The sequence below is a fragment of the Rhizobium sp. CC1099 genome, assembly GCF_029714385.1.
In the GTDB taxonomy this organism is placed as follows: Bacteria; Pseudomonadota; Alphaproteobacteria; order Rhizobiales; family Rhizobiaceae; genus Rhizobium.
Map to the genome: position 1 here is coordinate 905,753 of NZ_CP121641.1, position 55,327 is coordinate 961,079.

Consider the following 55,327-nt stretch of genomic DNA (forward strand, 5'->3'; position numbering starts at 1 on the left):
ACGAACGGCGTCTCGCCGCGGAAGACATCGAACGGCCAGCCGCATCTGGTACTCGATATCTAGCCGCGGCAGAGGTCCTGACCTCAGTTCTTGCCGGTCGTCGCTGCGGTTGCAGCGGCGTCGGCCTCCTTCAGCGCTGCGGCGCATTCTTCGCAGCAGACCTCGACGGTCTTGCCGCCGAGTTTGACGCTGATCGCCTCGGGACCGAGTTCGCAGTCGCAGGCAGCGCATGTGGTCTTCTTCATCGGATGATCCTCCGGTTGATCGTCCCGCGACCGGGACAGGATCATAAGATCATCAGGAGGGGCATCGGCGCTGTCGAAATCTTTAGCGATCGGCTCTGCGCTTCACCTCAGTCGCGCCAAGCGTTGAAATTCGGTGGGCGTCTGGCCGAAGGCCTGCTTGAAGGAGGCACTGAAGTGGCTGTGGCTCGAGAAGCCCAGATCGAGGCCGAGCGCGGTGAGATCCTCGTATTTTCCAAGAAGATCAAGGGCGCGGGCAAGGCGCAGCCGCAGTTGATAGCGATAGAGCGGCGTCGCTTCCACCTGCTGGAAAACCTGGGTGAGATAGACGGGCGAGACGCCGACTTCCTTGGCGATCTCGGCCAGGGTCCAGCGGCGCGCGAGATCTGAAGAGAGCACGAGCTTTGCCCGGTCGACCAGCTTCTGCCGTCCGGCGCTGGCGCCTGCGGCATGCGAGGTGCGCTCGCCGAGCGAGCGGCGCACGAGTGTCAGCGCCAGTGTCTCGGCCTCAAGCGGCTCGGCTGCTTTCCGGTGCAGGCCATGGCGCAGCAGCGCAACCAGCGCCTGAGCGCGCGGATCGATCCGGCGGCGCTGGCGGCGGAAGGAGAGGAGTTCGCCTGCCTGCACCTGCTCCTTCGGCGCAAGCTCTGCAAGGACGGATTCGTCGATCGCCAGATCGATGCAGGCATCGCCGCCTTCGACCGGATGGCTGATCCGGTAACCCTGGCCGGCATTGAAGAACAGCATCTGGTTGGCTTCGGCCACCGCATCGTTGCGGCCGGCATGGCGCATGAAGACGCCGCGATAGGGATAGACGAGGCTTGTCCTGTGGGCGCATTCCTCGCCGCTCTTGTGACGGCACTCCCCACTGCAGACGATGTCACGAATCGTCACGGTCTTCGTCTTCAAGAGCAGGGCGGTTGATATCTGCGGCATCGAGTCTTCCAGGTCCGATAGGCGGCGATACGGGGCCGGCCTGTTTGCACGGTATCACACCTCAGTAGCGTGAATAGACATGGACGTCGCTTTCGGTCTGGCCGCGCGAAAGACCGATATCCTTGAGCTGGTCGTCTGAAAGCTCGAGCAGGGCGTTGCGATTGCGCCGTTCGGCCATCCAGCGCGCTGCCGCGATGAGGATTGCAAGCAGCCATGGCTGCATCGCATGCGAGGAACGGAACCGCCGGGACGGGATGAAGCTTGAGCCGCGCATGGTGATCCTCCATCCTTTCTGATTGGATGGAGGCAGTGAACCACCTGCGCGGCTTTCGCGCTGTCAGATTATTTAGCGATTGAAGGCGGCGCTACGCCTTCAGCAGCCATTCGTGCTCGGGCGCATTGTGGAACTTCCAGATGCGCTTCGGACCGGCCATGACGTTGAGATAGTAAAGGTCGTAGCCGTGGCAGGCAGCACAGGGGTGGTAGCCCTTCGGCACCAGCGTCACGTCGCCGTCTTCCAGCACCATCACCTCGTCCAGCGAGCGGTCATCGGTGTAGACGCGCTGGAAGCCGAAGCCCTGGGGCGGGTTCAGGCGGTGGTAATAGGTCTCTTCGAGGAAGCTTTCGTTCGGCAGGTTGTCCTGGTCGTGCTTGTGCGGCGGATAGGAAGACGTATGGCCGCCCGGCGTGATGACTTCGACGACCAGCAACGAATGCGCCGAGCTGTCGTCCTCGGGCATGATGTTGTTGACGTAGCGGACATTCGTGCCCTTGCCGCGCGTGAGTGCCGGATGCGTGCCCGGCGGGATGGCTTTCGCCTCGTAGGTGCCGCCGCCCGGGCCTGAGCAGACGGCGAGTTCCAGATCGGTCTCGGCCGTCACCGACCAGGTCGATTCCATCGGGATATAAAGCGCATGCGGGCTGCCCTCAAAGGGGCTCATGCGCTCGCCGAGCGTACCGAATTCCTTGGTACCGGCCTTCGCCTTGCCCTTGCCGCTCACCCAGACGAGGCAGACCTCGCGGTCGCCGGTCTCGCCGGACGCAGTTTCGCCCGGCTTCAGCCGGTGGAGGTCGAAGCCCACATAGGTCCAGCCGGCATTCTCCGGCGTGACATGGGTGACGCGGCCGTTGGTGCCGTTCGGCTTGACCTTGAGATTGGGCATGGTGGTTTCTCCTTGTAAGCTGTGGGGGGCCTGGCTACGGCAGTCTACTCAGCCCTTGTCCAACCCAGCTTCCTTCGCAAAACCCTTCAGTGCCTTCAGCCCCATCGACTGATACTCGAACGGATTGCGCTTGAGCGGGTCCTGCTCGGCTTCGATAACCAGCCAGCCCTCGTAACCGTGTTGGGCGGCGACCCTAAGGACCGGCAGGAAATCGACGCCGCCCTCCTTGTCGCCGGGGACCGTAAAGACGCCGCGGCGCACGCCTTCGAGGAAGGAGAGCTTGTCACCCTCGACCTGATCGCGGATTTTTGGGCGGACGTTCTTCGCGTGGATATGGCGGACGCGGTGCATGTACTTCTTCGCGACGTCCACGGGATCGCTGCCGCCGAACCAGGCATGTCCCGTGTCGAGCAGCAGCTTCGTTGCCGGTCCGGTATTGTCCATCAGCTTGTCGATCTCGGCGCCTGTCTGCACGACCGTGCCCATATGGTGATGATAGACGAGATCGATCCCCTGATCCGCGCAATATTGCGCGATCGCCTCGATATCGGCGCCGAACTTCTTCCACTGATCGTCGGCGAGAGCCGGCTTGTCGGCGAGAGCTTTGCTGTCGTTGCCGTGGATGGCGTTCGACGTTTCGCAGACGATGCACACCTTGCAATCATTGGCCTTGAGCATGTCGAGATGCGGCTGGATCGCTTGTTTCTCGTCCTCGACACTGTGGTCGAGCAGGTTCAGCGAGTGCCAGCCGGATACGAAGACGAGCTTGTGCGCGGCGAGCACTTTCTTCAGTTCGTGGCCGTCGGACGGCATCTTGTGGCCCTTCTCGATGCCGTCGAAGCCGATCTTCTCGCAATCGCTGAGGCAGTCCTCGAGCGTCAAATGCGCGCCGATCGTGCGGTCGTCGTCATTGCTCCAGGCGATGGGGTTGGTCCCGTAGCGGATCATCATTGTCTCCGGATATGTGATTTAGCGTTGATGCTTGCGCGCTTCGACATAGTTCTTGCGCGCCTTGTTGACCTGTTCGCGCGGGCTGACCTCAGGAACGGCGACATCCCACCAGTGACCGCCGGCTTCTGTCGTGATCAGCGGGTCGGTATCGATGACGAAGACCGAGGTACGGTCGTTCTTCTTCGAATCGGCAATCGCCCTCTCCAGTTCGGCAATCGAAGAAACCTTGACCGCGATGGCGCCCATGCTCTCGGCATGCGCCCGGAAGTCGATTTCCGGCATCACCTGGTGGTAGGAGTCCTTCAGCAGGTTGTTGAAGTTCGCACCGCCCGTTTCCATCTGCAGGCGGTTGATGCAGCCGTAGCCGCGGTTGTCGAGCAGGACGACGTTCACCTTGATGCCCATCATCACCGAGGTTGCGAGCTCGGAGTTCAGCATCATATAGGAGCCGTCACCGACGAGAACGAAGACCTCCTTATCGGGGTTCGCCATCTTGGTGCCGAGGCCGCCGGCGACCTCGTAACCCATGCAGGAGAAGCCGTATTCCATGTGGTAGCTGCCGGGGGCTGTTGCTGGCCACAGCTTGTGCATCTCGCCCGGCAGGCCGCCTGCGGCGCAAAGGCCGATCGCCTTTTCCAGTTCGATCGAGCGCGTCACCGCGCCGATCACCTGCGCATCCGAGGGCAGGGCGGCATTGGTGGAAGCCATCGCCTTGTTGGCAGCATCCATCCAGACGTTCTTTTCCGTCGTCGCCCTTTCCGTGAGTGCCGCCGGTGCCTTCCAGCCGCCAAGCCCTTTCGACAGCGCCTTCAGGCCTTCGCGGGCGTCGGCGATCAGCGGCTGACCGTCATGCTTGTAGGCATCGTAGGCGGCGATGTTGAGGCCGAGGATCTTCAGCTTGTCGTTCTTGAACAGCGCCCAGGAGCCGGTCGTGAAGTCCTGGCAGCGGGTGCCGACGGCGATGATGAGATCGGTTTCCTCGGCAATGGCGTTGGCAGCCGAAGTGCCGGTGACGCCGACGGAGCCAAGCGCCAGAGGGTGGCGCTCGTCGATCGAGGATTTGCCGGCCTGGCTGACGACGACGGGAATGCCGTGGGCCTCGACGAAGGCTTTAAGTTCCTGCGTCGCCTGTGAATAGAGCACGCCGCCGCCGGAGATGATCACCGGCTTTTCGGCGGATTTGATCAGCGTGATCGCAGAGGCCAGTTCATCGGCGTCCGGCTGCGGACGGCGGATCGTCCAGACCTTTTCTTCGAAGAGGCTCTCCGGATAGTCGAAGGCTTCCGCCTGGACGTCCTGGCAGAGGGAAAGCGTCACCGGGCCGCAGTCCAGCGGATCGGTCAAGACCTGCATGGCGCGCTTCAGCGCCGTGATGATCTGCTCGGGGCGGGTAATGCGGTCGAAGTAGCGCGAGACCGCGCGAAAGGCGTCGTTGGCCGAAACCGTGCCGTCGCCCCAGTCCTCGATCTGCTGCAGCACCGGATCGGGCGCGCGGTTGGCGAAGACATCGCCCGGCAGGAAGAGCACCGGGATGCGGTTGACATGTGCGACGCCGGCCGCCGTCACCATATTCAATGCGCCGGGGCCGATCGAGGTCGTGCAGGCCATGAACCGCTGGCGGAAGCTTGCCTTTGCATAGGCGATCGCCGCATGCGCCATGCCCTGTTCGTTATGTGCGCGATAGGTCGGCAGCTCGCCGCGCACCTGATAGAGCGCTTCGCCGATGCCGGCGACATTGCCGTGGCCGAAGATCGCCCAGACGCCACCGAAGATCGGCACCTTCTTGCCGTCGACGACAGTCATCTGCTTCTTCAGGAAATGCGCAACCGCCTGCGCCATCGTCAATCGGATCGTCTTGCCCATCGGGCACCTCCCAAATGCTCTTAATTAATGCAGGCCGCGGGTTTTCAACCAGGCCTCGGTCAGTCGGCGGAAGCGTCCGGCCATGTCGGCAATTGCTTCCTCGTCATTCATATTGCCGGAGAGCCAGGCGCGCGCCGCATCGGCAAAGATGGTGCGGCCGACGGCAAAGCCTTTTACCGAAGGGGCGGCAAGCGTTGCCTCGAAGCCCTTCACGAGCTCTTCGGCCGGCGCCTCCAGCCCGAGCAGCACGATACCGCGGCACCACGGATCGTTCTTGGCGATCACGGCGTCGATCTTCCTCCAGGCAGCCGTCGAGGCCTGCGGCTCCAGCTTCCACCAGTCCGGCTTGATACCGAGCGCGTAAAGCTCTTCCATCGCCGTCGAGATCGTGTCGTCGGTCAGCGGGCCGTTCTTGCTGGCGATGATTTCCACCAGCAGTTCGCGGCCGACCTTGCGCGCGGCCTCGAAGAGTGTGCGCAGCTTCTCCTGCTGCTTGCTCTTTAGATCGGTCGGATCATCTGGATGATAGAAGCACAGGCACTTGATGCAGTGGTCGAGCGGCCATTCGACAAGCTGCGAGCCGATATCCTGGCTGAACTCGAAGCGCAGTGGCTTCGAGCCCGGCAATTCGGCCGGCCGTCCGATCCAGGAGAAATTCTTGCTCGCCGCATCGAAGAAGGCGTCACGGCCGAAGCGCTCGTCGATCAGCATGCCGTAGCCGTCGCGGCCGCCGGCAACGCGCGCTGCCGCTTCGACGGCCAGCCGCTTGAAGGCGACGATCTTCTTGTAGTCGACGCCCAACTCGTCGCAAACGCTGGTGAGTTGCGACCGATGGTCGATGGCGAGCGCCATCAGCAGCGGAATATCGCCCTTGCGCGTCGAAGCCCAGTGAATGTGGTTGATCGCCTCGTCCTTGCGTAGCGCGCGGTGCTCGCTACCGTTCTTCAGGAAGAAATCGAGCTCCGCCCAGGTCGGATATTCCGGCGAGCAGAGCAGGCGGGAGACGGCAAAGGCGCCGCATGCATTGGCCCAGGTGGCGCAGGTCTTCAGCGGCTCGTCCTTCAGCCAGCCGCGCAGGAAGCCGGACATGAAGGCGTCGCCGGCGCCGAGCACGTTGAAGACCTCGATCGGGAAGCCCTGGCCGATGATGCCTGCTTCCAGATCGTCGGCAATCGGTCCGTCGTAGACGATGCAGCCCATCGCGCCGCGCTTCAGCACGATCGTTGCCGGCGAGAGGCGGCGGATTTCCTTGAGCGCGCCGAGCACGTCATCCGCGCCGGACGCGATCAGGATTTCCTCCTCGGTGCCGACGATGAGATCGCAATCCGGCAGCGTCTCCTTCATCTTCGAAGAGACGCGGTCGGACTTCACATAGCGCTCGAAGCCTTCGGCATGGCCGGCAAGCCCCCAGAGATTCGGCCGGTAGTCGATGTCGAAGATCACCTTGCGGCCATTGGCCTTGGCGATCCGGATCGCCTTTCGCTGCGCAGCCTCAGTGTTCGGTCGCGAGAAATGTGTGCCGGACACGAGAACCGCGCGTGACGACTGGATGAAGTCCTCGTCGATATCGCCTTCGTCGAGCGCCATGTCGGCGCAGTCCGAGCGATAGAAGATCATCGGCGAAACGCCTTCTGCTTCCACCGCAAGCAGCACGAGTGCCGTCAGCCGTTCGTTGTCTGTCCGGATACCCTTAGTTTCCACACCTTCGCGCGCCGACTGCTCGATGATGAAGCGGCCCATCTGTTCGTTGCCGACGCGGGTGATCAGGCCGGACTTGAGGCCGAGGCGCGCCGTGCCGATAGCGATATTGGCAGGGCAGCCGCCGACGGATTTGGCGAACGAGCCGATGTCCTCCAGCCGCGAACCGATCTGCTGGCCATAAAGATCGACGGAAGAGCGGCCGATGGTGATTACATCAAGAGACGGCTCGGGCTGCAGAGCCGGATTCGAATGTGCCATGATGTCCTCCCGCTAGATTCCTGCAGGACCTTGCCGCCTGCAGATTCTAAATAATGAAACATTGGTTCCGAGTTTTTGTCAATTCGGAATATTTATTCCATTTTATCTTTTGCGGTTTTGGGATGGTGAAGTTTGCGCCGGCGCTCGGCGATCGCCACCGGCAGCGCCATCACCAGCGCCATGGAGGCGGAAAGCGAGCGGAAGCCGGCAAAGTCAGCTTCGGCAACCTCGAACCAGCAGGCGGCGCGGGCCGCAAGCGGCGAGAAAGCCGAATCGGTTATCGCGACGACCGGCACGCCGCGATCGGCCAACCCTTCAGCCTGGCTGAGGCTGTCGGCAGCGTAGGGCGAGAAGCTGGCGGCGATCGCCGCATCCTTCGGCGTTGCGAACTGCACCATCTCCGGATCGACCCCATTCGGCGAAGCGACGATCTGGTGGCGGATGCCAAGTTTCGAAAGGGCATATGTCATATGCGCCGTAAGCGGATAGGAGCGGCGTTTCGCTATAAGATATATGGTGTCTGCCGCCGCCAGGATATCGACGGCCCTCGTGAAGGTCTCCGTCTCGACGGTCGCCGCCATGCGGTTGATGGATTGGGTGGCCGCGGCGATGAACCCTGAGAGCAGATTGGCATCTTCGTCACCTTCGGATCGCTCCAGCGTGGCGAGGCGCTCCTCGTAGCTCAGCGTCCGGTCGCGCAGCCGCTCGCGGAAAATACTCTGGAGATCGGAGAAGCCCTCATAGCCGAGGTGACGGGCGAGCCGCACCAGCGTCGACGGCTGGACGTCCGAAGCCACCGCGATGCTCGCCGTCGTGCCGAAGGCAATCTCGTCCGGATTGCCGAGCGCAAAGGCGGCGACCTGGGCCAACCGCTTCGGCATGCTTGCCTTGCGCTCGATGATCGTGCTGCGCAGGCTTTCGAAATCGCGGGGCACGCGCACAAATCTCTTGGTGTCGTTATCCATGCAGGCGGTCCATAGGATGAAACAAATATTCCATATTCAAAAGCATAAATGATTTCGCTTTTCGATCCTAACGGTTTTTAATTCCCTCGAAATCAAGGGTTTTGAACAATATTCGACATCGCCTGACGCAAATGACGCATCCGTGCCGCCTTGTCAAAACGGTCCAAATATTCCAAAAATCACCGCGGACATGGAGGAGAGTACGGAAAATGAAACCACTCGGCATCGGTTTGATCGGCACCGGTTATATGGGCAAGTGCCACGCGCTGGCCTGGAATGCGGTGAAGGCTGTCTTCGGCGATGTCGAGCGTCCAAGGCTCGTGCATCTCGCCGAAGCCAACGCAGACCTCGCGAAATCGCGCGCCGCCGAATTCGGCTTCGAAAAGGCGACGGCCGACTGGAAAGCGCTGATTGCCGATCCGGACGTCGATGTCGTCTCCGTTACCACACCGAACCAGTTCCATGCCGAAATGGCAATTGCGGCGCTCGAGGCCGGAAAACATGTGTGGTGCGAAAAGCCGATGGCTCCCGCCTATGCCGATGCGGAGCACATGCTGAAAGCGGCGAGGGCTTCCGGCAAGGTAGCCGTTCTTGGATACAACTATATCCAGAACCCGGTCATGCGGCACATCAAGACGCTGATCGGTGAGGCTGCGATCGGCGCTGTCAACCACATCCGCGTCGAGATGGATGAGGATTTCATGGCGGATCCGGAAGGCCCCTTCTATTGGAAGAGTGAACTGTCTTCCGGTTACGGCGCGCTTGACGATTTCGCCGTGCATCCGCTCTCGCTGCTCTGGTATCTCTTCGGCCACGTCGAAGCGGTCATTACCGACATGGTGAAACCTTATGCCGACCGTCCGCTCATGGAAGGCGGTCGCCGTGCGGTCGAGAATCACGATGGCGCAAACGTCCTGATGCGTCTTGGCGGCGGCATCTCCGCCGTACTGATGGCAAACCGTGCCGCCTGGGGCCGCAAGGGCCGCATCGCACTGCAGATTTTTGGATCGAAAGGATCGATCGCCTACGATCAGGAACGCATGAACGAATTCGAGCTCTATCAGGCCGAAGGCCGCGGCACCGAGCAGGGCTTCCGCAAGATCCTCGCAGCGCCCGCCCACCAGCCTTATGACCGCTTCATTCCCGCGCCGGGCCATGGCCTTAGCTTCAACGACCTGAAGATCATCGAATGCCGCGAGCTGATCCGCGCCATTTCCGGTCAGCCGTCGTCCTTGGTCACGTTCGAAGACGGTCTCAGGATAGAGAGGTCGGTGCATGCCATGGCACAGTCCTTCCACGAGCGCCGCTGGATCGCGATCGGCTGACGGGCAAGATCGCTTCCTGTTGACGGCGCCAAGGGCGGGGGCTACGTCTCGCCTCTATAATAACGCTGCTTTTGGGAGTGGGATCGTGACGGACAGACTGATAATCATCGGTGCGGGGCAGGCGGGCTTCGCGATGGCCGCAAAGCTGCGCGCGCTGCACGACACCCGCCCAATCACCATTATCGGCGCCGAGGACGTTCTGCCCTACCAGCGGCCGCCGCTTTCGAAGAAATACCTGCTCGGCGAGATGACCTTCGACCGCCTGCTGTTCCGCCCCGAGCACTGGTATCCAGACAATAATGTCGAAATCCGCCTCGCGACCTGGGTCGAGCAGATCGACCGCGACAAGAAACAGGTCGCGCTGCAGGACGGCTCGATCCTTGACTACGGCACGCTGGCGCTGACCACGGGTTCGGCGCCGCGCAGGCTGCCGGCAGCCGTCGGCGGCGACCTCGACGGCGTCTATGTCGCCCGCGACAAGCGCGATGCAGACCTTCTCGCCAACGAGATGCGGCCAGGCCGGCGCGTCCTTATTATAGGCGGCGGTTATATCGGTCTCGAAGCGGCAGCCGTTGCGCGCTATCGCGGCCTCGAAGTGACCGTCATCGAAATGGCCGACCGCATTCTCCAGCGCGTTGCCGCCAAGGAAACGGCCGATATCATCCGCGCGATCCACGAGAGCCATGATGTCGTGATCCGCGAAAAGACCGGGCTTAAGCGTCTCGTCGGCAGGGATGGGCATGTTTGCGGCGCTGAGCTCTCTGACGGCTCGGTGATCGAGATCGATTTCGCCATCGTCGGCATCGGCGTCGTGCCGAACGACCAACTGGCCAAGGAGGCCGGTCTTGACGTTGCGAACGGCATCCTCGTCAACGAATTCGCCCGCACCTCGGACACGTCGATCTTTGCCGCCGGCGATTGCGCCGTGCAGCCCTGGCAGGATGGGCGGATAAGACTCGAATCGGTGCAGAACGCCGTCGACCAGGCTGAAGCCGTCGCTGCGGTCATCGCCGGCGGTGACGCGCCCTATGACCCGAAGCCGTGGTTCTGGTCCGATCAGTATGACGTGAAGCTGCAGATCGCCGGCTTCAACCTCGGCTACGACGAAACCTTTTTGCGCCCCGGCGCCCGCGAAGGCGCGCATTCCGTCTGGTATTTCAGGAACGGCCAGTTCATCGCCGTCGACGCGATCAATGACGCAAAGGCCTATGTGACGGGCAAGAAGCTGCTGGAAACAAAAATCAATCCCGACAAGGCCGTGCTGGCAGACGCGGCCGCCGATCTCAAGCAGTTGCTGGCTTAAGATCACAGCATTGTTTTCTTCCCGGGTGGAAGCCGAAAAAGCGCTTGCTTCACCTGCCGAATGACTCTATCAGGGCTCCCACCGGAGAGGTGGCCGAGTGGTCGAAGGCGCTCCCCTGCTAAGGGAGTATACGTCAAAAGCGTATCGAGGGTTCGAATCCCTTCCTCTCCGCCACGAAACGCGTGTCCGACCCGCACACATAGGCAACGATCTTACCTAAGTGTAGTGCACCCCGATTTTGAGACAGAAAAATGGTAGCAGTTCTCTGTTAGGAGGACTGATGAGGACGGACGATCCTGGGCGGCGGTTCAGTCGCGAGTTTAAGCTGGCCGCGGTTCAGCGAATGGCTGCCGGGGCCAATGTCACCTATCTCTCGGGTCGGGCCCCAATGACGTGAGAAGTGCGGTGGCATCCGCACAGATTGCGCACAGTTTCAGCCGCGTTTGCGGCTTTCTGCTGAAAACTCGGATCGTTGTGCAGGTACGTCCGCTCAAATTCGTCGGTCGTAATTAGCGAAGCCGATGCTTCTCGAACCCAGCCCCTGCATTCGCCAGCCACGTTCCACGGGTATGCCCGAGCACATGTGGCGTCATATTCGCCCCCAGCTTAGCTCGGCACGAACCGCGCGAAAAGCCTTGTGCGGTTTGATCACTTGGCGCCGTAGTAGCTGATGACGTGCAGCGCTGACTTCGCCTTGTCGATCTTCTTGTCCGCCTCGCGTCAGTAGCGCAGGAAGGTCAGAAGCCGGGGAGGGATCGTCCCCGGTGTCTTTGCAGACGCGCTCCCTGAGCCTTCCGGTAGAAAATACCCGCGTCAAGTTCGACCCTGCCGTGGGATGTTTGGCATCCATTGCTGCCTGACCATCGCCGACAATCGCGTTCCGGTATAAACTGCGACCAGCTCCTGCCGGGCAATCACCCTAACTGTCAGGTCGGGGGGAAAAATCATAAAATCGGTTTGTTCTGCCCTCGGCCGATACGCATCCCCTGAAATCGAATCCCTCCGCGCCAGAATCGGCTGAAGAGAATCAATTCTCACCCGGAAGTGATTCCTGCGGTGAAGCATCGTCAATTCGGATGCCCCCTCATCCACGGTCGCATTGCGGGGCTGTCATAAAAGCCGCCGAATCCGGCTGGAAATTGGTATCAATGCGGCACAGGATGCGTCATGCCATACATGTGAGGCGATGCTAAACCCCTGCAAAACCGGCAGTTTCTTAACAAACCATAAAGAAATGCGGCGACGCCTGCCCAACTTGTGGCCTTTCAGCAACAGGGCGGCGGTAAGGCTGATGCAAATACCACAAAGGAGTAAGTTGGTGATTGCGTGACAGGCGCGGTCTTGTATTTTCAACCTCGGAAGCGAGGGCGGTTGATCGTCCGACTTCTTGAAACATGGGGATGGGGCAGGGAACGCTGCTCAAGGCGAAAAATCCCAAACCCGATCGAAACTTTGAATTGGAGGTCACTATGAACATCAAGAGCCTTCTTCTCGGCTCCGCTGCTGCTCTCGCAGTAGTTTCCGGTGCTCAGGCCGCTGACGCTATCGTCGCTGCTGAGCCGGAACCGGTTGAATACGTTCGCGTCTGCGACGCTTACGGCACCGGCTACTTCTACATCCCGGGCACGGAAACCTGCCTGAAGATCGAAGGTTACATCCGCTTCCAGACCGACTTCACGTTCGGCGACCTCGCTGATAACGGCGGCGGCGAAGACTGGTCGGCCCGTACCCGCGGTCAGGTTGCCTTCACGGCGAAAAGCGACACTGAATACGGTCCGCTCACCGGCGTTATCGTCTATCAGGCAAACTTCCGCCCGAACGGTGTTGCCAACAGCCAGGCTGATCAGAACGACACGGTTATCGACGAAGCCTACATCGACATCGCCGGCTTCCGCGTTGGTAAGTTCGTCAACTGGTGGGATGCTGACTTCTCCGGTGAAACCGAAGTTATCAACAACAACACCAACTTCAACGCGATCCGCTACCAGTACGACTCTGGCGACTTCTACGCCGGTATTGCTGTTGAAGAGTTGACCCGTACCGGTCTGGGTCTCGACAACGGTGGCAACAACGTCGGTATCGACGCTGCTGTCGGCGGCAAGTTCGGCGCCCTCAGCTGGGAACTTCTCGCCGGCTACGACCTCGACCGCGCCGATGGTGCTGTCCGTGGCATCATCTACGCAGACATCGGCCCGGGCACCTTCGGTCTCGCCGGCGTCTGGGCGAGCGGCCCGAGCGACTACTATGACAACGGCGAATGGGCTATTGCTGCTCAGTATGCTGTCAAGGCAACTGACAAGTTCACCATCACCCCGGCTGTTCAGTACACCAACAACATCGACATCGACCCGGTGGATGACGATTTCGACGGTGGCAGCGAATGGCGCGCTGGCGTTACGCTCGACTACGAAATCGTCGAGAACCTGACGACGAAGGTGACCGTTAACTACATCAGCCAGGACCACGACAATGGTGTTTCTGACGAAGACGGCGTAACGGGCTTCTTCCGCCTGCAGCGTTCGTTCTAATCTAATCTGATCTGACTTCGGTCAAATCGGGAAGCCCGGCTTTCGAGCCGGGCTTTTGCTTTGCGGGTGTCTGCTTCCGACGGCCCCGAGACGGAAGCCTTTAGAGGTCGCGGAGAAAGCGACGGATTTCCTCCGCCACATCATCGAGATGCAGCAGCGGCGCATGTCCCTGACATCTTGCTGTGAACTGCCGTGCCGCCGGATGCCGCCGCAGCATCTCTTCGACCGTTGCCTTTGACAGCAGTTTTGAAGTCTCGCCGCGGATAACCAGCAGCGGTATCGCCGCCATTGCGTCGAACGGCTTCCAAAGATCCGGCAGCGGCTTGCTGAAATCGGCAGCGATCACTGCTTCGGCGATGGCCGGATCGATATCCGTGACCAAACCATCATCGGTTTCGCGATAAATTGCGTGGGCCATGCCGCGCCAATCGAAGGCGGAAAGAGCGGGAAATTCGGCCTCGTGCAGGTCGCGAAGCAATCCGGCCGCATCGTCCCAGTCACGGGGCTTTCGCGGATTTGCGAGATAACCTTGAATATGCCGAAGCCCTTTTAGTTCGAGCACCGGGCCGACATCGTTGAGCACCACGGATGCCAGCAGTTCCGGCTTCATCTCGGCGATCAGATGCAGGATCAGCCCGCCACGTGACGTTCCGATGAAGACGGCTTGGGTGATGCCGAAGGCGGCGCAGGCGGTCAGAACGTCGTTTGCTTCCACGCCGAGATTGTAATTCTGCTTGTTATCGTCCCACGCCGAGCGGCCGCGTCCCCGATAGTCGAGCGCGATCACGCGTCTGGGACGCTCCGGGTCCTTCGAGAGGATCAGCGCAAGCTGATGAAAATCGCGGGAATTGCGTGTCAGGCCGGGAAGGCAGATTACCGGCGGAGAGACGAATGCCGACGGATTCCCGGCTCCATAGTCGCGGGCGTAGAGCTTGAGCCCGTCGACTGACAGGTATGTCTTCTCCTCGAAGCCTTCGGTGGTGTTTGAAAACATTGCGATTTCCCAGTTGCGCTCAGGAAATCTAGCCTGCTTCAGCGTCAAAGCAAATCGATCAGGATGAAGACCGCCCGCCGATCAGGTCGCGCTCGATATCCGGCGTCTGCCCGAGCCGCGCCTTATAGACCTCGTAATTCTCCATCACGCGCTGGACATAGTTGCGCGTTTCCGGAAAGGGGATGCGCTCAATCCAGTCGACGATTTCATTGATGGATTTGCCGCGCGGGTCGCCGTAGCGGCTGATCCATTCGGGCACGCGCTTCGGCCCGGCATTATAAGCGATAAAGGTCAAGATGTAGGAGCCGCCGAAGGCGTCGATCTGTTCGCCGAGATAATGCGCGCCGAGCGTGGCGTTGTAGCCGGCGTCCGCCGTCAGCTTGTCGGCTGAATAGGTGATGTTGTGGCGCTTGGCGACTGCCTTGGCGGTCCCGGGCAAAAGTTGCAGAAGGCCACGGGCGTTTGCGGGCGAGACGGCGGCGGGGTTGAAAGCGCTTTCCTGCCTTGCGATGGCATAGGCGAGCGCCTTGCCCGAGCCGGAGATATTCGCGTTCGAGGGAATGACGCCGACAGGGAAGGCCAGCGCCGCGACATCGATCCCGCGCGCATAGGCGATCTTGCCGACCTGCAGCGACAGGTGATGGTTGCCGGAGCCTTCCGCCTGCGCCGCCAGGATGGCAAGTTCGCCGGCACTTTGAAGCTGCTCGGCGAGCGCCAGGTAAAGGCTTGCCGCACGCCAGCCATGGCCTGCGGCCTCAAGGCGCGAAATCGCCTGAACGGCTTCGCGGGATTGGAGGCGCTGCCGGTCTTCCCTTGTGGGCGACGGATAGGAGACGTTGAGCGTCTTGCGCCCCAGCCGCTCAGCTGCGAGCTGACCGTAGAAAGTGCTCGGGAAGTTTGCTGCTTTTGCGTAGAATTCGCTGGATTTGCCCGCCCCGCCGGCTTCTGCGGCACGGCCCAGCCAATACCAGGCCCGCGAAACGGAAATCGGACCGTTCGAAACCTGAAGAATCTTGCGGAAATGCGTCTCGGCCGTCGCCGGATCCTGCAGTCCGCGCAACGCATACCAGCCGGCGTGGAATTCGGCTTCGACAATATCTGCCGGGTTCGTCGCGACGTGGTTGGCGACGACGCGGTAGGCGGCCTTGAACTGGCCCTGGTCGACAAGGCCGCGGCTGACGATGCGCTGCTCGTTCCACCATTCGCCGGAATTCACCAGTTCATCGCGCGCCGAAGGCATTTGCGCCAGAAGCTTGGCGGCTTCGGCATATTTGTCCTGCTTGCGCAGATATTCGATGCGGGCAAACAGATAGCCTGGGTCATTCGACCATTTGCCATCGACGGCATAAAGGAGCGCGCCGGCATTGGCCGCCTTGCTCGCGACCGCCGACCATGCGTTGTAGAGGGACTGCGCCTGGCCCATGTCGCCGAAGCGCTTGGCCTGCGCCGTCCGGCCGCGATACATCAGATATTCCATGCGCGCCTTGTGGTCGGCGGCGCCGAGCAGTGCTGAGAACTCCGCCAGGATCTTGTCTTCGGTGTCCTTGTCGAGTGCTTCGCTGCGCCAGACCTTGCGGATATGTTTCGCGGCCTGCGTTTGTCTGCCGGCAGAGACCAGCGCTCGCGAGAGGATCATCGCGCCTGGGGTCGTTTCCGGCGCGGTGTCGCCGAAAGCCGCAAGGATTGCAGCCGGGTCCGGATTTTCGTCGTAGAGTGCGCGCTCGGAATAAGCGCGCAGCTTGGTAAGTCCCGGCCAGCCTTTGAGTTCCTGTGCCGCGCCTGCGATTTCATAGGAAGGCACGCCCTTGATGCCGGAAACGGCGATCGACCATGTCAGGATATGCCGGTCGAGCGTGCCCTTGGCCATGCCGTTGCGGATCGAGATCGCCTGCTGCGCATTCTTGCTGGAAAGCGCATCTAATCCGGCCTTCAGGTTTCCGCTCATGGGCGCGACGGTCGTGCTGCGCGGGATGGCGCCGGTCATGATCGATTCAGGTGCCGAGGTTTGCGGCACGAAGCCGATCGGCCTTACCTCGGGTACCGGAGCGCCCGTGTCAGGCAGCGGCGAGGCGGCGCTGCTCCACGCGGCGGCCGCAAGGCCGAGGGTGGAGAGGATCAACACAGCTTTTTTCATCCGGGATACTCGTCAGGAAAATATGCCTCGAGTTTCGCAACAGGCCTCTTAATGAAACCTTACCGAAACCGGTAAAATTCGTTCACATTTGATGTCGGAATTTGCCCTAAACCGATCCATGCGCGCTTGTCGCGGCGATTTCGCCGCTTTATGGTGCGCAACCTATATTCAAGGAATGCGGCTGAAGCGTGGATATCGGCCGTGAGGAGTTGCGCATGTTTAAGGGATCCATTCCCGCCCTCGTCACCCCCTTCACTGATGCCGGACTGGTGGATGAAGCCTCCTTCGCTTCCCATGTCGATTGGCAAATCAGGGAAGGCAGCAGTGGTCTTGTTCCGGTCGGCACGACCGGCGAGTCTCCGACGCTGTCGCATGGCGAGCACAAACGGGTCGTGGAAATCTGCATCGAAGCGGCGGCCAGGCGCGTACCGGTCATGGCGGGCGCCGGCTCGAACAATACGCGCGAGGCGATCGAGCTTGCCCAGCATGCCGAAAAGGCGGGCGCCGATGCCGTGCTCGTCGTCACGCCTTATTACAACAAGCCGACCCAGAAGGGCCTGATCGCGCACTTCTCGGCCATCGCCGAGGCCGTCAGGCTGCCGATCTATATCTACAACATCCCCGGCCGCTCGGTGGTCGACATGACGCCGGAAACGATGGGCGCGCTTGCCAAGGCGCATTCGAACATCGTCGGCGTCAAGGATGCCACCGGCAAGATCGAGCGCGTTTCCGAACAGCGCATTACTTGCGGCAAGGATTTCCGCCAACTCTCGGGCGAGGATGCGACGGCACTCGGCTTCAACGCCCATGGCGGTGTTGGCTGCATATCGGTAACGGCGAATGTCGCGCCGCGTCTCTGTGCAGAATTCCAGGCGGCAACGCTTGCCGGCGATTACAATAAGGCGCTCGAATATCAGGACCGCCTGATGCCGCTGCACAAGGCGATCTTCCTGGAGCCGGGCCTCTGCGGCGCGAAATACGGCCTCTCTAGGCTCGAACGCATGAGCCGCAACGTACGCTCGCCGCTGATCTCCACGCTGGAGCCGGCGACAGAAGCGGCAATCGATGCCGCGATGCGTCACGCCCGTCTGCTGAACTGAGCGAAGCTGGAAGGCGGGTTGCGTCCGTCTTCACAAGTTTCGGCTGCTCCCCTACATAAGGGCAGGAAATGAGGGCGCGCGGTTTTGCGCGTCCGCAAGGATTGGATTGAGTGATGGCCCCCAAAGGCAGCCAGCGTATCGTGAAGAAGGTCGTAGCCGAAAACCGCAAGGCCCGCTTCAACTACGAAATCATCGATACATATGAAGCCGGGCTCGTTCTGATGGGCACCGAAGTCAAGTCCTTGCGCGAAGGCAAGGCCAATATCGCTGAATCCTATGCTTCGGATGAAGGCGGCGAGATCTGGCTGATCAATTCCTACCTGCCGGAATATCTGCAGGCCAACCGCTTCAACCACGAGCCGCGCCGCCGCCGCAAGCTGCTGCTTTCGAGCCGCGAGATCAACAGATTGCGTGCCGGCATCAACCGCGAAGGCATGACGCTGATCCCGTTGAAAATCTATTTCAATGACCGCGGCCGGGCGAAGATGGAACTGGCGCTCGCCAAGGGCAAGAAGCTGCACGACAAGCGCGAATCCGAGAAGGAGCGCGATTGGAACAGGCAGAAGAGCCGCCTGCTGAAGGACAATGGCTAAGCGATGCGAAGGCTGAAGATTTCGGTGGCGTCGCAAGTCTTCGTGGCGAAGCTGGAGGTCGAAAAGGCGCCGAAAACCTGCGCGGCGTTCACGTCGCTGCTGCCCTTTCGAAATCAGACTATCCATTCGCGATGGAGCGGGGAGGCGATCTGGGTGCCGCTCGGCGATTATCAGTTCGGCGTGGATTTCGAAAATCACACCTGCCATCCGTCGCGTGGCGATATCCTGCTTTATCCGGGCGGGCACAGCGAGACAGAGCTGCTCTTTGCCTATGGCAGCTCGTCATTTGCGAGCAAGATGGGCGCTCTTGCCGGCAATCATTTCCTGACGATCGTCGAAGGCTGCGAACAACTCGATGACATGGGCAAACTGGTGCTCTGGAAAGGCGCCCAGCCGATCCTGTTTGAGGCTTTGGATTGAGAATTACTCCTCGAAGTCGCTCGCCGGGGCGATCTCGACAGGCTTCTGCGGGCGTTCGGACGGGTCGCGGCCGATCTCGCTTTTCAGCGACAGCAGATCGATGAAGTGATCCGCTTGGCGGCGCAGGTCGTCGGCGATCATGGGCGGCTGCGTCGCCATCGTGGAGATGATCGACACCTTGCGGCCCTTGCGCTGAAGGGCTTCCACAAGGGTGGTAAAATCGCCGTCGCCGGAAAAGATGACAAGGTGGTCGACGGTTTCGGATTGCTCCATGGCGTCGATCGCCAGTTCGATATCCATGTTGCCCTTGATCTTCCGGCGGCCCATGGAGTCGGTGAATTCCTTGGCAGGCTTGGTGACGACCTTGTATCCGTTGTAATCGAGCCAGTCGATCAGCGGGCGGATGGAGGAATATTCCTGATCCTCGATCAGCGCGGTGTAATAGTAGGCGCGCAGCAGGTAACCGCGTTTCTGGAACGCTTTCAACAGCTTGCGATAATCGATATCAAAGCCGAGGCTCTTGGATGCAGCGTAGAGGTTGGCGCCGTCTATGAAGAGTGCAATTTTTTCGCGTGGGTCGAACATCGCTTGCCAATCCAATTAGAGTAATCCAAATCTTCTTCGGTCAAAATTCCATAAAAACAATGGCTTAGTTAACGAAGAAAGAATAATTCTTAATTTATGAATTATTCATATAAAGGAGATTTAGGGCACGATTCGGCATATTCCAAGCAACTAACGGTGGAATTGTCACATTCACTCGAAAATTTTAGCAGGACGACCCATAAACGGCGGGGCGGTGCATGAAAAACTTGAATTCGTCGGCTTTTAATTGTATCGGGCGTTCTAATCCCGAAATCACGACCGTAAAGGACAGGCAATGGCCCGCGTCACAGTTGAAGATTGCATCGACAAAGTTGAGAACCGCTTCGAGCTGGTTCTGCTTGCCAGCCACCGCGCCCGGCTGATTTCCCAGGGTGCCTCGATCACCATCGATCGCGACAACGACAAGAACCCCGTCGTGGCGCTGCGCGAAATCGCCGATGAAACGCTGTCTCCCGACGATCTGAAGGAAGACCTCATCCACTCGCTGCAGAAGCACGTCGAAGTCGACGAGCCCGAGCCCGATCCGGCAAGCCTCATTGCCGCTGGTGGCGTTGCGGCTGCGGAAGGCGAGGAGCAGGACGATCAGCCCGAGACGATCACTTTCGATCAGATGTCGGAAGAAGAGCTTCTGGCCGGCATCGAGGGTCTTGTGCCTCCGGAAAAGAGCGACGACTACTGATACGTCGCGAGACGATTACCAATCGTCAATCTTGCGCCTTTATTGCTAAGGCATATTATGACCAGTGCGTGCGCCAATCGGTGATTGGCGCGCTTTTGTTTTTATTGGAGTAGTTCCGGGATGATGCGGCAGTACGAGCTCGTGGAGCGGGTGCAGAAATACAAGCCCGACGCCAATGAAGCTCTGCTGAACAAGGCCTATGTCTATGCCATGCAGAAGCATGGACAGCAGAAGCGCGCCAGTGGTGATCCTTATATCTCCCATCCGCTCGAAGTCGCCGCGATTCTGACGGACATGCATCTCGACGAGTCGACCATTGCCGTCGCTCTGCTGCATGATACGATCGAGGATACGACGGCGACACGCGCCGAAATCGACGAGCTCTTCGGCGAAGATATCGGCCGGCTGGTCGAAGGCTTGACGAAGATCAAGAAGCTCGATCTCGTCACCAAAAAGGCCAAGCAGGCGGAGAACCTGCGCAAGCTGCTGCTTGCGATCTCCGACGATGTCCGCGTGCTGCTCGTCAAGCTGGCCGACCGCCTGCACAATATGCGAACGCTCGATCATATGTCGGCTGACAAGCGTGCCCGTATCTCCGAGGAGACGATGGAGATCTATGCGCCGCTTGCGGGTCGCATGGGTATGCAGGACATGCGCGATGAGCTGGAGGAGCTTTCCTTCCGCCATATCAACCCGGAGGCTTACGAAACCGTCACGAAGCGTCTGCAGGAACTCTCGCAGCGCAACGAGGGCCTGGTCAAGAAGATCGAAACGGAACTGCGCGATCTGCTGGTGGCCAACGGCTTGACGACGGCTAAGGTCAAGGGGCGCCAGAAGAAGCCGTACTCGGTTTTCCGCAAGATGCAATCGAAGTCGCTTTCCTTCGAGCAGCTTTCGGATGTCTATGGCTTCCGCATCCTCGTCGAGGACGTTCCAGCCTGCTATCGCGCGCTCGGCATCGTTCATATGCGCTGGCGCGTCGTGCCTGGCCGCTTCAAGGATTACATCTCAACGCCAAAGCAGAACGACTACCGTTCGCTGCACACGACGATCGTCGGCCCCTCCAGCCAGCGCATCGAACTGCAGATCCGCACCAAGCGCATGCATGAGATCGCCGAATACGGCATCGCCGCGCACGCCCTTTACAAGGACGGCGCGACCAATACCGAGGGCGATATTCTCTCGCGCGAGTCCAATGCCTATTCATGGCTCCGCCACACGATCGAGGCGCTGGCCGAAGGCGATAGCCCCGAGGAATTCCTCGAACACACCAAGCTTGAGCTATTCCAGGACCAGGTCTTCTGCTTCACGCCGAAGGGCAAACTGATCGCCTTGCCGCGCGGCGCAACGCCGATCGACTTTGCTTATGCCGTTCACACCAATATCGGCGACACGACGGTTGGCGCCAAGATCAACGGCCGCATCATGCCGCTGGTGACAAGACTTGCGAATGGCGACGAGGTCGAGATCATCCGCTCCGGCGTGCAGGTGCCGCCAGCTGCGTGGGAGGAGATCGTCGTGACCGGCAAGGCGCGTGCCGCAATCCGCCGTGCCACGCGCCTGGCCATTCGCAAGCAATATGCCGGCCTCGGCCATCGCATTCTGGAGCGCACCTTCGAGCGGGCGGGGAAGATATTTTCCCGGGACGCGATGAAGCCGGCGCTGCACCGCCTCGGCCAGAAGGATGTCGAGGACGCGATCGCCGCCGTCGGCCGGGGCGAGATGTCGTCGCTCGATGTCCTGCGCGCTGTCTATCCTGACCATCAGGATGAGCGTGTCACCGTCAAGCCGAGCGGCGACGACGGCTGGTTCAATGTCCGCAGCGCCTCTGGCATGATCTTCAAGGTTCCAGACAAGGCCAAGACGGAGGCGGAGACGGATGCCGATATGGGCCCGATCCGCGGCATTTCCGGCAATATCGCCGTGCAGTTCGCACCCGCAGGCGCCGTGCCCGGCGATCGCATCGTAGGCATCATGGAGAAGGGGAAGGGCATCACCATCTACCCGATCCAGTCGTCGGCGCTGCAACGTTTCGATGATCAGCCCGATCGCTGGATCGATGTGCGGTGGGACCTGGACGAGGCCAACAAGTCGCGCTTCATGGCGCGCGTGCTCATCAACGCACTGAACGAGCCGGGCACGCTGGCCAAGGTGGCGCAATCCGTTGCAGGCCTTGACGTGAATATCCGTTCCTTAAACACGGTGCGCGTCGCCGCCGACTTCACCGAAATGGCGGTCGATGTCGAAGTATGGGATCTCCGCCAGCTCAACCAGCTGCTCGCGCAACTGAAGGATCTGGATTGCATTGCGACGGTGCGGCGCCTCTACGACTGAGGCGTCTGCACATTTTATAATCGCTTTGTTGGAGAATTCGCGTACCGAGAAGGCAAGGCATGCACGTCTTGCATGGCTGTGCCTATATTAGAGCGTTGGTAATTGTGCGCTGCAGCACCTATCTTCCGGTCATCAGAGAATGAACGAAAGAAAGAGCCAACGCTATGTTTACTCCGATCAAGAAAATCGCCCGCGCTCTTCGCGTTCCAAGCGTACAAGAACGTGAAATGGCATACCTCAACGGTTCGTATGACCGTATTGATCTTGAATACCGTCAGCGTCAGGTTGACCGGGGCCTGTTCCGTAGCCGTTGATTGCGGGTCTAGACTTCCAAGGATGCAAAAGGGCGCCATGCATGACGCGCGCCCTTCGGTGAAGAGCTTCGGCGGCGGCTGAGGCGAGCCCCGAGACTTTTGACTGCTCTTGTCATGGCGACCTGCGCTGCCCTAAATAGCCGCCATGCTGTTTCGCCGTAGAAAACCTGCAGGATTTCGTGAAAGGACGCGAGAGTTGTTCTGGCCCCGCAAGGGCTTTCTGCGTCCGCTGCGCTATCTGAAGATGCGCATCCTGCGCCTGACGGCTTCGCCGCACGCCGTGGCAATGGGCGTTGCAGCCGGCGTCTTCGTATCCTGGACGCCGTTCATCGGCGTGCATTTCATCATGGCCTTCGTGCTTGCCTATTTCCTCTCCGGAAACATGGTTGCGGCCGCGCTCGGCACGGCGGCCTTCGGCAATCCCCTCACATATCCCTTCATCTGGGCGGCGACCTGGGAAATCGGTCATCTGCTGCTCATGCGCGAAAATGCGATGGCCGGGCAGTCCGTCGATCTGATGGAGCTTTTTCACAAGCTCCGTTTCACCGAGCTCTGGAAGCCGGTGCTCGAGCCCATGCTGATCGGCGCCATTCCTCCGGCCGCCATCAGCTCCGTTGTGCTTTATATTCTGACGTTCTACACCGTGAAGGGTTTTCAGGTCCGCCGCCGCGAGAGGCTGATGGAGCGGGCGCGCCTTCACCTTGCCCATCCCACGCAGGATATTCCGACTGTATGATTTCGTTTCGACAGAGAGGCATCGCATGATCATCGGCATTGGCAGTGATCTCATCGACATCCGCCGTGTCGAAAAGTCGCTTGAGCGCTTCGGCGAGCGCTTCACCCACCGTTGCTTCACCGAGATCGAGCGGGCGCGCTCCGACCGCCGCGCCAACCGCGCCGAATCCTATGCGAAGCGTTTTGCCGCCAAGGAAGCCTGTTCGAAGGCGCTCGGCACGGGCATGGCGCAGGGCGTTTTCTGGAAGGATCTGGGTGTCGTCAATCTGCCGAGCGGCAAGCCGACGATGCAGCTGACGGGCGGCGCCGCTGTCGTGCTTCAGTCCATGCTGCCTGCCGGACACAGGGCGATGGTGCATTTGACGATAACCGATGATTATCCGCTTGCTCAGGCATTCGTGATCATCGAAGCCCTGCCGGAAAGCGCGTGAGGAGCGGCGTGTGGTCGCTTTTAATGTTCGCGGCATTGCCGCCACCCGCCGAAGCCGCTAGAGAGAAGCAAACAGAGAATGCGCCGCTGCGGCGCCTTTAAGGAACAAGACTGCGTGTCCGAAAAAGCCGATACTAAGCCGAACGCCCTTTGGGAAAATATTAAAGTCATTATTCAGGCATTGTTGCTGGCGATGGTGATCCGGACGGTCTTCTTCCAGCCGTTCACGATACCATCCGGATCGATGATGCCGACCCTGCTCGTCGGCGACTACATCTTCGTCAACAAATTCGCTTACGGCTATTCGAAATACTCGCTGCCTTTTTCGCCGAACCTTTTCAGCGGCCGCATCTTCGGCTCCGAGCCGAATCGCGGCGATATCGTCGTCTTCCGCTTCCCCCCGAACCCGGACATCGACTACATCAAGCGCGTCGTCGGCCTGCCGGGCGACCATATCCAGGTGACGGATGGCGTGCTCCATATCAATGGCAAGCCGGTTCCGAAGGTGGCCGACGGCGCCTTTACCTCGGACTACAAGCTCGATCCGGGCGAAGACGTGCCGGTGTTCCGCGAAACGCTCGACGATGGCAAGACCTACGACACGCTGGACCAGTCGCCCGTTTCGCGCGGCGACAACACCCAGGATTTCGTCGTGCCGGAAGGCCATTACTTCATGATGGGCGACAACCGCGACAATTCTCTCGACAGCCGTTTCGACGTCGGCTTCGTTCCGGCGGAAAACCTCGTCGGCCGCGCCAGCGTCATCTTCTTCTCGCTCGGCAACGACACGTCGTTCCGCGAAATCTGGAAATGGCCGGCCAACATGCGGTGGGACCGCCTCTTCAAGGTTGTTGAATGAGCAAAGTGCAGACGCTTTCGGCGGCGGACCGGACGAGGCTTGAAGCCTTGATCGGCCACGAGTTCGCCGGGAAGGAGCGCCTGGACCGGGCTTTGACGCATGCGAGCGCCCGCACGCAGAAGGGCGCCAATTACGAACGTCTGGAGTTCCTGGGCGACCGTGTGCTGGGCCTGTGCATCGCCGAACTGCTTTTTCGCACTTTCGGGACTGCCGGGGAGGGCGAGCTGTCGGTGCGCCTGAACCAGCTGGTCAGCGCCGAGACCTGCGCGGAAGTGGCCGACGAACTGGGTCTACACCTTTTTGTCCGCACAGGCTCCGACGTCAAGAAGCTCACCGGCAAGCGCATGATGAACGTGCGCGCCGATGTAGTCGAAAGCCTGATCGCGGCACTCTATCTCGATGGCGGTCTTGAGGTCGCCCGCCGCTTCATCCTGAAATACTGGGAAAAGCGGGCGACCCGCGCCGACGGCGCAAAGCGGGACGCCAAGACCGAACTGCAGGAATGGGCGCACGCGAAATTCGGCGTCACGCCGCAATATCGGGTTGAAGAACGCACCGGGCCGGATCATGATCCGCGCTTCACGGTGACGGTGGAAGTGGTCGGCGTGAAGCCGGAAACGGGAGTCGAGCGCTCGAAGCGTGCGGCCGAACAGGTCGCCGCAGCAAAGATGCTGGAACGCGAAGGCATTTGGCTGAAAGCCTCTGCCGGAAATTGACGGGACAATGACGGAAGAAAACGATATGGCGCATGAAGTCGCCGCTGAAACCAATGGCGAAACGCATTCCGGCTTCGTCGCCCTGATAGGCCCGACCAATGCCGGAAAATCGACCTTGGTAAACCGCCTTGTCGGTGCCAAGGTGTCGATCGTCAGCCACAAGGTGCAGACGACGCGCGCCATTGTCCGCGGCATCGCGATCCATGGCAATGCGCAGATCGTCTTCATGGATACGCCCGGCATCTTCAAGCCGCGCCGCAGACTGGACCGCGCCATGGTCACGTCGGCCTGGGGCGGGGCCAAGGATGCCGATCTCATCATGTTGCTGATTGACAGCGAGCGCGGCCTGCGCGGCGACGCGGAGGCGATCCTGGAAGGGCTCAAGGAGGTGCGACAGCCGAAGATACTCCTGCTCAACAAGATCGACCGCGTCAGGCGCGAAGACTTGCTGGCGCTGGCCGCTGCCGCGAACGAGAAGATCGCCTTCGAGCAGACCTTCATGATCTCGGCGGAGAACGGCTCCGGCTGCGACGACGTCATGGATTATCTGGCCAAGACCCTGCCCGAAGGCCCGTGGTACTATCCGGAAGATCAGATTTCCGATCTGCCGATGCGCCAGCTCGCCGCCGAGATCACCCGCGAAAAGCTCTTCCTGCGTCTGCACCAGGAGCTTCCCTATTCCTCCCACGTCGAAACGGAAAAATGGGAAGAGCGCAAGGACGGCTCGGTCCGTATCGAGCAGGTGATCTATGTCGAGCGCGACAGCCAGAAGAAGATCACGCTTGGCAAGGGTGGCGAGACGATCAAGGCGATCTCCTCGGCATCCCGAAAGGAACTCGCCGAAATCCTTGAACAGCCGGTGCACCTGTTCCTCTTCGTCAAGGTTCGCGAGAACTGGGGCGATGACCCGGAGCGGTTCCGGGAAATGGGGCTCGACTTTCCGCGTTGACCGATTGAGAGAGACCGGCAGCTCGAATGGCTTGGCGAAACCAGGCGGCTGCTCATAAAATTTCTGCGGCCATGTCTTTTTTGAATGCAAATCGGTCAAACAGAAAATAAGGTCGGTGATGCCACTTTTCCTCCGATTTTGCTTCTTATCGACAGAATCGGAAAAGCGGCTCACTCAGGTGGCATGGCCTATAGCCCGCTAACCGGGCATAAGGGGGTACCAGAGGTAGAGATGCGGGTTATGCAGACGGTGTGCGCCGTAAACGGCGTTCAGCGAAGGGCGCGGAGATCATGAACGCAAGCCGTGTTCTGGTCCTTGAAGACAGTCTCATCATCGCGATGGAAGCGGAAGATATGCTCCGCGCCGTCGGCGTGGGGGCCATCGATATCGCAAGCGGCCTCGATCAGGCGATGGATGCCGTGAAGTCGGAAAGCTATGATTTCGCGCTACTCGACGTCAATCTCGGCGAGGCGATGAGCTTCGGCTTTGCCCGGCATTTGAATGACACGGGCATCCCTTTCGGCTTCGTCAGCGGCTATTCCGATACGCGGGACTTCCCACCGGACCTCCAGGATGTGCCGCTTCTCGTAAAGCCCTTCGACGAAGGTGCGATGCGCGAATTCCTCGAGAAGCTCTTTCCGACTGCCGAATTGGACCCGGCTTCATGACATAGGGCTGTGCTTGCTTTAGGATCAATTCCGCAAGCTTGAGGGTCGTTCGCCATGCAGTGGCAGGATCATGCAATCATTCTTGGCGTCAAACGCCACGGCGAGACCAGCGTCATTGCCGAGGTGATGACGCGTGCTCGGGGCCGGCATCTCGGGCTGGTGCGTTCCGGCCGTTCGCGCGCGATGCAGCCGGTACTGCAGCCCGGCAATGAGGTGGATGTCATCTGGCGCGCGCGCCTCGACGAGCATCTCGGCGAATTCCGCGTCGAGCCGCTGCGGTTGCGCGCAGCACAGCTCATGGAAACAGCCACCGCCGTCTATGGGGTGCAGGCGATGGGCGCTCTTTTGCGGCTTTTGCCGGAGCGCGACCCGCATCCGCATCTTTACGATGCGCTCGAAGTCATCCTCGACAATCTCCACAATCCGGCGGATGCCGGTGAACTTTTCGTCCGCTTCGAGCTCGCCGTCCTCAACGACCTCGGCTTCGGCCTTGACCTTGCCGAATGCGCCGCAACGGGCGCGCGGACCGATCTTGCCTATGTCTCGCCGAAATCCGGCCGGGCGGTCAGCCGGTCAGCCGGTGCCCCCTGGGCGGACAAGATGTTCGTGCTTCCGGGCTTTCTCCGCGCCGACGGCAATGATGCCGCAGACTTCGACAGTCTGAGCGCGGCCTTTCGCCTGACGGGCTTTTTCTTGCATCGCCACGTCTACGAGCCGCGCGGGATCGAAGCGACTGCAGCCCGCGACGGCTTCATTCAGGCAGCCCTGAAGGCACTCAATTCGTCTCTCGGGGCCGTTCCTCCAGCGCCGGACGAGCTCTCGGCCTGAGGGCGGTTTTTCACTGCTGAAAAACATGCTGCGGAATTGGAGGTTTATCCGTTCCGGCGTCCTGCCTATGTCTGCTCATATTGCTTTGGAGGACTTTCATGCTGACGAAGACAGATAATGCGACAACGATCACGCTCTGGAATGGCCGCGAAATCCCGAGGCTCGGCATGGGCTGCTGGGCGATCGGAGGGCCGTTCTTCGCAGGCGACGTGCCACTCGGCTGGGGGGAGGTCGGCGATGACGAGTCGATCGAGGCCATTCATCGCGCCGTCGATCTCGGCATCCGCTTTTTCGACACGGCTTCGAACTATGGCGCCGGGCATTCGGAAGAAGTCGTTGGCCGCGCGATCGGCAATCGCGACGATATCGTTATTGCCACGAAATTCGGTTTTGCCACGGACGAGAAAACGAAGCAGGCAACGGGCGCCTTTGCCGATCCAGCCTTCATTCGCCAATCGGCGGAAACGTCGCTGCGCCGGCTGAAGCGCGAGCGGCTCGATCTCCTGCAGTTCCACCTGAACGATTTCCCGCTGGAAGCGTCGGACGAAGTTTTCGATGTACTCGAGGCACTCAGGGCAGAGGGTAAGATCGACGCCTTCGGTTGGAGCACGGACTTCCCGGATCGCGCCGCCCGCCACGCAGGTTGCAAGGGCTTCGTATCCATACAGCACACGATGAATGTCTTTGAGCCGGTGCCGGCCATGGTCGATGTAGTCGAGAAGAACGGCCTGCTGTCGATCAACCGCGGACCGCTGGCGATGGGGCTTCTGAGCGGCAAGTTTACGCCGGAGAAGACAGTCGGCGCCAAGGATGTCCGCGCCACGAGCCTCGACTGGATGGTTTATTTCAAGGATGGGCGCATCGCGCCGGAATTCGCAGCCCGTTTGGAAGCCGTTCGCGACCTGCTGACCACCGGCGGCCGCACGCTGACACAAGGCGCTCTTGCGTGGTTATGGGCACGCTCGCCGCGCACGCTGCCCATTCCCGGTTTTCGCACAGTCGCCCAGGTTGAGGAAAACGCCGGCGCTTTGGAAAAGGGAACGCTGCCACGGGATGTGATGGCACGGATCGATGCGGCGCTAGCCGGCCGCTAACCCGCCGCGCGCACCTTGAAAGCCCAGCCTTCCGGCCGTTCCTCAATGATGGTGACGGCATCGCCGATGGCGATCCGGCCGGTGCCGAGCGGTACGGCATTCCAGCCGAAAATCGCGCCGCGCACGCGGCGGTCTGCCGACATGCGGATGCGGCCCATGGCAGGCATCGGGTTTGGCACCTCGCGCGAGCCCGTCATTTGGTCCTGCGTCGTCATGATGCAGCGCGCGCAGGGTTTCACGAGATCGAAACGGATGCCGCCGATCTCGATTGCCGCCCAGCGGTCCTCCGGCCAGGCTTCGTCCGTATCGATAACGATGTTCGGCCGGAAGCGCTCCATGCCGACGCTGCCCTCCGCATGCGAGGCGAGGTTGGCGTTGAGCGCTTTCAGTGAGCCGGTCGTTGTCACCAGGATCTGATAGCCGTCCGCGAATGTCATGGGGGTCTCACCGCCTGCCCATTCGGGGTTGGCGATGCGCTGCGCCTGACTATCGAAGAAGACCAGCTTCACGTCCCGTCCGAGCCATTCGGAAAGCCGCGCATTGCTTTCGTCGTCGGCAACTGCGGCATTCACCAGGGATTTCCAGACGACGACATCCATGCGGCGGTCCGGCTGCGGCGGCGGGACGGCGATATCCGGCTTCCCCGTCATCACCAGCCGGAAAGCCTCCGGCTCAGGCTGGACTTCGATCCGGGCGAGTGCCGGCAATTCGCGTTGCGTGATGAAATGTCCGTCAGGATCCGTCACCATCGCGCGCCGGTCGCCGGGAAGGCCGAAGGCGTCTACCGCCGAGAAAGGGATGGCGATGGCGCGGGCGCTCTTGAGCGGATAGATAAAAAGATCGCTGACGCGCATTTCGTTCTCCTAAATCTCGTCCATGAATGCCGTGAGGAAGTCGCGCAGACGCTTGTCGCGTTCGGCGGCAAGGGCGCGACCCGCCACCGTCTGAAATCCGTCGGCAAGTTTGAACAGCTTTGTCTGAAAATGGTCAATGGCATAGCGCCGGTCGTCGAGAGGGCGACGTTCGGCAGCCGGATCGAATGGATCATAAAGGCCCGACGCCATGCGGCCGCCGATATAGAAACAGCGCGCCGCGCCCACCATGCCGATTGCGTCGAGGCGGTCGGCGTCTTGCAATATTCGCGCTTCCAGGGTTTCCGGCGTGATGTTGGCAGAAAAGCTGTGGGTGGTGATCGCATGCGCAACGGCCGCGATCTCATGTGCCGCCCAGCCCAGTTTCTTCAGGATGCCGGATGCCTTCTCTGCGGCGAGTGCCGAAGCTTTGGAGCGCAACGGTGAGCTCTTTTCGACCGCAACGCAGTCATGGAGCAGAACGGCGGCTGCTAGGATCCGACCGTTTCCGCCCTCTGTTGCGTGTATCCGCATCGCATTGCGGAAGACGCGCAGGATATGGGCAAGGTCATGCGACCCGTCATCGCCCTCCGTGGCGTAGGGAGTGAGTTTGGCCGCGAGACTTTCAAAAGGAGAAAAGGCCTTGGCTTCGAACATGCCTGTCACCGGATTTTTAGGAGTGCTCGGACTTTCGCATAAAGCTTCCGGACACGAGTCGCAATGAAGCTCTCAGCTCGCCTTCGCCATGGATCCGGAGCGTGATGCTGAAAGCAGCCGCGCGACGTCAGCGGCAGGTGCCGGCGGGCTGATGTAGTAGCCTTGAATCTCGTCGCATTCCTCGCTTTCGAGCAGGCTCTTCTGTTCGGCCGTCTCGACGCCCTCGACGGTGACGCGCATGCCGAGCGCGTCGCCGAGCAGGATGATTGCGTGCATGATGGCATAGGCTTCCTTGTTTTCGGCGATTCCGCAGACGAACGATTTGTCGATCTTGATCTTGTCGAAGGGAAAGCTGCTCAGGTAGCTCAGCGACGAATAACCGGTGCCGAAATCATCCATGGAAATCCGGATGCCGCGCTCCTTTAAGGCATGAAGGATCGGCAGCGTATCGTCGAGATTTTCCATCAGCACGCTTTCGGTGATCTCCAGTTCCAGCCGCGCCGGGGATATCGCAGCCTGCGCAATCGCCTCATCGACATCGGCCAGCAGATTGCTGCTGGTGAACTGGATCGCCGAGACGTTGACGGCGATCTTGATGTCTTCCGGCCAGCATGCGGCCTGGCGGCACGCCTTTCTCAGGACCCAGCGCCCGATATCGACGACGAGGCCGACCTCTTCGGCAAGTGGGATGAACTCCATCGGCGGCACGCGGCCGCGCGTTGGATGGTTCCAGCGTACAAGGGCTTCGAAACCGCAAATGCGCTGCTGACGCAGGTCGTAGAGCGGCTGGTAGTGCAGTTCGAATTCGTCGCTGTGCAATGCCAGCCGAAGGTCGGCTTCGAGCGCGTGGCGGGCCTGGATGCGGGATGCCATCTCGCTCGTGAAGAAGCGCTCGTGCTTGCGTCCGTCCGCCTTGGCCTGCGAGAGCGCGACACCGGCGTTGCGGAGCAATACGTCGGTCTCGGCACCATCTTCGGGCGCGAGTGCAATTCCCATCGAGACGCTGAGCTCGATCTGCTTGTCGCCGCGAAAGAAGGGCTCTGAAAGCTCGCGGCGGATCTGGTCGGCAAGCGCCGTGACATTCCACGGCTGCTGCCTTCCACGTTGAAGAATCGCGAATTCATCGGAGCCGAGGCGGGCCAGCATATTCTCGCTGCTAGCCGATGCACGGATGCGTTCTGCAACCTGGCGAAGGATGGCGTCGCCGGTCGAAACGCCCATTGTATCGTTGATAGATTTGAAGCGGTCGAGGTTCAGGTGCACGAGCGCGATCTGCTCGTTTGGCGCGCGCTCGGAAAGGGCGGCATCGACCTGCTCGCGAAAACGGATGCGGTTCGGCAGGCCGGTCAGCGGATCGTGATGCGCGAGGTGGGCGATCCGCTCGGCGGCCTTCCGCTCTTCGGTGATGTCTGAATGGATCGCGATATTGCTGCCATCCGGTAAGACGGTCACAACACTGAAGATAATGCGGCCGTCGTCCATCAGCCATTCGCGCCGGCGGATTTTACCTTGGCCGGGCGGCATTGCAGACGCCTCTTTGGAGCGGTAAGCGGATCGAACCATCTTCCTCTCTTTTCCGGGGATCCTGGTGCTGAGAGCCCGCACAGAAACTCCAGGGACTGCCTGATCGGCGGAGAAACCGAAGAGCTGGCGGAACCGGTCGTTGCAGAGGATCAGGCGCTGTGCCGAATCGAAGACGCTGAGACCGAGCGGCAGGTTATCGAGCACGAGGGCGAAAAGGGCATGGTTGCGGCCATGGTTTCGATAGGTCTCGATGACCAGCGCCATGAGGCGCTTCGCATCGACTGAACCGTCGTTGTTTACGGCTTGGGTGCATTGCTGCCAAAAGAGCGTATCAGCATCCATGAGGGCAATTATCCTGCATGCAGGCCGCTGCGAATTACCGCTGATCCCCATAGCTCAAATCCGAGCAGGAAACGCCGCGCTTCGCACCGGGCATGCAAAGGCCTTTCTGAAAATCTTTAAAATATTCGATTTAAACAATACCGGAAACGACCGGTTCTGCTGCGGCAACCCGTTGCAATCATTATCTGTGGGCCGAATTAACAATCGGTTGCCTACGAAGTATATGAGAAATCGTATATTTCAACCATGCCACGTGCACGCTCAGGATGCAAGGCGGCAAGCTTCGTGTAAAAGCATTGTCAACCTTGATTAATGAGAAGTTAACAACTTATTGACCCGACTCGCAAATCAGTTTATCCACCGAGTCAGTTTTGATTTTCCCCCATCGTATTGCGTACAGACATCACCGGAAAAAAGGCGGTGAACGGAGGTTTGTATGACTCATGTTTCATCTGTTTCAGAAACGTCTTATGCCTATTTGGCGACCCTTTCGCGGCTGGACGCGAATGGTGATGGCGTATTGAGCCGCGGGGAGCGTGCAGCTGATGAAAAGCCCGGCATTTTCAAGCGGTTCAGTGAAGACCATGCAGGACGCCAGCCGCGCTCCACAGCTGGCGACAATGTTCTCGCCTTGATGATCGAACTTGGCGATAGCGGCGCCGGGAGCGTGGCGTCGAATTCTCAGGATGCGGCAGGCGAGAGCGATCACGCCTCCGAACTCTACCGCAATACATACGGCCAGTACGACCTCGACATCGCGCCCTGAGCTTGACCTGCAGCAATCGATGAAGCCGGCCTCGAATGGCCGGCTTTTTGTTGTGCGCCCAGCATGGGCACATTCTTGTGGGTGCAAGTCCCACCGTAAGCTGGTCATAGCGAGCGAAGAGAAGCGCAACTGCGGAAGGGTGACCGACCGTGGGGAGGAAGCGTGGATCGAAACTGCGGGCCGATGGACAAGAACCGGATATGAGGCGGTGCCGACCAGGGCGAGCGGGCAACAAACCGCGAAGCCCTTGTGACCGAGGGGAGGCAGCGTAAATCCGGCGGTCGTGCAGTGAAGGAGTGCGTTCTTACCTGGGGAGATCTCGCTTTGCGCCTGAAAGGGCGACGGTGTCGAGCCGGAGCGAGAAGTCAGCAGAGGCCGTAGTAGGGAGCGCCTTGGTGCAAACGAAGGGCCGAACGAGAGAGAGTGAAGTTCCTCCGAGGATGAGCAAGGCCCTGCGTCAGATGCCGGGAGTGTCCGGGCGATTGGAGAAGGAGGCGGGTGAAGCCTGCCGGAGCTCCGATCTCGACGAAGCCGAGCCCCCGCCGCGGCACAGGAACGACACAGGCGCGGGGCTGCTGGACGCGGCCCTGAGGCGAGAGAACCTTCTGCAGGCCTGGAAGCAGGTGCGGGCCAACAAAGGCGCGGCGGGCGCGGACGGACTGGACATCGACCAGACGGCCGCGATGCTGCGCAAGTGCTGGCCGGCCATCCGCGACAGCCTACAGGAAGGGACGTATCGGCCGCAGCCGGTGCGTCGCGTGATGATCCCGAAGCCGGGGGCGGCGAGCGCGAGCTTGGCATCCCCACGGTGCTGGACCGCCTGATCCAACAGGCGCTCCTGCAAGTCCTCCAGCCAATCCTTGATCCGACCTTCAGCCAGCACAGCTACGGCTTCCGCCCGGGAAAGAGTGCGCACGATGCCGTCCTGGCGGCGCAATCGTTCGTGCAGTCCGGGCGGCGGGTCGTGGTGGACGTGGACCTGGAGAAGTTCTTCGACCGGGTTGACCACGACATCCTGATCGACCGTCTGCGCAGGAAAATCCCCGATCCCGGCATTATCCGCCTGGTCCGGGCGTACCTGAACGCCGACATTGTCGATGGGGATGCGACCGTCAAGCGGATCAGGGGCACGCCGCAAGGCGGGCCGCTGTCGCCGCTTCTGGCCAACCTGCTGCTGGATGAGGTGGACAAGGAACTTGAACGGCGGGGCCATGCGTTCTGCCGCTATGCCGACGACTGCAATGTCTATGTGCGGTCGCAGCGGGCGGGTGAACGGGTGATGGCTCTGCTGCGGCGCCTCTATGGCCGACTTCACCTGACGGTGAACGAGACCAAAAGCGCCGTTGCCAGCGTCTTCGGCCGCAAGTTCCTCGGCTACACCTTCTGGGTGGCGCCGGGGGGTGTGGTCAAACGAGGTGTCGCCGACAGGGCAATCAAGGCGTTCAAGGATCGCATCCGCGAGCTGACGTCCCGCGTGACGGGACGGTCCTTGCAGGCCGTGGTCGAACAGCTGGGCGTCTTCGTGCGCGGATGGAAAGCCTACTTCAGGCTGGCGCAAACACCTGGGGTCTGGCGAAAGCTGGACAAGTGGATGCGTCACCGCCTGAGAGCCATCCAGCTCAAGCAATGGAAGATAAGCAGGACGATCTTCCGGGAACTGATGGCGAGGGGAGCAAAAGCCGATGTGGCGCTGCAGGTGGCGGGAAACTCCCGTCGCTGGTGGCGCAACAGCGCCAAGCTCCTCAACTCCATCCTCACGATCAAATGGGCCGACCAGCTCGGAATGCCCAGACTCGCTTGACCTCAATCCCTCGAACCGCCCGGTGCGGACCCGCATGCCGGGTGGTGTGGCAGGGGTGCGATCACATACGATCGCCCCCTATGCCGATTGCCTGATCTGCAGCAGGAACACCTTCCTCTATGAGGCGTTGGGAACAATAAGCTCTCAAAAATGGAAGGAATCCGCATGGCAAGGATAGTCACAATCGCGGCATTCGCAGTTGCCGCAACGGCTTCGATGGCATTTGCGCAGGATAAGCAGACAGCGGTTGCAAATTTTGTCGGCGAGGACGGCAAGGAGAACGGCCGTGCGACGCTGACGGCTGCGGCCAGCGGCGGCGTACTAATCGAACTCGAGGTCTCCGGCCTTCCGTCAAACCGATGGGTGGGGTTCCATGTCCACGAAGTCGGCAAATGCGACCCGGCCACCCATCATGAATCGGCAGGCAAGCATTTCAATCCGACGGAGGCCGAGCACGGCATCCTGACAGCCAAGGGTCCGCATGCCGGCGATATGCCGAATCAATTTGTCGACCAACACGGCGTGCTGCGCGCCCAGGTCTTCAACACCATGGTGACGCTTGACGGCAAGGAGGACGGCGTTCGCGGCCGTGCGCTGATGATCCACGCAAATTCGGATGACTATCGCAGTCAGCCGGCGGGCGATGCAGGCGCAAGGCTCGCTTGCGGCGTTATCGAATGATGGGTGGGGCGCGCCGTCTTCTCAACTGTAGTAGAAGCGTTCGGCGTACCAGTCCGTCGAAGCCATCGGCTTTTCCTGCGCGACCCAGCGGGCGATATCGCTTTCCTCCAGCAAATCCGCCGTCACCTGATCTTCAACGCCGACAAAGATGAGATTGGTATTTTCCCTGAGGCGCGGATCGAGTGTAAAGCCCATCCGGCTGTCATTGGCGCTGTGAAGCAGGTCCATCCGGACATAGAAGAATTCCGGATGGTAGCTCATCCCGCTTGCCTCGTTGAAGGCATGCGCGACGTCGATGACCGACTTCGCCGGACCATTATAGGCCGTGATCGCCTCGTTAAGCCCGAAGGTCGCCCCGTAAAGAGCAGTGGAGCGGGCGGGAATGATGGTGATTTCGCCGTTCGTCAGATCGATCTGTTGACCAGAAAAGCCGCTGACCTGACCGTCGAGCGCGCCTCGGAAGAAATAGGAGAAGCGCCCGCGCGTCAGATAGATCGCCTGCCAGCGAAACCGGACATATTCCTCCGACGGCCCCATAAGGTCCTTCAGGGTCTGCAGGCACTGCAGAAACGTATCGCGGTAGTTCGGCAGCGGCATCGGTCCATCTCCTTGGGAGGTTAACCGATGGAGAGTCAAAACGTTCCGTGCCGGAGTGCCGGTTGCCTACCGGCGGCTTTTTCGTTCTGGCATCGCAGGCTCTCCGGCTATCATTTGGGCATCGGCGACCGCCGTCGGCCCGGACTGCGCTTCGGCGCCGTATAGGGGAATGAGATGCCCTGCCTGATCGATGGCGAGCTTGGCACGCTTGATCATGTCGCGGCTCACACCCCACCAGTCCCCGGTCTTGGCCCAATAGCGCAGCGTGAGACCGATCGTTGCGCCGCTCATGCTGTCGATGAAGACGGCAGGGGCTGGCGTTTTCAGGATGCGCGGGTCGGCCTTGGCAAAGCCGAGCAATCGCTCCATGGCGGCATCGGCATCGTCTTCATAGGCGAGGCTTATCTTCAACTCGTTCTGGCGCGTTGGTTCCCGGCTGTAGTTGGTGATCGGCGTGTTCCAGAGGATCGAATTCGGAGCGAGCCGATAGAGCCCGTCAAATGTCTTGAACTCCGTGGCGAAGAGGCCGATCTCGCGAATGGTGCCCGAGACGCTGCTCGTCTCGATATATTCCCCGACCCGGAAGGGGCGCAGGATGAGCAGCATGATACCCGCCGCGATATTCTGCAGCGTTCCCTGCAGCGCCAGGCCGATCGCCAGGCCCGCAGCGCCAAGAGCAGCGATGATCGACGCCGTCTGAACGCCGAATTGGGCAAGAACCGTGACAAAAACGAGGATCAGCAGAGCATAGCGCAAGACATTCGTGAAGAAACGCGCCAGCGTTTCGTCGATGCCACGCACCCGCGACATGCCTTCATAGGCCCAACGGCTCACGAAGCTCGCCATGACCCAGCCGGCGATCAGAAGGATAATCGCTCCGAGGATCGAGAACGAGTATTGCACGGCAAGCGCGCTTGCCTCGTTGAGCGCGGTGCGGGTTGCCGCGATGACGTCCGTTGCCTGCTCCATGCCAAGGCTAGATGGGGCAGGCGGCAGAAGCGTCAACCGTCAAATTCTGTCGTCACCGAGAACACGAAAGGCGCATTGCCATCGGCATCAGCACCGCGTCCGATGGCGCGGACTGCATCCACCAGACGGCCCTTTCTTTGGAGCAGCACATCGCCGATTTCGACGATTCGGGCATTGGGCGTCGCATAGGGCGAGGCGCTGCGCAGGCGCTTTGCCAGCGCCATCTCGTCCTGGTCCGGCGCAAGCGAAAGCGCGGCGATCAGGGCGGCGGCGGGGGAGCGGGAAACTCCCATCCAGCAATGGATCAGCAGAGGCGAGCGCTGATCCCAGGCGGCGGCAAAATCGATCAGCTGGCGCACATGCGCCTCCTCAGGTGCGACGAGATTTCCTGTTCCCTTGAAGGCGATGTCGTTCATGTATAGGAGCAGGTGGCGGTCGGCGGTAATCACGCCGGGCCGGTGGAAGGCCTGTTCCTTTGCCATCAGGCTGATCATTTCCCGCGCCCCGTGGCGCACCGCCATTTCGGCGATCCGGAAAAGCGGCGAGACGACGATCCTCGTCATGGTTTCGCACTCCTCCGCATCGTCTCGATCGCCTCGAAGCGCTCGCAGAAGAGCCGCTGAGCCTCCAGCGCCGGAAGCGGCTCGATCAACAGCATGTCCTTGCTGATGCCGCGCGGCTGGCCGAAGAATTTCCGGGCTTCGACAGGCGTGAAACCGGCCAGGCAGGTCGCCTCGAAATAGGCCGCGATCGTATCGGCCTTCTTGATCTTATCCTTGAGTTCCCGTGACGGGTGCGGCGGCAGGCCGAAGCGCAGGTGAACCGCCGCCTCGAGACGCTTCTCCACGGCCTTATAGCCGCCGCCGACGACTGACTTGAACGGCGAGATCATGTCGCCGATCACATATTCCGGGGCATCGTGCAGCAGCGCCATCATGCAATCGTCCGGCGTCGCATGGTTGAACCGCCGGAAAATGTCCTCGACGACGAGGCAGTGCTGGGCGACGGAGAAGGCATGGTTCCCGCAGGTCTGGCCGTTCCAACGCGCGACACGCGCCAGGCCGTGGGCGATATCGCTGAGCTCGACATCGAGCGGCGAGGGGTCGAGCAGATCCAGGCGTCGGCCAGACAGCATGCGCTGCCATGCGCGTGGCTCCTTGCTCACGCGCTCGCCTCGTCGGCGCTCGCAGGGAAGGTGAGGCCGGACCAGGGCGGCAGTCTTAGCGAAACGGTCGTCTCTCCCGCCAGCAGCGAAATACCGCTTGCGATGGCTTCGCCGACGCGATCGATGCGGACGATCGCAAGCCCATTTTTGCCGACGACGGTGCCCAAAGCGCCGACCGGCTTTCCGGCAGCGGTGATCTCGGTCCCTGTGGCGGGCAGATCGGCATCGGCGCTGACTGATACGACACGCCGGCGCGCGGTGCCGCGATGCTGCATGCGGGAAACCACCTCCTGACCGACATAGCATCCCTTTCTGAAGGAAAGACCACCGTTCAGATCCAGCAGCACGTCATGCGGAAACGCGTCCTGGAGGGCGAAATCCGCACCGGAAATCGCAACGCCGTGCGCGGCGCGCAGGGCATCATAAAGCATGGCATCCGCCGTGCCATGATTGCCGCGGCAGCGCAGAAGCACCTCCCCGGCCTTCGCAAAGCGGCTGTCGGCCACGCCTTCCGCGGCCACTTCGTCCCAGGACACGGTAACGCCTTGCTCTTCGACCTGTTCAAGTGTCACAGCGGCGTGCAGTTTGTACATGGCCAGCCGCTTCAAGAGCGCATCCCGCTGGCCGGCGTCCGTCTCGATGATGAAATCGGCACCGTCGCGCCAGATCATGAAGTCGAACAGGATCTTGCCCTGCGGCGTCAGCAGCGCGCCCGGCCGGGCTTCGCTTGCGGAAAGCGAGACGATGTCGGTCGTAATGAGATTGTGCAGAAAGGCTTCGGCGTCGGCCCCGCTGACGCGGATAAGCGCGCGATCCTTCAGAAAGACGGCTGGCATGGCGGAACCTGTCGCGTTCGTTATCGCTCAGAAGTAAGTCTTCCGTGCGCTGGCTGCAAGCGGGATTGAAAGGCCAAGCTCAGTCGCCGGCCGTGAAGAACTTCCATTTGCCGGCGGGCGTAATGCCGAGACGGTAGAAAGTGTAGCCGCCGAATTCCTGCATGTCGGAAAGGTCGCCCGCAGTGACGATGCGCAACAGTTCCACGCGTTCCGGCGGGGTCAGAGCCTTCAAATCCTTCTCGGCGAAATAAGGCCAGACATACATCTCGTTCGGCGTGCCTGCGCCGACATGCACAAAACCGGTCGAGACCACGTCGAGCATGATTGCAAGGATCTCGTCGCCGTCCGGGTCGCCCGATAGGTCTTTCAGCGTGCCGATCGGGTCGTCCGTCGGTTCGCCCACTGACACTTGCGTCTGTTCGGCACCGCTGCCGAAGAGCGGCCGCAGGCGCTCCAGGTCGCCGGATGCTGCGGCTTCTACGATCTGCTCGCGCATGCGGCGCACCGGCTCCGGCACCTTGCTGATGTCGTAGATTACTTCGACAGGCTTCGAATCGTCACTCGCGCCGGGCGTCGTGTCGCTGCCTTGGCTGCTGTCCTTGCTGACGAGGGGATCCGGCATCGGCACGCCCGGAGACGTTGAAGGCGGTGTCTGGGACTGTCCGGAATTTTTCTGATCGGCCGCCTGCGGATCGGCTTGGCCCGGAATCTTCTGGAGTTCAGAAAGAGCATTTGCCGAAGGAGCCGCCAGAATGCCGGCGCTGAGACAAACAGCGAGCAGGAGCGGCGCGATCGAAAGCCGCGGTTCGGTGTCCTTACCGGTACGCATGGGACTCTCTATTATTGCAGGGTGCGGTTCGGAGAAAATTCGCCACCCAGCATACGTTCGCGCAACGAATCAAGCAGCGCCTCTGCACCCTTTTCGCCATGGCGGCGGATCGTTTCGCGCAGCGCTTGAACGATTGCCGTGTCGGCAATAATCTCTGGCTCGATACCGTCAGCCATACCGTCGGCCCAGGCTTCGTTGTGGTACTCCAGAGCCGCCTGCATCTTTTCGTGGACGATCATGTCGTCGATGTCATTGAGGCTTGGTTCCATCATCTCTTCCTCAAATTGCATGCCTTACTGCCTGGTTAACAACTCTATCAGCCTTTTCCCAAAACGACACGCGCGCGAGTGAAAACAGGTTAATTTATCCCTAATTTCCAAAGCGCGAGGTAATTTCTGTGGCGAGTGTTGCACCTTCGTTACGGTAGCGCTCTTCTGCCACGATGGCTGATGGAGTGCAATCGTTGTAGACCGAAGCAAAAGCGCGGTAGCCGCGGTTGAACGCCGCCGTCAGCCTTTCCTTCCGCTGCGGTTCGTCTTTCGTTTCCGAATCCAGCAGCTTTTGCATGTCGCTTCGCCATTCGCTGCCGCCCGGCGCCTTGCAGAGCGTGCGCAGGTAGTGGACCGAGCCGATCACCTCCGCCAGCCGCGAGAGCTTGTCGTCATAAGGCACGACCACGGGCGCTGCCGGCACGGCTTCGGGAACCGCCGGCGGAGCCTTGTCCTGCGCCCATGCCGCAGCCGCTATTGCCGAACCGGCGCAGACAAGGAGAGGCAGAAAAACGCGTCGAACGGGAATCATATTGATAGAAGATACCTGCGCCGTGACCGGAACAAGGCAGGCTGATGACTATCCACGCCGTTATTGTTGCACGGAGAGCCGTTCGGCACATTCAAGCACCGACTGCGGCACCGGCAAGCGGCGGATTTCCTCGACGGTGTACCAGCCGAGAGCCGCTGCGTCGTCCGACGCCACCGCCACCGCGTCCCCGTCAGCCTCCACGGTGAAGACCGAAAGGAGAAAGTGGCTGCTGACGCTGCTGTCGGCGGCATGGGCCGTCAGGTCGTAGGACGCAAAGAGCTGCGGACTATAGGCGCGGATGCCGGTCTCCTCCTCAAATTCGCGCAGCGCCGTTTGATCAGGCGTCTCGCCATCCTCCGCCCGGCCGCCGGGAAAGGCGTACATATCCGCAGACGGCGGGTTGCGGCGGAGCACGAGGAGAAAGCGGCCGTCGCGCTCGAGGATCGCTGAAGACGCTGCTCTTGGTTTTGAAGTCATGACCTGCCGTCTCTACACTCAGCCGGGGATTTGCGTATTCTCGTTTTGAATATTCAATCGCCGATTCGAAGGGAAGGGGCACCCTGACCTATATCATCTACGCTTTTGCAGCACTCTTCGAAATCGCGGGCTGCTTTGCCTTCTGGGCCTGGTTGAGGCTGGGCAGGCCGATTGGCTGGCTCGCGCCGGGCATGGTCTCGCTTGCCCTCTTCGCCTGGCTTCTGACGCTGGTGCCGAGCGAGGCGGCCGGGCGCACCTTCGCGGCCTATGGCGGCATTTACATCGTCGCATCGCTTGTCTGGCTGTGGCTTGCGGAAAACCGTGTTCCGGACCGTTGGGATATCGGCGGGGCGGCCGTCTGCCTTGCCGGAACGGCGATCATTCTCTTCGGGCCGCGCAGCTAGGGTTGCGCCTTGACGGTTGCGAAACAGGGTGCAAAGACAAATTCATGTGCGGACGCTATGCCTTGACGCTGACCCCGGAGGAGTTGAAGGAGATACTTGGGCTGCTGGAGCTCGGGGACTTTCCCGCGCGCTACAATATCGCGCCGACGCAGCCGATCCTCGTCGTCGTTTCCGGCGAAGCGCAGGAGCGCGGCAGCAATCTTCCAGATCGCCGCGCCGTGCTGGTGCGCTGGGGTTTCACGCCGTCCTGGGTCAAGGATCCGAAGGAATTTCCGCTGCTCATCAATGCGCGGGCCGAAACCGCAATCGGCAAGGCATCCTTCCGCGCCGCGATGCGCCATCGCCGTGTGCTCGTCCCGGCTTCCGGCTTCTACGAATGGCATCGTCCCTCGAAAGAAAGCGGCGAGAAACCCCAGGCTTATTGGATCAGGCCCCGCCGCGGCGGCGTGGTTGCGTTCGCCGGCCTGATGGAGACCTGGTCGTCGGCCGACGGCTCGGAAGTCGATACAGGCGCGATCCTGACCACGGCCGCCAACGCTTCCATCGCAACGATCCATGACCGCATGCCGGTCGTCATCAAGCCGGAGGATTTCGCCCGCTGGCTCGACTGCAAGACGCAGGAACCGCGCGACGTTGCCGGTCTGATGCAGCCGACGGACGAGGATTTCTTCGAAGCGATCCCCGTCGCAGACAAGGTCAACAAGGTCGCCAACATGGGAGCCGACCTGCAGACGCCCTTGGTGGTCAAGACGCCGCCGAAACCGCCCGGCAAGAAAGCTGGCGACGGACAGCTCAGCTTCTTTTAAAACCCCATATCATTCAGCATTTTCCTGAAACCCAAAGTTCTTGATCGAGGCTGCCCTTTCGGGTTTGGGGTTCGGACAGGATCGCCTATGGGGGCCGCCGTCGCGTCGTTCCTCTGATTTTTTGGCTTGGGATATGGCGCGCGTTACTGCAGCCGGCACAAAACCCGCCGCGTGGCGGGTTCTCGATGTCATCATCGTATCGTCATGAGCTTGCTGGCGATCAGCCTACTCGTTCGCTTCTTCCGTCCGGCTTAGGCGATCTTCTTGACGAGGGCCGGCTTGCTCTTCAGCATCAGCGCGGCGGCCAGAACGGCCTTGAGGCCGAGCGGGCGGTAATGTGTGCTCAGATCCGGCTTTGCCGCTTGTTCCGCCTGGTCTGTTTTCTTCGAGGTCACGATACTCTCCTTACACGCTTCCCTAGACTTTTTATTGTTCTGCTCTCTTGTCGCCAAAAACGACAAAATAGAGGCATGGTTTATCAGGAATTGTGTACTCCATGCACATTGCGCGAGGCTTGATGCGAAGCTTCGCGTTCGTCGGGGCTTACGGGAGAGTACGAAATCAGATGTGGCGGCCGATATCGTCGTCGCCGTCGCCCGGTTCTTCGATCGTGAGCGTGCCGTACTTCAATCGCCACTTACGTGCTCCGAAGGGCAGCGACAGCAGGTAGACGATGACGGTGAACACCATGACCTCCCAGGTAAAGCTCATCAGGAGAGCGACATAGAGCACGACGCCGAGCATCAGCGGCAGCACCAGATCGCGCCGCAAGCGGCTGCCTTCGGACTTGCCGGACCAGACGGGCAGGCGGCTGATGAGCAGGAAAGCGATCAGAACCGTATAGGCCGAAGAGATATAGGCGAAGGTGCGGTCTTCGGTGAGGCCGAGGAAGCCGAGATAGACGGGCAGCAGCACCAGCATGGCACCGGCGGGCGCAGGCACGCCGACGAAATATTCGGATTGCCAGGGCGCGCGGTTTTCCCGTTCCGCCATGACGTTGAAGCGGGCGAGGCGGAGGCCTGCGGCGATCGCATAGATCAGCGCGGCGATCCAGCCGATGGAGCGCGCGCTGTCCAGCGCGAAGACATAGACGACGAGAGCGGGCGCGACACCGAAATTGACGATGTCGGCGAGCGAATCCATCTGCGCGCCGAACTTGGAGGTTGCTTTCATCAGGCGGGCGATGCGCCCGTCGATACCGTCGAGAAAGGCGGCCAGCAGCACCATTATCACCGCCAGCTCGTAGCGGCTCTCGAAAGCGAGGCGGATGCCGGTGAGGCCCGCGCAGATCGCCAGAATCGTGATGAGATTGGGAACGACGAGGCGTAGCGGAATTTCGCGGAGCCGCGGACCGCGCGCCGCATCGTTCGGGCCGTTCGGTTCGAAGGGCGGAAAAGGCGTCTCCATAGCACGCTCCATTCGTTCTAGCTGCGGCGGCTGATGACGGGTCCCTTGGCGGAGCCGAATTCAGCAAGTACCGTTTCGCCGGCAATCGCCGTCTGGCCGAGCGAAACACGTGCTGCCGCGCCGGCCGGCAGGAAGACGTCGAGCCTGGAGCCGAAACGGATAATGCCGAAACGCTCGCCGGCATCCAGCGGCTCGTTGTTATTGGCCCAGCACAGAATACGGCGGGCGACGAGGCCGGCGATCTGCACGACGCCGATCTGGCCGTGGACGGTCTCGATCACCAGCCCGTTGCGCTCGTTGTCTTCGCTGGCCTTGTCGAGCTCGGCATTCACGAAGCTGCCAGACCGGTAGTTGATGCTCACGACGCGGCCGCGCATCGGCGCGCGGTTTACATGGCAGTTGAAGACGTTCATGAAGACGGAGATGCGCAGCATCGGCGCGTTGCCTAGGTTCAGCTCGGCGGGCGGCGTTACCATCTGGATCGAAGAGACCTTGCCGTCGGCCGGCGAGATCACCAGGTCATCATCCTGCGGTGTCATGCGCTCGGGATCGCGGAAGAAGTAAGCGCACCAGAGGGTCAGGACGAGGCCGACCCAAAAGAGCGGCTCGAATATCCAGCCAAGGATCAGCGAAGCTACGAAGAACGCGGCGACGAATACATAGCCTTCCTTGTGCACCGGAACGATGGTGTTTCGAACGGTATTGAGCAAGCTCATCGACGCTGGTCTCCTCGCGCTTTTTCGTTCCCGCTGGTTATAGAAAAAGTCCTGCGGGAGCAATGCCGTGGCGCTTCCGCCCGACCTTATGGCATGGTTCTAAACAGCAAAACGACAGAGCGGCCCTTTGGTTCGAACGCTCAGCTTGCCGGCGCGAGACGGGCAACTATGCCCAGGTCGTCGCTTTCGCGCACTTGCTTCAGATGTTCCTCCGCCTGCGTTGCTTCGCGCTGGCGGTTCCACATCGAGGCATAGAGGCCATTTTTCTCGAGCAGCGCCGCATGCGTTCCACGCTCGGCGATCTCGCCGCTTTTCAAGACGATAATCTCATCCGCGCCGATGACGGTCGACAGGCGGTGGGCGATGACAAGTGTCGTGCGGTTCTTCGAAACGACGTCGAGGGCCGCCTGGATTTCCCGCTCCGTCGTCGTGTCGAGCGCCGAGGTCGCCTCGTCGAGGATCAGGATCGGCGGCGCCTTCAGGATCGTGCGGGCGATGGCGACGCGCTGTTTCTCCCCGCCCGAAAGCTTCAATCCGCGCTCGCCGACCTTGGTTTCGAAGCCCTCCGGCAGCAACTCGATGAAATGCGCGATCTGGGCAATTTCCGCAGCCGTCTTCACCTCGGCATCGCCGGCCGACGGGCGGCCATAGCGGATATTGTAGGCGACTGTGTCATTGAAGAGCACGGTATCTTGCGGAACCATGCCGATCGCCGAGCGAAGGCTCTTTTGCGTGACATGGCGGATATCCTGGCCGTCGACTGTGATCGCGCCGCTCTGGATGTCGTAGAAACGGTAGAGCAGGCGCGAAAGCGTCGATTTGCCGGCGCCGGACGGGCCGACGACCGCGACGGTCTTGCCGGCCGGGACTTCGAAGGAAATTCCCCTAAGGATCGGCCGCACCGGATCGTAGGAAAAATGCACGTCCTTGAAGCTGATCGCGCCCTGACCGATCTTGAGCGGAGCGGCGTCCGGCGCATCGGTTACCTCGGGCGTCACGTCGAGCAGGTCGAACATCTGCTCTATATCCGTAAGTCCCTGGCGGATTTCGCGATAGACGAAGCCGATGAAGTTCAGCGGCACGGAAAGCTGCAGCAGCATGGAATTGACGAAGACGAAGTCGCCGATGGTCTGCTCGCCGCGCTGGACGGCAAAGGCTGAAAGCAAAAGCATGACTGTCGTGCCGAGGCCGAAGATGACGCCCTGGCCGAAGTTCAGCCAGCCGAGCGAGGTCCAGACATCGGTCGCTGCCTTCTCGTAGCGTTCCATCGACCTGTCGAAGCGTCTGGCCTCCATCTCCTCGTTGCCGAAGTATTTGACGGTCTCGAAGTTGAGGAGGGAATCGATCGCCTTGGTGTTGGCGTCGGTATCGCTGTCGTTCATCGTCCGGCGGATGGCGATGCGCCAGTCCGACGCGCGGATCGTGAACCAGATATAGGCCCAGACGGTGAAGGCGGTCACTGCGAGATAGGAAAAACCGTAGACCCACCAGAAGATCACGGCGGTCAGCAGGAATTCGATGACGGTCGGAACCGAGTTCAGGATCGTGAAGCGCACGATCGTCTCGATGCCCTTCGTGCCGCGCTCGATGATCCGCGACAAGCCGCCGGTCTTGCGCTCCAGATGGAAACGCAGCGAGAGTTCGTGGATATGCACGAAAGTCCGGTAGGCGAGCTGGCGCACCGCATATTGGCCGACGCTTGCAAAGAGTGCGTCGCGCAGTTGATTGAGGCCAAGCTGGATCAGGCGGGTGAGGTTATAGGCGATGACCAGTACGGTCGCGCCGACGAGGAGCGGCGGTAGGGTTCCGGCGAGATCCACGCGGCCGTTCAGGGCATCGGTCGACCATTTGAAGAAATAGGGAACGAGCAGCAGCACAAACTTGGAGACGAGCAGGAAGACCGTTGCCCAGACGACGCGCATCTTCAGGTCCGTCCGTCCGGAAGGCCACATGTAGGGCCAAAGATTGAAGAGCGTCCGCAGGAGGTTGGATTCCGAAACCGTCTTGCCGTTTGCCATGCCTATCTCCAGCCCGGTCGGGCTCGGCCGCGGATGCGGCGTTTCGATACGGCAAAAGTGCAAAAAGCGGAGATGCCCGATTGAGCCTCCGCAGACAGGATCGCCGTCTCCGCCACATAGGGTGCGCGACGTGCGAATGCAACATGTGAAAAGCCGGGGAAAGACAAAGGCCGGGCGCTATATCGGCCCGGCCTTTCCATCACCTGGTTCGGCTCAGAAGTGCTCGCCGGAAAGGCGCTTGCGATGAAGCTCTTCGGCGTTCGGCAGGGCTTCCTTCGGCAGGCCGAAAATCTGTCCGGGCAGGATGCGGTCCGGATTGGTGATCTGGGTTTCGTTCGCCATGTAGATCGTCGTGTAGCGGACGCCGAGGCCGTAGAAGCGGCGCGAAATCTGCCACAGCGTGTCGCCGCGGCGGATGATGACGGCGGTGTTGTTCGCCGTTAGTGGCGCCTGCTCGATCGTCTTCGGCTGGCTCGGGTCGGCCGCTGCTTCGTTTGAAGCCGGTGTGCCGGCTACCTTTGGCGCGGGCGTGGCTGTAAGACCATCGATCGTCGTCCCAAGATTGCCGAGAGCGTCGCCTACGGACTTTGTATCCTTCGGCAGTGCCTGGAGCATGGCGAGCGCGCTTGAGGCCGACTGCGAGGCTGCGCCTGCCGTCTGCTTGAAGGCAGGTGTTGCCTCTGCTGCCGGACGGAATTCGGCGATCGAGCGAAGCGCGAATTCGGTTGCCGAACGCGCTGCCGCAAGCTGCTCGGCGCCAGGAAGCTTGCCGTCGGCGAAAAGGCCCTTCAGCAGCCCAAACGCCTTACCCGCATCGGCTCTCAGCTTGCTGAGTTCACCTTCATCGAGGGGAACCATCGCGGCACCAGCGTCGTTTGCGGGCGGGTTGCCGGGCTGCGCCGCTACGGTGACCTGGTCGCCTGCCGGGCGGGTGAAGTTGACGGAGGCGCGAATGAGCACCTTGCCGGTGCCGTCGACGACATCGACGCGGATCTTGTGGTCGCCGACCGAAAGATCCATCACGCCGTCGATGACGAAATGGCCGTCGGCGCCTGCTGTCGCCTTGCCGATCAGGGCGTCGTCCGCATAAGCGATCACGTTGGCGTTCGGCTTGGCGGTGCCAGCGACGAAGATCTTCTTGCCTTCGATTTCAACTGCGTTGACCATCACCTCGGCCGGTGCCGAGGCTGCATCGCTTGCGCCTGCCTGCGGTGCACCCGGAACTGCCGGTGCGGTATTGGCGATCTCGGGCGAGCCGGCTGGCAGGCCCGGCTGAGCGGAAGCCTGTTCGTCTGCTGCGGGCTGAGCAGCCGGCGTGCCGGCCGTCGGTGCCGTGATGATGCGGCTCGCTGCGCCTGGCTTGGAAACCATGGCGAGCAGCTCGGAGCCGCTGCCGTCCTTCGGCACGGAAACGGTTGCGACTTCTTCGGAAGTCAGGCTCTTGCCGTCCTTGCCGGTCGTCTTGAGCACGAGCTGGTGGTCGCCGGGCGGCAGCGGGTTGTCGAGGACGGCGGCAAAATCGCCGGTCGGGCCGACATTCGTCGTAGTGACTACCTTGTCTCCGTCCATGACTTCGAGCTTGCTGTTGGGCGTGGCCGAACCGGCGATGACGGTGGACCCGTCCGGCTCTACACGCAGAACGTCGAAAGCCGGGAGCTTCGATCCGATATTTGCATCGGTCGCCGGTGGGGTCGACGCAGGCTGGCTTCCCATCGCGCCGGACAGCTCCGCCTCGGCCTTGGTAATGGCGGCAAGCGCGTCGGCGATGTTTTCCGGCAGGGCCCGGACGATTGCCAGCGCCTTTGCCGCGCCGTCCTTGGCTTTCGTAGCGGCGGCCGCGGTCGCCGGATCGGTGCCTTCGGGGATTGCGAAGTCGGCGAGCGCCTTCAGCGAGCCCGCCGCCTTCGTCTTGGCGGCATCGAATGCTTCGCTCGTCGGACCCTTGCCGTCTGCAAAGTGCGCCTTAAGTTGCGTGAGAGACTGACCTGCATCGGCCGAAAGACGGCCGAGCTTCTCGGTCGTAGCCGCCGCGTCGGCAGCCGCGTTCTGCGCGCTCTTGCCGGCTTCTTCAACCGTGTTCTTGACCTCGGAGCCTGCTTGATTGATGGCATCGCCGATTTTCGACGCGTCTTCGCCGATCCGGGGCATGACCACGAAGACCATCAGAAGGATCGCAACTGCAAGCACTGCAAAAGCCAGCAAGCCGGCACGATTTCTCATCATTCACTCTCCCCAGACGGCAAATGTGCCGTAGTACTAAAAATTGCTAGCGATTCCGGTTGCTTTTCACAAGCATTCAAAGCAATGACGCAGGCTCAACGCGCAGCTTTTCTGTCATTTTTCTTGACTGCGCAGGCATGGAATAGTTGTTTTCCCATATGAGCGATCAATCTCATTCAATTCAGTCCATCTGTGTCTACTGCGGGTCGAGGCCCGGACGGGATACGGCATACATGGCCGCCGGGCGCGCGCTCGGCAAAGAAATCGCCGAATACGGCCTGCGGCTCGTCTATGGCGGCGGCACCAAAGGCATCATGGGTGCTGTTGCGAGCGGCGTGCTTTCCAATGGGGGGCAGGTGACCGGCATCATCCCCGAATTCCTGATCGACATGGAGGCGACGCGCCATTCCCTCGGCCAGCTCAACGAGCTCATTGTAACGCCGGACATGCATGCGCGCAAACACCTGATGTTCGAGCGTTCCGACGCCTTCGTGGCGCTGCCGGGCGGGATCGGCACGCTGGAGGAAATCGTCGAGATCATGACCTGGGCGCAGCTTGCCCGTCACGAAAAACCGATGGTCTTCGCCAACATCAAGGGCTTCTGGGACCCGATGATGGAACTGATGAAGCACATGACGGATGAGGGTTTCGTGCACACCGCCCATCGGGTGCAGCCGCTCGTCATCGACGACGTCTCCGGCATCATTCCAGCCATCATGGCGCAGGCAGCGGAACTCGCTGCCGACCGTGAGGGCGAGGATGCCGTGATTTCGAAGATGTGAGGCGGGCGCTCAGCGCCCGCGCGTTGCGTTCAGCATCGACCACGTGTAGAGCACGAGGCCTGCCCAGATGAGCGGGAAGGCGATCATGCGCGCTGTATCCAGCGGTTCGTGGAAGACGAAGATCGCGATCAGGAAGATCATCGTCGGCGCGATGTACTGCATGATGCCGATCGTCGAGAGCTTCAGAAGCTTTGCGCCGTTGGCGTAGATCATCAGCGGTGCGGCAGTGACGATACCGCAGCCGAAGAGCAGTGCTGTATCGCTGAAGCCGGTCTGAACGAAGTGGCCTTCGCCACTGAAGAACTCCAGATAGACGATGTAGAGGACGGCCGGAACGCTGAGAATCAGGACCTCGAGCAGGAAGCCCTGGTTGGGGCCGAGCGGCAATGTCTTGCGGAAGAAGGCATAGAAGGCCCAGCTGAAGGCGAGGGTCAGCGCTACCCACGGAAGCCCACCGCCGTCGACGGCGAGAACGACAACGGCAATGGCCGCCAGGCCAATTGCGACGATCTGAGCCGGGCGCAGCTTCTCCTTGAGCAGCACCGAGCCCATGAAGATGCTGATCAGCGGGTTGATGAAATAGCCCATGGCGGCATCGAGCGAATGTCCGGCGCCGATCGCCCAGACATAGGTACCCCAGTTGACGGTGATGAGTGCCGCCGTCAGCGCAGCCATTGCGAGCATGCGCGGCGAGCGCAGCGCGTCGCGGATTTCCTGCGTACGTCCGAGCGCGACCAGCACGAGGCCGGCAATCGGAAGAGACCAGAGAACGCGATGCGCAATCACCTCGGCCGGAGAAATATGCGCCAGCGCCTTCATGTAGATCGGCAGGAATCCCCAAAGAAGATAAGCGGTCAGCGCAAAGGCGAAGCCGCGCGCGCTATCTTCGTTTTTGATGGCAGGAGGGCTCGCTTCGGCAGACATCAGGTGTTTCCAGCTTTGTTCTTCTTCTGATCTCGATTAGCTTAAGTGCCGTGAATAGACCAATTCATTTCGGTGAATGGATTGTCAGCGGAATTGAGGCGGAGGACTTGCATGGCTTTCGAGGATGAGCCGCCACACCGGCAGATTTATGCCCGCCAGATACTGGCGAAGGCAGGTGTTGCGAAGAACGACAGGCTACTTGCAGCCCTTGCCAAAGTGCCGCGCGAAAAATTCGTCGGTCCGCCGCCCTGGGTCTACAACGACTTCCGCCATTATCGGGAAATGGCTTCCGCCGATCCGGTCGTACTTTATCAGGACTTGTTGATCGGTCTTAATACCAGGCGTGGGGTCAACAACGGCATGCCCTCCCTTCACGCGTCCGCCCTGAATGCGCTTGGAATTCGGGAGGGCGAGACGGTTGCCCATCTGGGTGCCGGGACCGGCTATTACACTGCGATCATTGCCGGCCTCGTCGGCTCCTCTGGCAAGGTCGTCGCCGTCGAATACGACGAAGCGCTGGCCGAAAAGGCGCGGGAAAACCTTTCCGGTTATCCCAATGTCGAGGTAGTGCAGGGCGATGCGGCCGATTGGCCGAAGGAAGACGCCGACGTCATATACGCCAATTTCGCGCTCGACCATCCGCCGGCTGCCTGGATCGAAAACCTGGGCGTCAGTGGGCGGCTGTTGTTTCCGCTCGGGATCCCGGCAGTCGAAAATGGCAGGGCGACCGGCTTCACCCGTTCGGCAGGCTTCCTGCTTATAGACCGTCGCGCCCGAGGTTTTGGCGCCCGCTTCATTCAGCCGGTCTCCTTCGTCTGGGCGGAGGGTCAAGAACCGCCGCCGGCCGGTCGCCACGAGGGTCTGGCGGAAGCCTTCCGCAGCCGCCGGCTGTTCCAGGTTCGCAGTTTCCGCTGGCGGACTGCGGCCCAAGGCGAAGAGTGCTACGGTGAGGAGGACTGGGGGCTTTCTTTCGAGGAGCCGTGATCTTCACTCCGCCGCGATCTTGCCCGCCAGCTGACGGTTCTTCATCAGCTTGTAGATCACGGAATCCATCAGCGCCTGGAACGAGGCGTCGATGATGTTTTCCGACACGCCCACCGTCCACCAGCGCAGGCCGTCGCTGTCGGTGGATTCGATCAGCACGCGCGTGATGGCTTCGGTGCCGCCATTGAGGATACGCACCTTGAAGTCGGCGAGAACCAGGTCGTCGATTTCGTGCTGATACTTGCCGAAATCCTTGCGTAGGGCCAGGTCGAGCGCGTTGACCGGGCCGTCGCCTTCCGCCACCGACATGATCGTGTGGCCGTCGATCACCATCTTCACGACGGCTTCCGAGACGATCTTCACCCGCCCGTGCGAGTCGAAGCGGCGCTCGACCATCACGCGGAAGCCTTCGATCGAGAAGAATTCCGGGATGGTGCCAAGCGTGCGGCGGGCCAGCAGCTCGAAGCTCGCATCCGCCCCCTCATAGGCGTAGCCGGAAGCTTCGCGCTCCTTGACGATGGAAATCAGCCGGTCGAGCTTCGGATCGTCCTTGGCGACCTCGATGCCCCGGCGTTTCAGAGCATTGATGAAGTTCGCCTTGCCGCCCTGGTCGGAGACCATGACCTTGCGGTAATTGCCGACACTTTCCGGCGGCACATGCTCGTAGGTGCGCGGGTCCTTGAGCAGAGCGGAGGCATGGATGCCTGCCTTGGTGGCGAAGGCAGAAGCGCCGACATAGGGCAGTTGATGATCTGGCGAGCGGTTCAGAAGCTCGTCAAAGGCATGGGAAAGGCGGGTGAGGTTCACCAGCCGCTCCGCATCGATGGTGGTTTCGAAGCGGGTGCTGTAGGTGTCCTTCAGGGCCAGCGTCGGGATCAGCGTCACTAGGTTGGCATTGCCGCAACGCTCGCCGATGCCGTTGAGCGTCCCTTGGATCTGGCACACGCCGGCCTCGACGGCCGCAAGCGAATTGGCGACTGCCTGACCCGTATCATTATGAGCATGGATGCCGAGACAGTGACCGGGAACGCCTGCGGCAATCACCGCCTCGACGATGGCGTGGATCTCGGGCGGCTGCGCGCCGCCGTTGGTGTCGCAGAGCACGACCCAGCGGGCACCCGCTTCATAGGCGATCTTCGCGCAGGCGAGCGCATAGGCGGGATTGGCCTTGTATCCATCGAAGAAATGCTCGCAATCGACGATCGCCTCCTTGCCGGCGGCGACGGCTGCCTTCACGCTCTCGGCGATACATGCGAGGTTTTCCTCGTTGGTGCATCCGAGCGCGACCTTGACGTGATAGTCCCAGCTCTTGGCGACGAAACAGATCGCGTCGCTCTTTGCCTGCAACAACGCTGCGAGGCCCGGATCGTTGGAGGCTGAAACGCCCGGCCGCTTCGTCATGCCGAAGGCGACGAATGCTGCCTGGCTGGTGCGCCTCTCTGCGAAGAAGGCAGTGTCCGTCGGGTTCGCGCCCGGATATCCGCCCTCGATATAATCGAGGCCGAACTCGTCCAGCATGGTCGCAATCGCAATCTTGTCCTCGACCGAGAAGTCGATCCCGGGCGTCTGCTGCCCGTCGCGCAGCGTCGTGTCGAAGAGGTAGATTTTTTCTCTGGTCACCGAGGTGCCTCCGAAGCATTTGATCTTATGCCGTGCGCCTCACCCCCCTCTGCCGGCAGAGCCGACATCTCCCCCGCAAGGGGGGAGATTGGGAATATGCGGCGGCTCTCGCCCGCTGCATCGATGGTTGCACGAGTGGGTGCGGACAGCCGATCTCCCCTCTTGTGAGGGAGATGCCCGGCAGGGCAGAGGGGGGTATCCACGACGCGCATCATTTGCCTTATTTCCCCGCAAACTTGTCCGTTGCCCGGATCAGCTGATCCAGGATGCCGGGTTCGGAAAATGCATGGCCTGCACCTTCGATCAGGTGGAATTCCGCCTTCGGCCAGGCCTTGTGCAGCGCCCAGGCGAAGCGGGCGGGGCAGGGCATGTCGTAGCGACCGTGCACGATGACGCCCGCAATATCCTTGAGCTTGTGCGCCTCGCGGATCAGTTGGCCTTCCTCCAGCCAGCCGGCATTGACGAAGAAATGGTTCTCGATGCGGGCGAAGGCATAGGCGAACTCGGCCTCCTCGAACTTGCCGCTAGTCGACGGCTCGGGCAGTAGCGTGATCGTCTCGCCTTCCCAGATGCTCCAGGCATGCGCGGCTTTGAGCGCGATTGCCTTGTCGTCGCTCGTCAGGCGGCGGTGATAGGCCTGCATCATCTCGTGACGCTCTTCCGGCGGAATGGGAGCAATGAAGCGTTCCCACTTGTCCGGGAACATTTCCGAAACGCCGAACTGATAGTACCAGTCGAGTTCCGCTTTCGTGAGCGTATAAATGCCGCGCACGATGAGTTCGGAGACCCGATCGGGATGCTTTTCGGCATAGGCGAGCGCCAGCGTCGAGCCCCAGGAGCCGCCGAAGATCTGCCATTTCTCGGCCCCAGCCATATCGCGCAGACGCTCGATGTCGGCAACGAGATGCCACGTCGTGTTGGCGTTCAGATCCGCATGCGGCGTGGATTTACCGCAGCCGCGCTGGTCGAACAGCGTCACGTCGTAGAGCGCCGGGTCGAAGAGGCGGCGATGCACGGGCGAAATGCCGCCGCCAGGACCGCCGTGCAGGAATACGGCGGGTTTGGCGCCCGGCGTTCCGCAGCGTTCCCAGTAGATCACATGGCCGTCGCCGACATCGAGATGGCCCGAAGCATAGGGTTCGATTTCAGGATAGAGGGTACGCAGCACTTCGGTCATATCTTCAAGCCTTTCGCGGGCCATATGTCGGTATCGTGGTCGGGATGCTGGAAGGAGATGATCTGCTCCTGCCGGGCATAGTAATCGGGATCCCGGTGAACCGGCGTGTCGAAGATCGTTTCGACCCAGGGCAGACGCGAGTCGTAATTCACCTGGATCTGCGGCGCGAGATCGCTGCGGTCGTCGAAGGTGCCGATCGCAAGCTCCAGCCCGCCGGGATGCCGGTAGGTCATCGGCGTGCCGCAACTGCTGCAGAAACCGCGGTCGATATTGATCGAGGACTGGAAATAGCTCGGCTCGCCGCGCGTCCACTCCACGCCCTCTTCCGGCGCGGTAATGAGCGCCGAAAAGAAGCCGCCGAACTGCTTCTGGCACATGCGGCAATGGCAGATAGACGGACGCCCCAGCTTGCCGCTGATACGAAAGCGTATGGCGCCGCATTGGCACCCGCCTGTTCTGATAGGTTCGCTCATGTCTGGGCTCCGGATGGCCAGTGGTTCGTATCGTGATCGGGATGCTGATGATTGCTGGCTGCGATCGCGTCTTCGCGCTCCGAGCTCCCGGCGGCGGGCTCTACCGGCAGGGTGTCCAGCGCGTGAAACCAGCTCATCTTGCGACCGGTATTCGATTGCATCACCGGCCTGACCGCATCGGGATCGTCCAGCGAGCCGAGCGTAATGTTGACGGACTCGGCACGAGGTATGTCGTAGAAGAGTGGCGTGCCGCAATCGCCGCAGAAGCCGCGGCGCACGAGATCGGAAGAGCGAAACCACTTCGGTTTTCCGCGCGTCAACGCAAAATCCGTTCGCATGACCGCTCCGAGCGGCAGGAAATAGTTGCCCGCCGCCTTCTGGCACATGCGGCAATGGCAGATATGCGGATAGCCGAGTTCGCCCGCCGCGCGATAGCGCACTGCGCCGCATTGGCATCCGCCGCTATGGCTTGTTCCCGCCGTCATTTGCGCTCCTCTGGCCATTCTGTCGTGTCGTGATCTGGATGCTGATAGGAGACGATCTCACTGGTGAATGCGGCCGTCTCGACGTCGTCCTCCGTCCGTGTGCCGGGAAGCTCATGCAGTTTGTCCGTGAACGGCAGCTTGCCTTCGATGCCATACTGGATCGTCGGCGGCAGAAGAGCCGGATCATCGAACGCGCCCGCTGCAATCGCCATCCCATCCGGCGCCTCATAGGTCAGCGGTGTGCCGCAATCGCCGCAGAAGCCGCGCTCGGCGAAATTGGAGGAACGGAATGTCTTCCGCTCGCCGCGCGTCCACTCGAAATCAGCC

At 61.0% G+C, this 55,327-nt stretch carries 59 protein-coding genes, 1 tRNA gene and 1 pseudogene (2 of these 61 cut by a window edge); 27 read left to right on the plus strand and 34 right to left on the minus strand.

Going from position 1 to position 55,327, the window contains the following annotated elements; translation table 11 throughout:
* Positions 1-63, plus strand: the 3' portion of a protein-coding gene (locus tag QA644_RS04505; RefSeq protein WP_283071266.1) for a glyoxalase superfamily protein. 372 nt of this gene lie to the left of the window's left edge; 63 of the gene's 435 nt are visible here — the last part of the coding sequence; its start codon lies beyond the left edge, outside the window; its stop codon occupies positions 61-63.
* Positions 64-83: 20 nt separating this feature from the next.
* On the opposite strand, the gene QA644_RS04510 is transcribed toward QA644_RS04505, so the two are convergent.
* The 8 genes from QA644_RS04510 to QA644_RS04545 form a co-directional block, all read right to left on the minus strand.
* On the minus strand, positions 84-245 hold the full coding sequence (locus tag QA644_RS04510; RefSeq protein WP_194729306.1) for a hypothetical protein: 162 nt from the start codon (positions 243-245) through the stop codon (positions 84-86).
* Between the two features lie 102 nt (positions 246-347).
* Positions 348-1,178, minus strand: a complete 831-nt coding sequence (locus QA644_RS04515) for a helix-turn-helix domain-containing protein (protein ID WP_283071267.1) — start codon at positions 1,176-1,178, stop codon at positions 348-350.
* Between the two features lie 61 nt (positions 1,179-1,239).
* A complete protein-coding gene (locus QA644_RS04520; RefSeq protein WP_239594837.1) occupies positions 1,240-1,452 on the minus strand; it encodes a DUF1127 domain-containing protein in 213 nt (70 codons plus the stop codon).
* 91 nt (positions 1,453-1,543) lie between these two features.
* On the minus strand, positions 1,544-2,341 hold the full coding sequence (gene iolB / locus QA644_RS04525) for a 5-deoxy-glucuronate isomerase (RefSeq protein WP_194729309.1): 798 nt from the start codon (positions 2,339-2,341) through the stop codon (positions 1,544-1,546).
* 48 nt (positions 2,342-2,389) lie between these two features.
* A complete protein-coding gene (iolE, locus tag QA644_RS04530; RefSeq protein ID WP_283071268.1) occupies positions 2,390-3,289 on the minus strand; it encodes a myo-inosose-2 dehydratase in 900 nt (299 codons plus the stop codon).
* Between the two features lie 21 nt (positions 3,290-3,310).
* Positions 3,311-5,155 carry a 3D-(3,5/4)-trihydroxycyclohexane-1,2-dione acylhydrolase (decyclizing) gene (iolD, locus tag QA644_RS04535; RefSeq protein ID WP_283071269.1) on the minus strand — a complete coding sequence of 615 codons (1,845 nt, stop codon included), beginning with the start codon at positions 5,153-5,155 and terminating at the stop codon, positions 3,311-3,313.
* A 24-nt stretch (positions 5,156-5,179) separates the two neighbouring features.
* Positions 5,180-7,114: a 5-dehydro-2-deoxygluconokinase gene (gene iolC, locus QA644_RS04540; RefSeq protein ID WP_283071270.1), complete on the minus strand. Its 1,935-nt coding sequence runs from the start codon at positions 7,112-7,114 to the stop codon at positions 5,180-5,182.
* 92 nt (positions 7,115-7,206) lie between these two features.
* Positions 7,207-8,079 carry a MurR/RpiR family transcriptional regulator gene (locus QA644_RS04545; protein ID WP_239594830.1) on the minus strand — a complete coding sequence of 291 codons (873 nt, stop codon included), beginning with the start codon at positions 8,077-8,079 and terminating at the stop codon, positions 7,207-7,209.
* A 209-nt stretch (positions 8,080-8,288) separates the two neighbouring features.
* Between QA644_RS04545 and QA644_RS04550 the strand changes: the two genes are divergently transcribed.
* The 4 genes from QA644_RS04550 to QA644_RS04565 all read left to right on the plus strand — a co-directional run bounded on the left by QA644_RS04550 (position 8,289) and on the right by QA644_RS04565 (position 13,235).
* Entirely contained in the window at positions 8,289-9,404 is a 1,116-nt protein-coding gene (locus tag QA644_RS04550) for a Gfo/Idh/MocA family oxidoreductase (RefSeq protein ID WP_283071272.1), read from the plus strand.
* Between the two features lie 85 nt (positions 9,405-9,489).
* On the plus strand, positions 9,490-10,707 hold the full coding sequence (locus tag QA644_RS04555; RefSeq protein WP_283071273.1) for an FAD-dependent oxidoreductase: 1,218 nt from the start codon (positions 9,490-9,492) through the stop codon (positions 10,705-10,707).
* An 83-nt stretch (positions 10,708-10,790) separates the two neighbouring features.
* A tRNA-Ser gene (locus QA644_RS04560) sits at positions 10,791-10,881 on the plus strand.
* A gap of 1,295 nt (positions 10,882-12,176) precedes the next feature.
* On the plus strand, positions 12,177-13,235 hold the full coding sequence (locus tag QA644_RS04565; RefSeq protein ID WP_283071274.1) for a porin: 1,059 nt from the start codon (positions 12,177-12,179) through the stop codon (positions 13,233-13,235).
* Between the two features lie 100 nt (positions 13,236-13,335).
* On the opposite strand, the gene QA644_RS04570 is transcribed toward QA644_RS04565, so the two are convergent.
* Complete coding sequence (locus tag QA644_RS04570) at positions 13,336-14,229, minus strand: alpha/beta hydrolase (protein WP_283071276.1); 894 nt, start codon at positions 14,227-14,229, stop codon at positions 13,336-13,338.
* Between the two features lie 58 nt (positions 14,230-14,287).
* Complete coding sequence (locus QA644_RS04575) at positions 14,288-16,363, minus strand: transglycosylase SLT domain-containing protein (RefSeq protein WP_283071278.1); 2,076 nt, start codon at positions 16,361-16,363, stop codon at positions 14,288-14,290.
* A gap of 215 nt (positions 16,364-16,578) precedes the next feature.
* Here QA644_RS04575 and dapA point away from each other — a divergent pair, with 215 nt between their 5' ends.
* From dapA to QA644_RS04590, 3 genes are all read left to right on the plus strand, one after another.
* Positions 16,579-17,463, plus strand: coding sequence for a 4-hydroxy-tetrahydrodipicolinate synthase (gene dapA / locus QA644_RS04580; RefSeq protein ID WP_283071280.1), 885 nt, complete (start codon positions 16,579-16,581; stop codon positions 17,461-17,463).
* 113 nt (positions 17,464-17,576) lie between these two features.
* Positions 17,577-18,056 (plus strand): SsrA-binding protein SmpB, encoded by a 480-nt coding sequence (gene smpB / locus QA644_RS04585; RefSeq protein WP_022714633.1) that lies wholly within the window; start codon positions 17,577-17,579, stop codon positions 18,054-18,056.
* Between the two features lie 3 nt (positions 18,057-18,059).
* A complete protein-coding gene (locus QA644_RS04590) occupies positions 18,060-18,476 on the plus strand; it encodes a DUF3830 family protein (protein ID WP_133939409.1) in 417 nt (138 codons plus the stop codon).
* Between the two features lie 3 nt (positions 18,477-18,479).
* Here QA644_RS04590 and QA644_RS04595 read toward each other — a convergent pair whose 3' ends face one another.
* Positions 18,480-19,061: an NYN domain-containing protein gene (locus QA644_RS04595; RefSeq protein ID WP_022714635.1), complete on the minus strand. Its 582-nt coding sequence runs from the start codon at positions 19,059-19,061 to the stop codon at positions 18,480-18,482.
* Between the two features lie 295 nt (positions 19,062-19,356).
* Here QA644_RS04595 and rpoZ point away from each other — a divergent pair, with 295 nt between their 5' ends.
* The 11 genes and pseudogenes from rpoZ (at position 19,357) to QA644_RS04650 (ending at position 28,688) form a co-directional block, all read left to right on the plus strand.
* On the plus strand, positions 19,357-19,761 hold the full coding sequence (gene rpoZ / locus QA644_RS04600) for a DNA-directed RNA polymerase subunit omega (RefSeq protein ID WP_022714636.1): 405 nt from the start codon (positions 19,357-19,359) through the stop codon (positions 19,759-19,761).
* A gap of 120 nt (positions 19,762-19,881) precedes the next feature.
* Positions 19,882-22,095 (plus strand): bifunctional (p)ppGpp synthetase/guanosine-3',5'-bis(diphosphate) 3'-pyrophosphohydrolase, encoded by a 2,214-nt coding sequence (locus QA644_RS04605; protein WP_074067149.1) that lies wholly within the window; start codon positions 19,882-19,884, stop codon positions 22,093-22,095.
* Between the two features lie 164 nt (positions 22,096-22,259).
* Positions 22,260-22,409: a DUF3563 family protein gene (locus tag QA644_RS04610; RefSeq protein WP_074067150.1), complete on the plus strand. Its 150-nt coding sequence runs from the start codon at positions 22,260-22,262 to the stop codon at positions 22,407-22,409.
* Between the two features lie 145 nt (positions 22,410-22,554).
* Positions 22,555-23,145 carry a DUF2062 domain-containing protein gene (locus QA644_RS04615; RefSeq protein WP_283071286.1) on the plus strand — a complete coding sequence of 197 codons (591 nt, stop codon included), beginning with the start codon at positions 22,555-22,557 and terminating at the stop codon, positions 23,143-23,145.
* A gap of 25 nt (positions 23,146-23,170) precedes the next feature.
* Positions 23,171-23,575, plus strand: coding sequence for a holo-ACP synthase (gene acpS / locus QA644_RS04620; protein WP_022714639.1), 405 nt, complete (start codon positions 23,171-23,173; stop codon positions 23,573-23,575).
* A 114-nt stretch (positions 23,576-23,689) separates the two neighbouring features.
* On the plus strand, positions 23,690-24,433 hold the full coding sequence (lepB, locus tag QA644_RS04625; protein ID WP_039846693.1) for a signal peptidase I: 744 nt from the start codon (positions 23,690-23,692) through the stop codon (positions 24,431-24,433).
* Positions 24,430-25,149: a ribonuclease III gene (rnc, locus tag QA644_RS04630; protein ID WP_074067152.1), complete on the plus strand. Its 720-nt coding sequence runs from the start codon at positions 24,430-24,432 to the stop codon at positions 25,147-25,149. The genes lepB and rnc overlap by 4 nt, the downstream gene beginning before the upstream one ends.
* Positions 25,150-25,156: 7 nt before the next feature.
* Positions 25,157-26,098 (plus strand): GTPase Era, encoded by a 942-nt coding sequence (era, locus tag QA644_RS04635; protein ID WP_283071289.1) that lies wholly within the window; start codon positions 25,157-25,159, stop codon positions 26,096-26,098.
* A gap of 257 nt (positions 26,099-26,355) precedes the next feature.
* A pseudogene (locus tag QA644_RS04640) lies at positions 26,356-26,766 on the plus strand (hypothetical protein); the annotation flags it as partial.
* 54 nt (positions 26,767-26,820) lie between these two features.
* Complete coding sequence (gene recO / locus QA644_RS04645; protein ID WP_074067155.1) at positions 26,821-27,594, plus strand: DNA repair protein RecO; 774 nt, start codon at positions 26,821-26,823, stop codon at positions 27,592-27,594.
* A 98-nt stretch (positions 27,595-27,692) separates the two neighbouring features.
* Positions 27,693-28,688, plus strand: coding sequence for an aldo/keto reductase (locus tag QA644_RS04650; protein WP_283071290.1), 996 nt, complete (start codon positions 27,693-27,695; stop codon positions 28,686-28,688).
* Here the strand turns inward: QA644_RS04650 and QA644_RS04655 are convergent.
* From QA644_RS04655 to QA644_RS04665, 3 genes are all read right to left on the minus strand, one after another.
* Positions 28,685-29,542: an MOSC domain-containing protein gene (locus QA644_RS04655; RefSeq protein WP_283071291.1), complete on the minus strand. Its 858-nt coding sequence runs from the start codon at positions 29,540-29,542 to the stop codon at positions 28,685-28,687. The genes QA644_RS04650 and QA644_RS04655 overlap by 4 nt on opposite strands.
* Positions 29,543-29,551: 9 nt before the next feature.
* Positions 29,552-30,196, minus strand: a complete 645-nt coding sequence (locus QA644_RS04660) for an HD domain-containing protein (protein ID WP_239594812.1) — start codon at positions 30,194-30,196, stop codon at positions 29,552-29,554.
* Positions 30,197-30,268: 72 nt separating this feature from the next.
* The gene (locus tag QA644_RS04665; protein WP_239594810.1) at positions 30,269-32,062 is read right to left on the minus strand and encodes an EAL domain-containing protein; all 1,794 of its coding nucleotides are present in this window, start codon (positions 32,060-32,062) and stop codon (positions 30,269-30,271) included.
* 436 nt (positions 32,063-32,498) lie between these two features.
* On the opposite strand from QA644_RS04665, the gene QA644_RS04670 reads away from it, so the two are divergent.
* The 4 genes from QA644_RS04670 (at position 32,499) to QA644_RS04685 (ending at position 35,310) form a co-directional block, all read left to right on the plus strand.
* On the plus strand, positions 32,499-32,828 hold the full coding sequence (locus tag QA644_RS04670) for a hypothetical protein (RefSeq protein ID WP_283071292.1): 330 nt from the start codon (positions 32,499-32,501) through the stop codon (positions 32,826-32,828).
* Positions 32,829-33,268: 440 nt separating this feature from the next.
* Positions 33,269-33,652, plus strand: a complete 384-nt coding sequence (locus QA644_RS04675; RefSeq protein ID WP_283069810.1) for a hypothetical protein — start codon at positions 33,269-33,271, stop codon at positions 33,650-33,652.
* The gene (locus tag QA644_RS04680; RefSeq protein WP_283069807.1) at positions 33,637-34,629 is read left to right on the plus strand and encodes a reverse transcriptase domain-containing protein; all 993 of its coding nucleotides are present in this window, start codon (positions 33,637-33,639) and stop codon (positions 34,627-34,629) included. Before QA644_RS04675 ends, QA644_RS04680 begins: the two co-directional genes overlap by 16 nt.
* 165 nt (positions 34,630-34,794) lie before the next feature.
* Positions 34,795-35,310 (plus strand): superoxide dismutase family protein, encoded by a 516-nt coding sequence (locus tag QA644_RS04685; RefSeq protein ID WP_283071294.1) that lies wholly within the window; start codon positions 34,795-34,797, stop codon positions 35,308-35,310.
* A gap of 21 nt (positions 35,311-35,331) precedes the next feature.
* On the opposite strand, the gene QA644_RS04690 is transcribed toward QA644_RS04685, so the two are convergent.
* The 9 genes from QA644_RS04690 to QA644_RS04730 form a co-directional block, all read right to left on the minus strand.
* Positions 35,332-35,907, minus strand: a complete 576-nt coding sequence (locus tag QA644_RS04690; RefSeq protein WP_239594806.1) for a hypothetical protein — start codon at positions 35,905-35,907, stop codon at positions 35,332-35,334.
* A gap of 66 nt (positions 35,908-35,973) precedes the next feature.
* Entirely contained in the window at positions 35,974-36,876 is a 903-nt protein-coding gene (locus QA644_RS04695; RefSeq protein ID WP_283072450.1) for a mechanosensitive ion channel domain-containing protein, read from the minus strand.
* A gap of 32 nt (positions 36,877-36,908) precedes the next feature.
* Positions 36,909-37,439, minus strand: a complete 531-nt coding sequence (locus tag QA644_RS04700) for a tyrosine phosphatase family protein (RefSeq protein ID WP_239594805.1) — start codon at positions 37,437-37,439, stop codon at positions 36,909-36,911.
* Complete coding sequence (locus QA644_RS04705) at positions 37,436-38,011, minus strand: HD family hydrolase (protein ID WP_074070213.1); 576 nt, start codon at positions 38,009-38,011, stop codon at positions 37,436-37,438. Before QA644_RS04705 ends, QA644_RS04700 begins: the two co-directional genes overlap by 4 nt.
* A gap of 26 nt (positions 38,012-38,037) precedes the next feature.
* Positions 38,038-38,901, minus strand: a complete 864-nt coding sequence (locus QA644_RS04710; RefSeq protein ID WP_283072451.1) for a folate-binding protein YgfZ — start codon at positions 38,899-38,901, stop codon at positions 38,038-38,040.
* Positions 38,902-38,956: 55 nt separating this feature from the next.
* Positions 38,957-39,706, minus strand: coding sequence for a hypothetical protein (locus QA644_RS04715; protein WP_283071296.1), 750 nt, complete (start codon positions 39,704-39,706; stop codon positions 38,957-38,959).
* Between the two features lie 11 nt (positions 39,707-39,717).
* A complete protein-coding gene (locus QA644_RS04720; RefSeq protein WP_027507415.1) occupies positions 39,718-39,975 on the minus strand; it encodes a hypothetical protein in 258 nt (85 codons plus the stop codon).
* Between the two features lie 100 nt (positions 39,976-40,075).
* Positions 40,076-40,507, minus strand: coding sequence for a TIGR02301 family protein (locus QA644_RS04725; RefSeq protein ID WP_239594799.1), 432 nt, complete (start codon positions 40,505-40,507; stop codon positions 40,076-40,078).
* A gap of 60 nt (positions 40,508-40,567) precedes the next feature.
* On the minus strand, positions 40,568-40,984 hold the full coding sequence (locus QA644_RS04730) for an NUDIX domain-containing protein (protein ID WP_283071299.1): 417 nt from the start codon (positions 40,982-40,984) through the stop codon (positions 40,568-40,570).
* An 83-nt stretch (positions 40,985-41,067) separates the two neighbouring features.
* Between QA644_RS04730 and QA644_RS04735 the strand changes: the two genes are divergently transcribed.
* On the plus strand, positions 41,068-41,388 hold the full coding sequence (locus tag QA644_RS04735) for a YnfA family protein (protein WP_283072452.1): 321 nt from the start codon (positions 41,068-41,070) through the stop codon (positions 41,386-41,388).
* A gap of 44 nt (positions 41,389-41,432) precedes the next feature.
* Positions 41,433-42,194 carry an SOS response-associated peptidase gene (locus tag QA644_RS04740; RefSeq protein ID WP_283071300.1) on the plus strand — a complete coding sequence of 254 codons (762 nt, stop codon included), beginning with the start codon at positions 41,433-41,435 and terminating at the stop codon, positions 42,192-42,194.
* 251 nt (positions 42,195-42,445) lie between these two features.
* On the opposite strand, the gene QA644_RS04745 is transcribed toward QA644_RS04740, so the two are convergent.
* From QA644_RS04745 to QA644_RS04765, 5 genes are all read right to left on the minus strand, one after another.
* Positions 42,446-42,589 (minus strand): hypothetical protein, encoded by a 144-nt coding sequence (locus tag QA644_RS04745; RefSeq protein ID WP_022714660.1) that lies wholly within the window; start codon positions 42,587-42,589, stop codon positions 42,446-42,448.
* Between the two features lie 166 nt (positions 42,590-42,755).
* Positions 42,756-43,601 (minus strand): CDP-diacylglycerol--serine O-phosphatidyltransferase, encoded by an 846-nt coding sequence (gene pssA / locus QA644_RS04750; RefSeq protein ID WP_074067183.1) that lies wholly within the window; start codon positions 43,599-43,601, stop codon positions 42,756-42,758.
* Positions 43,602-43,618: 17 nt separating this feature from the next.
* On the minus strand, positions 43,619-44,317 hold the full coding sequence (locus QA644_RS04755) for a phosphatidylserine decarboxylase (RefSeq protein WP_239594786.1): 699 nt from the start codon (positions 44,315-44,317) through the stop codon (positions 43,619-43,621).
* Between the two features lie 140 nt (positions 44,318-44,457).
* Positions 44,458-46,335, minus strand: coding sequence for an ABC transporter ATP-binding protein/permease (locus tag QA644_RS04760; RefSeq protein ID WP_283071301.1), 1,878 nt, complete (start codon positions 46,333-46,335; stop codon positions 44,458-44,460).
* Between the two features lie 213 nt (positions 46,336-46,548).
* On the minus strand, positions 46,549-48,558 hold the full coding sequence (locus QA644_RS04765; RefSeq protein ID WP_283071303.1) for a LysM peptidoglycan-binding domain-containing protein: 2,010 nt from the start codon (positions 48,556-48,558) through the stop codon (positions 46,549-46,551).
* Positions 48,559-48,713: 155 nt separating this feature from the next.
* On the opposite strand from QA644_RS04765, the gene QA644_RS04770 reads away from it, so the two are divergent.
* On the plus strand, positions 48,714-49,337 hold the full coding sequence (locus QA644_RS04770; RefSeq protein WP_063855986.1) for a TIGR00730 family Rossman fold protein: 624 nt from the start codon (positions 48,714-48,716) through the stop codon (positions 49,335-49,337).
* 9 nt (positions 49,338-49,346) lie between these two features.
* Here the strand turns inward: QA644_RS04770 and rarD are convergent, their stop codons facing one another.
* Positions 49,347-50,261, minus strand: coding sequence for an EamA family transporter RarD (rarD, locus tag QA644_RS04775; protein ID WP_074067190.1), 915 nt, complete (start codon positions 50,259-50,261; stop codon positions 49,347-49,349).
* Positions 50,262-50,372: 111 nt separating this feature from the next.
* Between rarD and QA644_RS04780 the strand changes: the two genes are divergently transcribed.
* Entirely contained in the window at positions 50,373-51,245 is an 873-nt protein-coding gene (locus QA644_RS04780) for a methyltransferase domain-containing protein (protein WP_283071307.1), read from the plus strand.
* Positions 51,246-51,248: 3 nt separating this feature from the next.
* Here QA644_RS04780 and cimA read toward each other — a convergent pair whose 3' ends face one another.
* The 5 genes from cimA to QA644_RS04805 form a co-directional block, all read right to left on the minus strand.
* A complete protein-coding gene (gene cimA, locus QA644_RS04785; protein ID WP_194729333.1) occupies positions 51,249-52,865 on the minus strand; it encodes a citramalate synthase in 1,617 nt (538 codons plus the stop codon).
* A 220-nt stretch (positions 52,866-53,085) separates the two neighbouring features.
* Complete coding sequence (gene pip, locus QA644_RS04790; RefSeq protein ID WP_283072453.1) at positions 53,086-54,042, minus strand: prolyl aminopeptidase; 957 nt, start codon at positions 54,040-54,042, stop codon at positions 53,086-53,088.
* On the minus strand, positions 54,039-54,515 hold the full coding sequence (locus QA644_RS04795; protein WP_074067199.1) for a GFA family protein: 477 nt from the start codon (positions 54,513-54,515) through the stop codon (positions 54,039-54,041). The genes pip and QA644_RS04795 overlap by 4 nt, the downstream gene beginning before the upstream one ends.
* Complete coding sequence (locus tag QA644_RS04800; RefSeq protein ID WP_074067201.1) at positions 54,512-55,000, minus strand: GFA family protein; 489 nt, start codon at positions 54,998-55,000, stop codon at positions 54,512-54,514. Before QA644_RS04800 ends, QA644_RS04795 begins: the two co-directional genes overlap by 4 nt.
* Positions 54,997-55,327 carry the 3' portion of a GFA family protein gene (locus QA644_RS04805; protein ID WP_074067203.1) on the minus strand. It continues 143 nt past the right edge of the window, so 331 of the gene's 474 nt are visible here — the last part of the coding sequence; the start codon falls outside the window, past its right edge; it ends in the stop codon at positions 54,997-54,999. The genes QA644_RS04800 and QA644_RS04805 overlap by 4 nt, the downstream gene beginning before the upstream one ends.

Bases quoted from the DNA above. Each gene is read 5' to 3' on its own strand.
- QA644_RS04800 (WP_074067201.1), bottom strand. From the start codon at position 55,000: ATGACGGCGGGAACAAGCCATAGCGGCGGATGCCAATGCGGCGCAGTG.
- QA644_RS04700 (WP_239594805.1), bottom strand. From the start codon at position 37,439: ATGACGAGGATCGTCGTCTCGCCGCTTTTCCGGATCGCCGAAATGGCG.
- rarD (WP_074067190.1), bottom strand. From the start codon at position 50,261: ATGTCTGCCGAAGCGAGCCCTCCTGCCATCAAAAACGAAGATAGCGCG.
- QA644_RS04550 (WP_283071272.1), top strand. From the start codon at position 8,289: ATGAAACCACTCGGCATCGGTTTGATCGGCACCGGTTATATGGGCAAG.
- QA644_RS04760 (WP_283071301.1), bottom strand. From the start codon at position 46,335: ATGGCAAACGGCAAGACGGTTTCGGAATCCAACCTCCTGCGGACGCTC.
- iolC (WP_283071270.1), bottom strand. From the start codon at position 7,114: ATGGCACATTCGAATCCGGCTCTGCAGCCCGAGCCGTCTCTTGATGTA.
- QA644_RS04705 (WP_074070213.1), bottom strand. From the start codon at position 38,011: ATGCTGTCTGGCCGACGCCTGGATCTGCTCGACCCCTCGCCGCTCGAT.
- QA644_RS04765 (WP_283071303.1), bottom strand. From the start codon at position 48,558: ATGATGAGAAATCGTGCCGGCTTGCTGGCTTTTGCAGTGCTTGCAGTT.
- QA644_RS04655 (WP_283071291.1), bottom strand. From the start codon at position 29,542: ATGCGCGTCAGCGATCTTTTTATCTATCCGCTCAAGAGCGCCCGCGCC.
- pip (WP_283072453.1), bottom strand. From the start codon at position 54,042: ATGACCGAAGTGCTGCGTACCCTCTATCCTGAAATCGAACCCTATGCT.
- dapA (WP_283071280.1), top strand. From the start codon at position 16,579: ATGTTTAAGGGATCCATTCCCGCCCTCGTCACCCCCTTCACTGATGCC.
- recO (WP_074067155.1), top strand. From the start codon at position 26,821: ATGCAGTGGCAGGATCATGCAATCATTCTTGGCGTCAAACGCCACGGC.
- QA644_RS04730 (WP_283071299.1), bottom strand. From the start codon at position 40,984: ATGACTTCAAAACCAAGAGCAGCGTCTTCAGCGATCCTCGAGCGCGAC.
- acpS (WP_022714639.1), top strand. From the start codon at position 23,171: ATGATCATCGGCATTGGCAGTGATCTCATCGACATCCGCCGTGTCGAA.
- QA644_RS04570 (WP_283071276.1), bottom strand. From the start codon at position 14,229: ATGTTTTCAAACACCACCGAAGGCTTCGAGGAGAAGACATACCTGTCA.
- QA644_RS04720 (WP_027507415.1), bottom strand. From the start codon at position 39,975: ATGGAACCAAGCCTCAATGACATCGACGACATGATCGTCCACGAAAAG.
- rpoZ (WP_022714636.1), top strand. From the start codon at position 19,357: ATGGCCCGCGTCACAGTTGAAGATTGCATCGACAAAGTTGAGAACCGC.
- QA644_RS04520 (WP_239594837.1), bottom strand. From the start codon at position 1,452: ATGCGCGGCTCAAGCTTCATCCCGTCCCGGCGGTTCCGTTCCTCGCAT.
- era (WP_283071289.1), top strand. From the start codon at position 25,157: ATGACGGAAGAAAACGATATGGCGCATGAAGTCGCCGCTGAAACCAAT.
- QA644_RS04725 (WP_239594799.1), bottom strand. From the start codon at position 40,507: ATGATTCCCGTTCGACGCGTTTTTCTGCCTCTCCTTGTCTGCGCCGGT.
- QA644_RS04595 (WP_022714635.1), bottom strand. From the start codon at position 19,061: ATGTTCGACCCACGCGAAAAAATTGCACTCTTCATAGACGGCGCCAAC.
- QA644_RS04795 (WP_074067199.1), bottom strand. From the start codon at position 54,515: ATGAGCGAACCTATCAGAACAGGCGGGTGCCAATGCGGCGCCATACGC.
- QA644_RS04685 (WP_283071294.1), top strand. From the start codon at position 34,795: ATGGCAAGGATAGTCACAATCGCGGCATTCGCAGTTGCCGCAACGGCT.
- QA644_RS04650 (WP_283071290.1), top strand. From the start codon at position 27,693: ATGCTGACGAAGACAGATAATGCGACAACGATCACGCTCTGGAATGGC.
- QA644_RS04670 (WP_283071292.1), top strand. From the start codon at position 32,499: ATGACTCATGTTTCATCTGTTTCAGAAACGTCTTATGCCTATTTGGCG.
- QA644_RS04715 (WP_283071296.1), bottom strand. From the start codon at position 39,706: ATGCGTACCGGTAAGGACACCGAACCGCGGCTTTCGATCGCGCCGCTC.
- QA644_RS04605 (WP_074067149.1), top strand. From the start codon at position 19,882: ATGATGCGGCAGTACGAGCTCGTGGAGCGGGTGCAGAAATACAAGCCC.
- QA644_RS04660 (WP_239594812.1), bottom strand. From the start codon at position 30,196: ATGTTCGAAGCCAAGGCCTTTTCTCCTTTTGAAAGTCTCGCGGCCAAA.
- QA644_RS04590 (WP_133939409.1), top strand. From the start codon at position 18,060: ATGCGAAGGCTGAAGATTTCGGTGGCGTCGCAAGTCTTCGTGGCGAAG.
- pssA (WP_074067183.1), bottom strand. From the start codon at position 43,601: ATGGAGACGCCTTTTCCGCCCTTCGAACCGAACGGCCCGAACGATGCG.
- iolE (WP_283071268.1), bottom strand. From the start codon at position 3,289: ATGATCCGCTACGGGACCAACCCCATCGCCTGGAGCAATGACGACGAC.
- QA644_RS04755 (WP_239594786.1), bottom strand. From the start codon at position 44,317: ATGAGCTTGCTCAATACCGTTCGAAACACCATCGTTCCGGTGCACAAG.
- QA644_RS04695 (WP_283072450.1), bottom strand. From the start codon at position 36,876: ATGGAGCAGGCAACGGACGTCATCGCGGCAACCCGCACCGCGCTCAAC.
- QA644_RS04690 (WP_239594806.1), bottom strand. From the start codon at position 35,907: ATGCCGCTGCCGAACTACCGCGATACGTTTCTGCAGTGCCTGCAGACC.
- QA644_RS04565 (WP_283071274.1), top strand. From the start codon at position 12,177: ATGAACATCAAGAGCCTTCTTCTCGGCTCCGCTGCTGCTCTCGCAGTA.
- QA644_RS04575 (WP_283071278.1), bottom strand. From the start codon at position 16,363: ATGAAAAAAGCTGTGTTGATCCTCTCCACCCTCGGCCTTGCGGCCGCC.
- QA644_RS04665 (WP_239594810.1), bottom strand. From the start codon at position 32,062: ATGGATGCTGATACGCTCTTTTGGCAGCAATGCACCCAAGCCGTAAAC.
- iolB (WP_194729309.1), bottom strand. From the start codon at position 2,341: ATGCCCAATCTCAAGGTCAAGCCGAACGGCACCAACGGCCGCGTCACC.
- QA644_RS04515 (WP_283071267.1), bottom strand. From the start codon at position 1,178: ATGCCGCAGATATCAACCGCCCTGCTCTTGAAGACGAAGACCGTGACG.
- QA644_RS04740 (WP_283071300.1), top strand. From the start codon at position 41,433: ATGTGCGGACGCTATGCCTTGACGCTGACCCCGGAGGAGTTGAAGGAG.
- smpB (WP_022714633.1), top strand. From the start codon at position 17,577: ATGGCCCCCAAAGGCAGCCAGCGTATCGTGAAGAAGGTCGTAGCCGAA.
- QA644_RS04780 (WP_283071307.1), top strand. From the start codon at position 50,373: ATGGCTTTCGAGGATGAGCCGCCACACCGGCAGATTTATGCCCGCCAG.
- QA644_RS04675 (WP_283069810.1), top strand. From the start codon at position 33,269: ATGAGCAAGGCCCTGCGTCAGATGCCGGGAGTGTCCGGGCGATTGGAG.
- QA644_RS04610 (WP_074067150.1), top strand. From the start codon at position 22,260: ATGTTTACTCCGATCAAGAAAATCGCCCGCGCTCTTCGCGTTCCAAGC.
- QA644_RS04770 (WP_063855986.1), top strand. From the start codon at position 48,714: ATGAGCGATCAATCTCATTCAATTCAGTCCATCTGTGTCTACTGCGGG.
- iolD (WP_283071269.1), bottom strand. From the start codon at position 5,155: ATGGGCAAGACGATCCGATTGACGATGGCGCAGGCGGTTGCGCATTTC.
- QA644_RS04545 (WP_239594830.1), bottom strand. From the start codon at position 8,079: ATGGATAACGACACCAAGAGATTTGTGCGCGTGCCCCGCGATTTCGAA.
- rnc (WP_074067152.1), top strand. From the start codon at position 24,430: ATGAGCAAAGTGCAGACGCTTTCGGCGGCGGACCGGACGAGGCTTGAA.
- QA644_RS04615 (WP_283071286.1), top strand. From the start codon at position 22,555: ATGCTGTTTCGCCGTAGAAAACCTGCAGGATTTCGTGAAAGGACGCGA.
- QA644_RS04510 (WP_194729306.1), bottom strand. From the start codon at position 245: ATGAAGAAGACCACATGCGCTGCCTGCGACTGCGAACTCGGTCCCGAG.